54 protein-coding genes (1 of these 54 cut by a window edge) are annotated in these 57,064 nt (G+C 59.9%); 25 read left to right on the forward strand and 29 right to left on the reverse strand.

What is annotated here, in order from left to right; translation table 11 throughout:
* Nucleotides 1-691, forward strand: a 691-nt coding sequence (locus tag FHT93_RS35695; RefSeq protein WP_246781721.1) for a DUF4082 domain-containing protein, incomplete at its 5' end; no start/stop codon positions are given.
* An 89-nt stretch (nt 692-780) separates the two neighbouring features.
* Nucleotides 781-1,965: a GTP-binding protein gene (locus tag FHT93_RS24600; protein ID WP_183850163.1), complete on the forward strand. Its 1,185-nt coding sequence runs from the start codon at nt 781-783 to the stop codon at nt 1,963-1,965.
* Nucleotides 1,966-1,975: 10 nt separating this feature from the next.
* On the opposite strand, the gene FHT93_RS24605 is transcribed toward FHT93_RS24600, so the two are convergent.
* The 5 genes from FHT93_RS24605 to FHT93_RS24625 form a co-directional block, all read right to left on the reverse strand.
* On the reverse strand, nt 1,976-3,157 hold the full coding sequence (locus FHT93_RS24605) for a M20 aminoacylase family protein (protein WP_183849845.1): 1,182 nt from the start codon (nt 3,155-3,157) through the stop codon (nt 1,976-1,978).
* 85 nt (nt 3,158-3,242) lie between these two features.
* Nucleotides 3,243-4,022, reverse strand: coding sequence for an amino acid ABC transporter ATP-binding protein (locus FHT93_RS24610; RefSeq protein WP_018115311.1), 780 nt, complete (start codon nt 4,020-4,022; stop codon nt 3,243-3,245).
* A complete protein-coding gene (locus FHT93_RS24615) occupies nt 4,019-4,960 on the reverse strand; it encodes an amino acid ABC transporter permease (protein ID WP_113145092.1) in 942 nt (313 codons plus the stop codon). Before FHT93_RS24615 ends, FHT93_RS24610 begins: the two co-directional genes overlap by 4 nt.
* Entirely contained in the window at nt 4,957-5,850 is an 894-nt protein-coding gene (locus FHT93_RS24620; protein ID WP_112546364.1) for an ABC transporter substrate-binding protein, read from the reverse strand. Before FHT93_RS24620 ends, FHT93_RS24615 begins: the two co-directional genes overlap by 4 nt.
* Before the next feature lie 45 nt (nt 5,851-5,895).
* Nucleotides 5,896-6,867, reverse strand: coding sequence for a nitrate ABC transporter substrate-binding protein (locus tag FHT93_RS24625; protein ID WP_183849846.1), 972 nt, complete (start codon nt 6,865-6,867; stop codon nt 5,896-5,898).
* Nucleotides 6,868-6,967: 100 nt separating this feature from the next.
* Here FHT93_RS24625 and FHT93_RS24630 point away from each other — a divergent pair, with 100 nt between their 5' ends.
* A complete protein-coding gene (locus tag FHT93_RS24630) occupies nt 6,968-8,296 on the forward strand; it encodes an aminotransferase class I/II-fold pyridoxal phosphate-dependent enzyme (protein WP_112971792.1) in 1,329 nt (442 codons plus the stop codon).
* A gap of 55 nt (nt 8,297-8,351) precedes the next feature.
* Here the strand turns inward: FHT93_RS24630 and FHT93_RS24635 are convergent, their stop codons facing one another.
* The 6 genes from FHT93_RS24635 to FHT93_RS24660 form a co-directional block, all read right to left on the reverse strand.
* Entirely contained in the window at nt 8,352-8,603 is a 252-nt protein-coding gene (locus FHT93_RS24635; protein WP_112971791.1) for a hypothetical protein, read from the reverse strand.
* Nucleotides 8,604-8,678: 75 nt separating this feature from the next.
* Entirely contained in the window at nt 8,679-9,416 is a 738-nt protein-coding gene (locus tag FHT93_RS24640) for a TfuA-like protein (RefSeq protein WP_183849848.1), read from the reverse strand.
* Nucleotides 9,413-10,570, reverse strand: coding sequence for a YcaO-like family protein (locus FHT93_RS24645; RefSeq protein ID WP_183850165.1), 1,158 nt, complete (start codon nt 10,568-10,570; stop codon nt 9,413-9,415). The genes FHT93_RS24640 and FHT93_RS24645 overlap by 4 nt, the downstream gene beginning before the upstream one ends.
* A gap of 47 nt (nt 10,571-10,617) precedes the next feature.
* Nucleotides 10,618-10,836 (reverse strand): hypothetical protein, encoded by a 219-nt coding sequence (locus FHT93_RS24650; RefSeq protein WP_007815536.1) that lies wholly within the window; start codon nt 10,834-10,836, stop codon nt 10,618-10,620.
* Nucleotides 10,837-10,848: 12 nt separating this feature from the next.
* Nucleotides 10,849-12,687, reverse strand: a complete 1,839-nt coding sequence (locus FHT93_RS24655; RefSeq protein WP_183849850.1) for a peptide antibiotic resistance protein — start codon at nt 12,685-12,687, stop codon at nt 10,849-10,851.
* An 8-nt stretch (nt 12,688-12,695) separates the two neighbouring features.
* Nucleotides 12,696-13,130 (reverse strand): helix-turn-helix transcriptional regulator, encoded by a 435-nt coding sequence (locus tag FHT93_RS24660; RefSeq protein ID WP_183849852.1) that lies wholly within the window; start codon nt 13,128-13,130, stop codon nt 12,696-12,698.
* 557 nt (nt 13,131-13,687) lie between these two features.
* On the opposite strand from FHT93_RS24660, the gene FHT93_RS24665 reads away from it, so the two are divergent.
* The 9 genes from FHT93_RS24665 to FHT93_RS24705 all read left to right on the forward strand — a co-directional run bounded on the left by FHT93_RS24665 (nt 13,688) and on the right by FHT93_RS24705 (nt 21,039).
* A complete protein-coding gene (locus tag FHT93_RS24665) occupies nt 13,688-14,374 on the forward strand; it encodes a dimethylsulfonioproprionate lyase family protein (protein ID WP_112971787.1) in 687 nt (228 codons plus the stop codon).
* Between the two features lie 120 nt (nt 14,375-14,494).
* Entirely contained in the window at nt 14,495-15,778 is a 1,284-nt protein-coding gene (locus FHT93_RS24670) for a cystathionine gamma-synthase family protein (RefSeq protein WP_183849854.1), read from the forward strand.
* Nucleotides 15,779-15,905: 127 nt separating this feature from the next.
* Nucleotides 15,906-16,217: a DUF2934 domain-containing protein gene (locus FHT93_RS24675; RefSeq protein WP_113115711.1), complete on the forward strand. Its 312-nt coding sequence runs from the start codon at nt 15,906-15,908 to the stop codon at nt 16,215-16,217.
* Between the two features lie 449 nt (nt 16,218-16,666).
* Complete coding sequence (gene flgD / locus FHT93_RS24680) at nt 16,667-17,104, forward strand: flagellar hook assembly protein FlgD (RefSeq protein ID WP_113014630.1); 438 nt, start codon at nt 16,667-16,669, stop codon at nt 17,102-17,104.
* A 237-nt stretch (nt 17,105-17,341) separates the two neighbouring features.
* Nucleotides 17,342-17,956 carry a LysE family translocator gene (locus tag FHT93_RS24685; protein WP_183849856.1) on the forward strand — a complete coding sequence of 205 codons (615 nt, stop codon included), beginning with the start codon at nt 17,342-17,344 and terminating at the stop codon, nt 17,954-17,956.
* Nucleotides 17,957-18,005: 49 nt separating this feature from the next.
* Nucleotides 18,006-18,587: a TetR/AcrR family transcriptional regulator gene (locus FHT93_RS24690; protein WP_183849858.1), complete on the forward strand. Its 582-nt coding sequence runs from the start codon at nt 18,006-18,008 to the stop codon at nt 18,585-18,587.
* A 91-nt stretch (nt 18,588-18,678) separates the two neighbouring features.
* Nucleotides 18,679-19,308, forward strand: coding sequence for a hypothetical protein (locus FHT93_RS24695; RefSeq protein WP_183849860.1), 630 nt, complete (start codon nt 18,679-18,681; stop codon nt 19,306-19,308).
* 127 nt (nt 19,309-19,435) lie between these two features.
* Nucleotides 19,436-20,263, forward strand: coding sequence for a cytochrome b/b6 domain-containing protein (locus tag FHT93_RS24700; RefSeq protein WP_183850167.1), 828 nt, complete (start codon nt 19,436-19,438; stop codon nt 20,261-20,263).
* The gene (locus FHT93_RS24705; RefSeq protein ID WP_183849862.1) at nt 20,260-21,039 is read left to right on the forward strand and encodes a molybdopterin-binding protein; all 780 of its coding nucleotides are present in this window, start codon (nt 20,260-20,262) and stop codon (nt 21,037-21,039) included. The genes FHT93_RS24700 and FHT93_RS24705 overlap by 4 nt, the downstream gene beginning before the upstream one ends.
* A gap of 78 nt (nt 21,040-21,117) precedes the next feature.
* On the opposite strand, the gene FHT93_RS24710 is transcribed toward FHT93_RS24705, so the two are convergent.
* Together FHT93_RS24710 and FHT93_RS24715 are read right to left on the reverse strand one after the other, a co-directional pair.
* Complete coding sequence (locus FHT93_RS24710; protein WP_113115717.1) at nt 21,118-22,146, reverse strand: zinc transporter ZntB; 1,029 nt, start codon at nt 22,144-22,146, stop codon at nt 21,118-21,120.
* A 203-nt stretch (nt 22,147-22,349) separates the two neighbouring features.
* Complete coding sequence (locus FHT93_RS24715; RefSeq protein WP_210295473.1) at nt 22,350-23,192, reverse strand: AraC family transcriptional regulator; 843 nt, start codon at nt 23,190-23,192, stop codon at nt 22,350-22,352.
* A gap of 247 nt (nt 23,193-23,439) precedes the next feature.
* Here FHT93_RS24715 and FHT93_RS24720 point away from each other — a divergent pair, with 247 nt between their 5' ends.
* The 6 genes from FHT93_RS24720 to FHT93_RS24745 all read left to right on the forward strand — a co-directional run bounded on the left by FHT93_RS24720 (nt 23,440) and on the right by FHT93_RS24745 (nt 32,442).
* Entirely contained in the window at nt 23,440-24,906 is a 1,467-nt protein-coding gene (locus FHT93_RS24720) for an alpha-glucosidase/alpha-galactosidase (RefSeq protein WP_183849864.1), read from the forward strand.
* Between the two features lie 122 nt (nt 24,907-25,028).
* Nucleotides 25,029-27,116 carry an ABC transporter substrate-binding protein gene (locus FHT93_RS24725; protein WP_183849866.1) on the forward strand — a complete coding sequence of 696 codons (2,088 nt, stop codon included), beginning with the start codon at nt 25,029-25,031 and terminating at the stop codon, nt 27,114-27,116.
* A 118-nt stretch (nt 27,117-27,234) separates the two neighbouring features.
* Nucleotides 27,235-28,242, forward strand: a complete 1,008-nt coding sequence (locus tag FHT93_RS24730; RefSeq protein ID WP_112546383.1) for an ABC transporter permease — start codon at nt 27,235-27,237, stop codon at nt 28,240-28,242.
* 1 nt (nt 28,243) lies between these two features.
* A complete protein-coding gene (locus FHT93_RS24735; protein WP_183849868.1) occupies nt 28,244-29,377 on the forward strand; it encodes an ABC transporter permease in 1,134 nt (377 codons plus the stop codon).
* Nucleotides 29,378-29,387: 10 nt separating this feature from the next.
* Nucleotides 29,388-31,055: an ABC transporter ATP-binding protein gene (locus FHT93_RS24740; RefSeq protein WP_183849869.1), complete on the forward strand. Its 1,668-nt coding sequence runs from the start codon at nt 29,388-29,390 to the stop codon at nt 31,053-31,055.
* Nucleotides 31,056-31,077: 22 nt separating this feature from the next.
* Entirely contained in the window at nt 31,078-32,442 is a 1,365-nt protein-coding gene (locus FHT93_RS24745; protein ID WP_112546385.1) for an alpha-glucosidase/alpha-galactosidase, read from the forward strand.
* 55 nt (nt 32,443-32,497) lie between these two features.
* Here the strand turns inward: FHT93_RS24745 and FHT93_RS24750 are convergent, their stop codons facing one another.
* From FHT93_RS24750 to FHT93_RS24770, 5 genes are all read right to left on the reverse strand, one after another.
* A complete protein-coding gene (locus FHT93_RS24750) occupies nt 32,498-32,992 on the reverse strand; it encodes an RES domain-containing protein (RefSeq protein WP_183849871.1) in 495 nt (164 codons plus the stop codon).
* A gap of 9 nt (nt 32,993-33,001) precedes the next feature.
* On the reverse strand, nt 33,002-33,352 hold the full coding sequence (locus FHT93_RS24755) for an MbcA/ParS/Xre antitoxin family protein (RefSeq protein WP_112546387.1): 351 nt from the start codon (nt 33,350-33,352) through the stop codon (nt 33,002-33,004).
* Nucleotides 33,353-33,424: 72 nt separating this feature from the next.
* Nucleotides 33,425-35,044: a GMC family oxidoreductase N-terminal domain-containing protein gene (locus FHT93_RS24760; RefSeq protein WP_183849873.1), complete on the reverse strand. Its 1,620-nt coding sequence runs from the start codon at nt 35,042-35,044 to the stop codon at nt 33,425-33,427.
* A gap of 107 nt (nt 35,045-35,151) precedes the next feature.
* Nucleotides 35,152-36,024: an amidohydrolase family protein gene (locus FHT93_RS24765; RefSeq protein WP_183849875.1), complete on the reverse strand. Its 873-nt coding sequence runs from the start codon at nt 36,022-36,024 to the stop codon at nt 35,152-35,154.
* Entirely contained in the window at nt 36,021-37,733 is a 1,713-nt protein-coding gene (locus FHT93_RS24770) for an IlvD/Edd family dehydratase (RefSeq protein ID WP_183849877.1), read from the reverse strand. The genes FHT93_RS24765 and FHT93_RS24770 overlap by 4 nt, the downstream gene beginning before the upstream one ends.
* A 220-nt stretch (nt 37,734-37,953) precedes the next feature.
* Here FHT93_RS24770 and FHT93_RS24775 point away from each other — a divergent pair, with 220 nt between their 5' ends.
* Nucleotides 37,954-38,979 (forward strand): Gfo/Idh/MocA family oxidoreductase, encoded by a 1,026-nt coding sequence (locus FHT93_RS24775; protein ID WP_183849879.1) that lies wholly within the window; start codon nt 37,954-37,956, stop codon nt 38,977-38,979.
* Between the two features lie 26 nt (nt 38,980-39,005).
* Nucleotides 39,006-39,677, forward strand: a complete 672-nt coding sequence (locus tag FHT93_RS24780; protein WP_183849881.1) for a GntR family transcriptional regulator — start codon at nt 39,006-39,008, stop codon at nt 39,675-39,677.
* 4 nt (nt 39,678-39,681) lie between these two features.
* Here the strand turns inward: FHT93_RS24780 and FHT93_RS24785 are convergent, their stop codons facing one another.
* The 8 genes from FHT93_RS24785 to FHT93_RS24820 all read right to left on the reverse strand — a co-directional run bounded on the left by FHT93_RS24785 (nt 39,682) and on the right by FHT93_RS24820 (nt 48,357).
* The gene (locus FHT93_RS24785) at nt 39,682-40,668 is read right to left on the reverse strand and encodes a PfkB family carbohydrate kinase (protein WP_113145110.1); all 987 of its coding nucleotides are present in this window, start codon (nt 40,666-40,668) and stop codon (nt 39,682-39,684) included.
* Nucleotides 40,665-41,720 carry a sn-glycerol-3-phosphate ABC transporter ATP-binding protein UgpC gene (gene ugpC / locus FHT93_RS24790; RefSeq protein WP_183849883.1) on the reverse strand — a complete coding sequence of 352 codons (1,056 nt, stop codon included), beginning with the start codon at nt 41,718-41,720 and terminating at the stop codon, nt 40,665-40,667. Before ugpC ends, FHT93_RS24785 begins: the two co-directional genes overlap by 4 nt.
* A gap of 25 nt (nt 41,721-41,745) precedes the next feature.
* Nucleotides 41,746-42,567, reverse strand: coding sequence for a carbohydrate ABC transporter permease (locus FHT93_RS24795; RefSeq protein WP_007816916.1), 822 nt, complete (start codon nt 42,565-42,567; stop codon nt 41,746-41,748).
* Entirely contained in the window at nt 42,567-43,505 is a 939-nt protein-coding gene (locus FHT93_RS24800; protein ID WP_112546396.1) for a sugar ABC transporter permease, read from the reverse strand. Before FHT93_RS24800 ends, FHT93_RS24795 begins: the two co-directional genes overlap by 1 nt.
* Nucleotides 43,505-44,836, reverse strand: coding sequence for a sugar ABC transporter substrate-binding protein (locus tag FHT93_RS24805; RefSeq protein WP_112546397.1), 1,332 nt, complete (start codon nt 44,834-44,836; stop codon nt 43,505-43,507). The genes FHT93_RS24800 and FHT93_RS24805 overlap by 1 nt, the downstream gene beginning before the upstream one ends.
* 52 nt (nt 44,837-44,888) lie before the next feature.
* Entirely contained in the window at nt 44,889-45,548 is a 660-nt protein-coding gene (locus FHT93_RS24810; protein WP_112546398.1) for a GntR family transcriptional regulator, read from the reverse strand.
* 23 nt (nt 45,549-45,571) lie between these two features.
* Nucleotides 45,572-46,456 (reverse strand): dihydrodipicolinate synthase family protein, encoded by an 885-nt coding sequence (locus FHT93_RS24815; protein ID WP_183849885.1) that lies wholly within the window; start codon nt 46,454-46,456, stop codon nt 45,572-45,574.
* 296 nt (nt 46,457-46,752) lie between these two features.
* Nucleotides 46,753-48,357 carry a beta-xylosidase gene (locus FHT93_RS24820; RefSeq protein WP_183849886.1) on the reverse strand — a complete coding sequence of 535 codons (1,605 nt, stop codon included), beginning with the start codon at nt 48,355-48,357 and terminating at the stop codon, nt 46,753-46,755.
* A gap of 377 nt (nt 48,358-48,734) precedes the next feature.
* On the opposite strand from FHT93_RS24820, the gene FHT93_RS24825 reads away from it, so the two are divergent.
* The 5 genes from FHT93_RS24825 to FHT93_RS24845 all read left to right on the forward strand — a co-directional run bounded on the left by FHT93_RS24825 (nt 48,735) and on the right by FHT93_RS24845 (nt 54,482).
* On the forward strand, nt 48,735-50,636 hold the full coding sequence (locus tag FHT93_RS24825; protein ID WP_113014607.1) for an ABC transporter substrate-binding protein: 1,902 nt from the start codon (nt 48,735-48,737) through the stop codon (nt 50,634-50,636).
* A gap of 64 nt (nt 50,637-50,700) precedes the next feature.
* A complete protein-coding gene (locus FHT93_RS24830; RefSeq protein ID WP_112971763.1) occupies nt 50,701-51,705 on the forward strand; it encodes an ABC transporter permease in 1,005 nt (334 codons plus the stop codon).
* 5 nt (nt 51,706-51,710) lie between these two features.
* Nucleotides 51,711-52,568, forward strand: coding sequence for an ABC transporter permease (locus tag FHT93_RS24835; protein ID WP_113014606.1), 858 nt, complete (start codon nt 51,711-51,713; stop codon nt 52,566-52,568).
* Nucleotides 52,569-52,572: 4 nt separating this feature from the next.
* Complete coding sequence (locus FHT93_RS24840; protein ID WP_112546404.1) at nt 52,573-53,607, forward strand: ABC transporter ATP-binding protein; 1,035 nt, start codon at nt 52,573-52,575, stop codon at nt 53,605-53,607.
* Nucleotides 53,604-54,482, forward strand: a complete 879-nt coding sequence (locus FHT93_RS24845; RefSeq protein WP_183849888.1) for an ABC transporter ATP-binding protein — start codon at nt 53,604-53,606, stop codon at nt 54,480-54,482. The genes FHT93_RS24840 and FHT93_RS24845 overlap by 4 nt, the downstream gene beginning before the upstream one ends.
* A 38-nt stretch (nt 54,483-54,520) precedes the next feature.
* On the opposite strand, the gene FHT93_RS24850 is transcribed toward FHT93_RS24845, so the two are convergent.
* The 3 genes from FHT93_RS24850 to FHT93_RS24860 form a co-directional block, all read right to left on the reverse strand.
* A complete protein-coding gene (locus tag FHT93_RS24850) occupies nt 54,521-55,672 on the reverse strand; it encodes an alpha-hydroxy acid oxidase (protein WP_183849891.1) in 1,152 nt (383 codons plus the stop codon).
* Between the two features lie 191 nt (nt 55,673-55,863).
* Nucleotides 55,864-56,544, reverse strand: coding sequence for a hypothetical protein (locus FHT93_RS24855; protein WP_183849893.1), 681 nt, complete (start codon nt 56,542-56,544; stop codon nt 55,864-55,866).
* Nucleotides 56,545-56,613: 69 nt separating this feature from the next.
* Nucleotides 56,614-57,064: the 3' portion of an ATP-binding cassette domain-containing protein gene (locus FHT93_RS24860; RefSeq protein WP_183849895.1), read on the reverse strand. The gene runs 449 nt beyond the window's last position; 451 of the gene's 900 nt are visible here — the last part of the coding sequence; its start codon lies beyond the right edge, outside the window — the gene reads right to left on this strand; its stop codon occupies nt 56,614-56,616.

A 57,064-nucleotide genomic window follows, 5' to 3' on the forward strand; every position in this document is an offset into this window, starting at 1 on the left:
GCTGACCTACTCGGCAACGGCCGCCGACGGTACGGCACTGCCCACCTGGCTGAGCTTCAACGCCACGACCCGGACGTTCAGTGGTACGCCGACGACATCAGGCACCTATGGTGTGAAGGTAACGGCGACCGATCTCGGTGGTCTCTCGGCCAACGAGACCTTCAGTGTCGCAGTGTCGGCAGCACCAACGACCTACAGCCTGTTCTCCGCCTCCAGCACGCCGACCCAGACGAACCTCAACGATGGCCAGCAGCTTGAGCTGGGCGTCAAGTTCCAGTCGAATGTTGGCGGCGACATTACCGGCATCAAGTTCTATCGCAGCGCCAACGACAACGGACAAAACGTCGTCGACCTGTGGAGTTCCACCGGCACCAAACTCGCGACAGCCACCTTCACCAACACCACGGCAAGCGGCTGGCAGACGGTCAACTTTACAACACCCGTCACCATCACAGCCAATACCACCTATGTCGCCTCCTATCACACAACAGGCGCTTACGTCGCGACGGATGCCTTCTTCAACAATGCCGTGACAAATGGTCCGCTGACGGCCCAGTCCAGTGCCGCGGCCGGCGGCAACGGTGTCTACGCTTATGGCGGATCGGCGACCACGGGGCTCTTCCCGAGCAATACCTATGATTCAGCCAATTACTATGCCGATGTGATCTTCCGCCCGCAGCTGGCCGCATGACCTATCACAAGGAGATTACGAAGGATTCGAATGAGGCTTATACGACGCAAACGCCAATCGCTCCGGGCGGCCATATCCAGGGCATGCCGATGAACGGGATCGAGCGGCTGCCGGTGACTGTGCTTGCTGGCTTTCTGGGTGCTGGCAAGACGACACTTCTCAGTCACGTCCTGAACAACCGGGAGGGTTTGCGGGTTGCCGTCATCGTCAACGACATGAGTGAAGTGAACATAGACGCAAGCCTCATTCGAGACGGCGGCTGCAACCTTTCGCATACGACGGAGGCATTGGTCGAGCTCAGCAACGGCTGCATATGCTGCACGCTGCGCAACGACCTGCTGACGGAAGTGCGGCGACTGGCCGAAGAGGGGCGGTACGATTATCTGTTGATCGAGGGTACCGGCATCGCCGAGCCACGCCCAATTGCAGCAACATTTTCCTTCCGCGATGAAAACGGTGTTTCGCTTTCCGATTTTGCGAGGCTCGACACGATGGTCACTGTGGTCGACGCCGCGAACCTGTTAGTCGACTACGGTACTGCCGATCTGCTTGCCGACCGCGGCTTGCAACGCGACGGCGAGGACCGCCGCACCCTCATTGACCTGCTGGTCGACCAGATCGAGTTTGCCGATATTGTGGTGATCAATAAGATCTCGGACGCGACTGAAGAGGTCCGCGCGGAGGTCCGCAAGATCGTTGCGTCCCTCAACCCCGATGCACGCCAGGTGGAGACGGATCTCGGCAAGGTCTCCCTGGCAGCAGTTCTCAATACCGGCCTTTTCGATGAAGAAAAGGCCGCTGCGCATCCCTTGTGGCACAAGGAACTGTACAGCCCGGGCGAACATGTTCCGGAGACGGAGGAATACGGGGTATCGAGCTTTGTCTACCGCACGAGGCGTCCCTTCGACCCCAAGCGGTTTCGCGCGTTCCTGGACGAGCCCTGGCCGGGAGTGCTGCGCGCCAAGGGCCATTTCTGGCTTGCCACACGTCCGCGCCACGTAGGCCTGATGTCGGCCGCCGGGGTGCAACGCCGCTGCGAACCCATGGGTCTCTGGTGGGCGGCCGTTCCGCGACAGGATTGGCCGAACCATCAACAGTTTCAACAACACCTGCAGAGCCGGTGGGACAGCGCCTGGGGCGACCGCCGGCAGGAACTGGTATTCATCGGCGTTGGCATGGACGAGACGGGCGTGCGGACCGCACTGGACGATTGCCTCGCGAGTGCCGACCCGCGCGACTGGGCGGCCCTCGAAGATCCGTTCCCGGCCTGGTAGGCGAAAGCTCTCAGTCGTCGAGATAGCGTTCGGTCAGCCGCGCCCACATCGCGGCGCCCGCCGTCAGGGATTTGTCGGCAAAGTCGTATTTGGCGCTATGCAGGATCGCGGATTCCACACCATTGCCGAGCCGCAGGAAGCTGCCGGGTTTGTGCTCGAGGAAATGGGCGAAGTCCTCACTGCCAGGGATGAGGTTGCAGAGGGCTACCTTGTCGGCACCGACCAGCTCTTCTGCAACCTTGCGGGCGAATTCGGTTTCCGTCTCCGAATTGACGACCACGGGGTGTCCGCGTGTGTATTCGATTTCCGCGGTTGCGCCGTAACCGTCTGCAATCGTCTCGGTGAGCCTGCGGATCCTGGCCTCCAAGGTGTCGCGCACCTTCGGATCGAAGGAGCGGATGCTGAGCAGCAGTTTTGCACTTTCTGGGATGACGTTTGCGGCTTCGCCGGCGTGGATTGCACCGACCGTGACGACGGCGGTCTGTGTCGGATCGATGCTCCGGGAGACGACCGATTGCAGGCTGACGACGAGGTTGCAGGCAACGACCACCGGATCGACGGTCAGATGCGGCCGCGAGGCGTGGCCGCCCTTGCCCCTGATGACGATCTCGGCGCTGTCGGCAGCGGCCATCAGCGGGCCCGATCGCATCAGCCAGGTGCCCTCGGGTGCGCCCGGATGATTGTGCAGACCGAAAATGACGTCGAAGGGGAAGCGTTCAAAGAGCCCGTCGGCGATCATGGCGGGTGCGCCACTCAATGCGCCTGCCTCTTCAGCGGGCTGGAAAATCAGATTGACGGTGCCGTTGAAGCGGCGCGTGCGCGCCAGATATTCGGCTGCACCGAGAAGGATCGTCGTGTGGCCGTCATGCCCACAGGCATGCATCTTGCCGGCAACCGTGCTGGCATAGGGGCGACCGGTCTCCTCTGTGATCGGCAGGGCGTCCATGTCGGCACGGATGGCGATGCTCTTCTTTCCGGCTCCGACCGTCATGCGCGCAACCACGCCATGGCCCCCGACATTGCGGGTTACTTCATAGCCCCAGGATTCGAGCTTTTCAGCAACGAAACGGGCTGTTTCGGTTTCCTCGAAGGAGAGCTCGGGGTGGGCGTGGAGATGCCGGCGGATGGCCGTCAGCTCCGCTTCCATAGGTTCGAAATCGGAGAGGCGGGCAAAATCATTGTCGAGGGACATGGCAATTCCAGTTTGATGGGCGCGGTATCGCCGGCCGGCTCACGCTAAAGCCAGCCCGCAGGGCAAGAGCATGGGAGCCGCCGCGCTAGATGAAGCGCGACAGGAAGCTTCTGGTACGGGGGTGCTGCGGGTTGCCGATCACGTCTTCCGGCTTGCCCTGTTCCACGACCTTGCCGCCATCCATGAAGACGACGCGGTCCGCCGCTTCCCGCGCAAAGCCGATCTCATGGGTGACGACGATCATGGTCAGACCCTGATTTGCCAGATCCCGCATGGTGGCGAGAACTTCGCCGACCAGCTCGGGGTCAAGTGCCGAGGTCGGCTCGTCGAAGAGCATCAGCTTCGGCTTGATGGCCAGCGCGCGGGCAATCGCCACGCGCTGCTGCTGGCCGCCGGAAAGCTGACGCGGATAGCTGTCGGCCTTGGCCGAAAGCCCGACCCGTTCGAGCAGCCTGAGTGCATTTTCGGTTGCGACCTTTCGGCTTTCGCCATGGATGCCGACCGGTGCCTCGATGATGTTCTGCAGCGCCGTCATATGCGGGTAGAGATTGAACTGCTGGAACACCATGCCGATCTTGCGCCGCTGCAGCGCGATCGCATGGTTCGACAGCTGCAGCAGCCGGTCCTTGTGCAGGCGGTAGCCGATCTGTTCGCCGTCCACCTCGATCGAACCCTGATTGATGGATTCGAGGTGGTTGATACAGCGCAGGAACGTCGACTTGCCGGAGCCGGAGGGTCCAAGGACGACGACGACCTCGCCGGGTGCAACGTCGAGATCGATGCCCTTCAGCACTTCCAGATCTGCGAAGGACTTGTGGACATTGCGTGCCTTGACGAGAGGCTCGATCGTGGAGATCTCGTTCATGCGCCCGCCTCCGTTGCCTGTGCCATGATGGCCGCTTCCTTTACAGGCTTGGCAGCACCCGTGCGGCGATCGCCGCGGCTGTAATAGCGCTCGATATAGGCCTGACCGACATTGAGGACCGACGTGATGAGCAGGTACCAGAGGACGGCGACCAGCAACATCGGGACGATCTCGAAGGTGCGGTTGTAGATCGACTGCACCGAATAGAGGAGATCGGCCATGGCGATGACGCTGACGAGGGAGGTGGCCTTGATCATGCTGATCAGCTGGTTGCCGGTCGGCGGAACGATCGAGCGCATGGCCTGTGGGATGATGATGCGGCGAAGCGCGCGGATGCGCGTCATGCCGAAGGCTTCCGCCGTCTCGAACTGACCCTTGTCCACCGAAAGCAGGCCACCGCGGATGATTTCCGCCATATAGGCGGACTCGTTAAGGGCGAGTCCCGCGATCGCGGCCGTCATCGGGCTGATCACCGAATTCGTATCCCAGCTCATGAAAGTCGGGCCGAAGGGGATGCCGATCGACAGCGTCGGAAAGAGCGTCGAAAGATTGTACCAGAAGATCAGCTGCACCAGGAGCGGTGTTCCGCGAAAGAACCAGATGAACAGAGAGGCGAGGGTGCTTGCGAGGTGATCCCTGGACATTCTCGCGACGGCCAGCACGAGGCCGAGAGCGATGCCGATGATCATCGCAACAACCGTCAGGCCAAGGGAGACGTAAAGGCCGCTGATGACGGTCGGGTCGAAGAAATAGTGTGCGACGACCGGCCAGCCGAAGTTCTCGTTGTGCGCGACCGACCAGGCGCAGTAGGCGGCGATCGCAAGCGTGATGGCCCAGGCCGCAACGCGGCCTTTGGGGAAAGGCTTGTGGGCATGGGCCACGTCCCGGCTTCTCGCATCGCCAGGGGGCGATGCGAGTGTTTGCGTTTGTGTGCTCATTTCGGAAGCGTCCCACCGAGGTTGATGCCAGGCTCCTTGATCATGTTGTTCTCAAGGCCCCACTTCTTCATGATCGCGGCATAGGTGCCGTTGTCCATCAGCACCTTGACTGCGTCACGCAGGACTGGGCCGAGGGGCGAGCCCTTTGCGACAACAGCGCCCTGGTAGAGGTTCTCGAAGCCGTTCTTCTGTCCGACGCCTGTCAGTTCCAGCTGGCCGTTGGCCTGGGACACGAAATAGGTGAGCGGTGCCTGAGAGGAGAAGAAGGCATCCGACCGCTTGGAGCGGACGGCCAGGATCGAGCTCGGCTGGTCGGTGAAGGACTGCACTTCAATCGCGCCCTTGCCATCGGTCTTGCACTTTTCAGCCTGCACCTGGATGACCTTTTCGGCCGAGCCGCCGGCCATGACGGCAATGCGGTTGCCGCAAGCGGTATCGAGGGAGCTGATACCTTTCGGATTGCCCTTCTGCACCGAGAAGACCACGAATTCCTGCACCCAGTCGACGAAGTCGTTAGACTCTTCGCGGCTCTTGAAGTCGCCGACGGGACCGAAGGCAAACTGGTAGCGGCCAGAATTCACACCGGCGAGCAGCGCCGGCAGGCCGCCGACGGTCTCATGCTCGATCTTGACCCCGAGAACCTGGCCGAGCGCATCGGTGAGATCGGCGCTTGCGCCGGTCATTTCGGTGCCCGTGACGATTTCATAGGGAGGAAACGAGCCATTGTTGACGGAGATCATCTTGCCGGACGTGCGGATCGCTTCGGGCAACTGCGCATGGAGCGCATCGTTGACCGAAAGCTTGGGCAGGGCCGCGTCTTCAGCGAAGGCCGTTCCCGAGATCATCACCGCGCTCGTCAGAGCAAGGCATGCAATTTTCCTGATCGACATTGTTCATTCCCCTGTTTGGTTCGAATTATGCGTTTCGTCTTGCGTTCACCCGATGCGGCTACCGTCCACATCGAAGGAGAAGAGATCCTCCGGCGTCATCAGCTGCGGCAGGATGCCCTGGACGTGAAGCTCGTTGGCGAAATCGGCGATCATCTTGCGGTTGACCGCAAAGCCGCTGGCCTCCCAGCCGGCCGGAAGCTCGGCCGCAGACTTCAAGAGCTCGTCCATCATGAAGGGCGAGGTGTCTGCGTATTTGCGGCGTTTGCTCAGCCACATCCGCTGCGATTCATCGATCAGCTTGCTGAGTTCTTCGATCACCCACGGGTTCTGCGCGACGATGCCCGCTTTGATGCCGATCAGATGCATGCCTGGAACATAGCCCACATCAGCGAAATATCGACGTTCGGCACTTCTGAAATCGGAAACGACTTGCCGGAACGGCGATCCGCCGCCGAAGTAGCCGTCAGGCATGAAAGGCGTGAAGATCGCGTCAAGGAAGCCTTCCTCGAGCAGGTCGACCATGGGACGCTCGCCGGGAGCCGCTTCGATGCGGCCGGGCCGGCCGAACCCGTCGAGGCGATCAACGACGGGATGCGCTTGCGTCAGGCGGCCCGCATACCACATGGCATCATCGACGCCGACACCCTCGCGGCGCAGCGCCGCTCTGGTCCATGTGTTTCCGGAGTCGCGCCATCCGGTGACGCCGATGCGCTTTCCGGCCAGTTCACCAAGTTCGGTGACGGGGCCGTCCTTGCGGGTGATGATGCAGCGGTGACGGAAGCCGCGCATGATGAAGTTCGGAATGCCGACGACGCTCTCGTCGCCATCGATGCGCAGCTGCGTATAGCGGCTGAAGGACATCTCCGCGACATCGTAGTCGTCGCTCTTGCCGAGATGCGAGAGCAATGTGCCGACGCGTTCGACCTTGATATCAAGCTTGGGAGAGGAGACATCGCCGAGAACCAGGGGCGTCATGTAGTCCCAGTCACGCAGGGCAAGTCGCAGGCTAAGAGGCATTGGCATTCACTCGCAAAGACCTTGTTTTCGAGATAATTAAATGTTCAAATTTTTCTGATCAAATGTTATTACGTTATTGAACATTAAAAGTGGTGATTAAATGAGCGATGTTGTCGATGCGGCGTGGTTTGCCCAAAAATTGACCGATCGGACAATTCGAGGAATTGCGATTGAAACCAGTGCCTTGATCCGGGCCGGGGCGCTTCCCGTCGGGACGAAGCTGCCGCCGATCCGCGATCTCGCCTTTGCGCTCGGAATCAGTCCGGCAACGATCTCAGAGGCCTGGAGCGAGCTGAGACGTCAGAAAATCATTAGCGGCAGGGGACGGAACGGCACCTGGGTGAGCGGCGACCGTTTCGTGGCAAAGCCAGAACGGCTCGGCAGTTCCGGCCGTTATGGAGCCGACGTGCTCGACCTGACATCGGCGGTACCGGATGTCCGGCTTTTGCCGCAGCTTACGCAAGCCATGGCCTACGGAGCGTCGGCGGAAAATCTCAACAGCTATGAGCGGAGCCGTATCCTTCCGGAACTCGAAGAGATTGTGCGAAAGACCTGGCCATACGAACCGGAGGCATTCCTGGCGACGAACGGGGGCTATAACGCAGTCTACACGCTCATCCAGGCGCTCGTCATGCCCGGTGCCTCCGTTGCGATCGAGGATCCGACCGCCATGCGGCTTCTTGATATTCTGGAGGATCGGGGCGTGCGGATCCTTCCGGTCCAGTGCGATAGGGAGGGGCCGCAGCCTGCATCTCTCGAAGCCGCGATGAAGCTGCGGCCCGTCGCCTTCATCTTTCAGCCGCGGCTTCACTCAGTGACCGGTCAGAACGTTAGCAGCGAGCGATTGCAAAGGCTTGGAGACATTCTCGACGGCACCGACACCTTGATCGTCGAGGATGACGGTGTCGCCGACATTTCCACGGCTCCGCGTCATTCACTCGGCGGCCGGTTTGCCGACCGGACAATTCATATTCTCTCTTATTCAAAGACGCATGGTCCGGATCTGAGGCTTGCCGTGCTCTCAAGCTCGCGGGCGATCGTCGAACAGATACAGTCCTACCGCAGCTTCAGCGCTGGCTGGACAAGCCGTATTCTTCAGGCGGCCACGGCTTGGCTTCTGAGAGACCCTCTGACGGAAGCCTCGTTGCAGCGCTCTCGCGACATCTATTTTCGGCGTCGGGCCGATCTGGTCGATGCCCTGGGCGAGCGTGGGATCGAGGCGCAGCATGGCAGCGGATTATGCGCCTGGGTGCCAGTCTCATCCGAACCCTTCGCGATGGTCACGCTGGCGGCGCGGGGTATCGCGGTTCATCCCGGTGCGAAATTCTCCATCCTTCCAAGCGCACATCTTCGCGTGGCAACGGCCATCCTATCGGATCGGGTAGATGCCGTGGCCGACTCGATCGCCCTCGCCGCCAGTCCGGCCTAGTCTTCGGCGTCCTGTGGCTTTCGTATAGTCACTGGCGCATCAGCGGCAGGGCCAATCAGTGCAGCTCGATATTCATGTCCGAAAGCAGAGGCTCCAGACCGGGAAGATCCGCATCGGTTGCCCTGCGCAGCTCGCGCGTGACCGCCGTCAATGCCGCGTCGAGAGATTGAGCGCTCGGTCCGATCTTCAAATCTTCAGCGACCGCTTTTGCATAGGTGATCATCCGAGCCAAAGCCATCAGCTCGTCAAGATTGTCCATGGCTGCCGCCGATTCGTACAGGCGCTTTCCCGACCCTATGACCGACATATCGATTCTCCAGATTGCCCAGAGGACAATAAGGACAGTTCGGTACTAAAGTGTGTGAAAAACGCGTGAAACACGTTATGGGTGTAATGGCGCTCGAGCCTTTAAGCGGGTCAGTTGTTCTGACCAAAGCGTGGTTCTTCTGAATTCCCAGTCGCGATTTGTCGACACGCGCTGATCATCCCGGTCGCGAACAGCTTCGAGAAGAGCGAGGGCGTCGATCCGTTTCTGGTCGATCGCGTGCATCCTCAGCATGTCGAGCCAATACTGTTTTCGCGATGCCGATATTGCCGCACATGCGCGAACGATGAGAGCCCAGGTTCTCTTTTTGAAGAAGATGTTTAGAGCTGCCTGTTCGAGAGCCAGGCGAAAGGCCTTATCGAAGAGCCGCAGCCTTTCCATCTCGTCCAAAGTGCTTCTCACATTGACCATCGGCACGGTCAGCGCTCTGCTGCCCAATTCTATCGGCTCGTGTAGAAGCGCGACATCGGCATCATCGACGACGGCTCCGCTGACATAGTCGTTGTAAATCCGGCCAACGCCGATCATTCCAAATGCCCGGCATTCGGCTGCGCGCAGCGCGCCCATGCTGGCGGCACCGAGGACCGTGACATTAAGGGAAAGGGCGAAGAGAATTTCCTTATGCCAAACCGGGGCGGTATTCTCAAAGCCGCCGTCTACCAAGCCAATGATGTTGGCGCCATCTTCCACCGCCTTTAGCACATCTCCCTGCACAGCCGGCGGGCGGAGAGCGATATCCGTGCCGGCGTGCTTGGCCGCGTCAGGCAGGCTCGGGCCAATGAAGACGACTTTCACGCGCGCATAGCCCTTGCAAGGGCCCGCTGGCCGAAACGATGAAGCCTGTTGCCTGCCGGGTTTTCAAGATCGGTTATGAATATCTTCACCACCGAAAATGGAAGGTTCGCTGGCGTCAGGGGGAGTGCGATTACCGAGCCGATCCCGCCGGCGCGAAGTCTCTCCAGCAATTCCTGCAACAGATCCGACACGGTCCCGGCTGGTCTTGCGATGGCGGCCGCAGAGACCGAAGCGGGGACGGCAAGAAAGGCACTGCGGGTCTGTATCGGAAGCGGTGTCGTGAACAGTTCGGGCCAGACATCGTCGCGGGCGCCGCTGATATAGGTCAGTCTCGACTGAAGCGCTTCCGTTACAGCGCGGATTGCCGCTCGCACGCCCCAGGGATGAGCGCCGCTTCCGCCTGTAACCTCGACGAACCGGAGCGGTATTTTGCCGTTGATTGTTGATGGAGCGACGAGCGCGGTAAAGCAGGGGATACCAATATCGCTCGTGATATCGAAGAGTTTCAAGATGAGCCCCGCGGCCTCGATCCTGTCGATCAGGTCTGAGAGCGCGGCATCGGCAAAACTTCTCGGATCGACGCAGGATGCGTCGCGCTGGTGATCGCTGACGATCTGCCACAGGACGTGGGCATCGCGCTCGATGCGCTCCAGGATGCCATGAAACATTGCCTCTTCAAGTGTATTGCCCGAGGCAAGCCCGTCCGACGACATCCAGAAACGGTTCGGTCGCGTCCGATCGAGGAGGGCGGCATCCTGTGGAACATGGATCGGTCGATCGTGAAGCAATTCGGTTGCCAGGCTCCAGGTCAGCACCTCGTCTTCGCCCACGGTCTGCTCTCCGCTTGCGATCAGGCAATCGAGCGGTTCGGCGCAATCGCCTCGGCGTCGCAGGTCACGCGCCGATGAAACCGTAGTGGTGGTGATTGGCTCACCTGCCACAGCGCGCTCCAAGGCTTCCATCGCCGCCGAGACCTTGGCGTCGATATCCTCAAGTCCTTTGCCTTGAGCGATGACAATGGAGCGGGAGTTTGGCGTATAGGCGCACCAGACCGGAAGACCGACACAATCAAGATCGGTCTGTCGTGACAGGCGCGTGATGCCCATCGCCTCCAAATAGGGCGCGACGCGGGACAACGTGTCCCGCGGCGCAATCGTTCGATCGGAATAAAGGTCGGATTGACCGGTCAGCGTCGCGCGCCTTAGCCGTCCACGTGGCCGGAGAAGACCGTATCAGCCGAGGAGACGGCAATTGCGAAATCGACATTCTTGATGAATACGCCGCCGGCATCGCGCTGCTTGACGGCTGCCGCCAGATCACCGCTGGCAGGCACCTGCACCGGTGTTACGGTGCCCGCGGCGATATCCACGAGCCAGAGTCCCTTTTCGCCTGTTACGCCCAATACAACAACTTTTGCCATAGTATTTCTCCCTTAGGTTTTTGAAAATCCGGCCTTGAAAAGACCGTCCCGGTAAAGCTCTTTTTGCCACCGCTCCTTGAAAGGCACCAAGGCGAGCCATTTCTCGACCTCGAAAGCGGGATTGAGGAGCTCGGCGCGTTGCCGATAAAACTGCGCCCGTTTTCGATCGCCGATCATCGCGCAGCTGGCCGCCGCAATGCGATAGGCTGGTGCCTTGTCCTTCATCCGATCGACAAAGCCGAGCGCGTCTTCGTAGCGTTCAAGGAAGTAGCTCGCCCCGGCCGCGCACCAGAGGTAGGCGTCGGGTGCGATCGGATTGAGCGAGATGGCTTTCTTGATTTTCTCCAGCGCATCTTGCGGCCGCGATGCATGGACCAACGTGTCCGCATGGCTATAGATCACATCGGCATAATGCGGGCTGAGGCTTTCGGCGAGGTCAAGTGCTGCAACGCTGTCATCGACCGCTCCCCGGTAGAGCTTCGCAACACCCAGTTCCCGATGCCCGGCTGCCGATTCCAGATCCCTCTCTATCGCACGAAGCGCCTGATCTTCCGCAAGCTGCAGCAGGGCGGGATCGCCTTGCGCAGTCACCAGCCACTCGCTGGTGAATGTCCGCGCCAGGCCTGTGAAAGCAGGGGCATAGTCTGGCGAAAAATGCAGTGCGCGCTTGAAGGATTTCCGGGCACGGCGGATGTCCGGCAGGCTGAGCTTGGTGAGCAGGCCTGCGCCAACGAGATAGGAATGATAGGCCTGCGGATCAGCCTCGTTGCGAAGGCGAATGCTTTCATTTCGTTTCAATTGTCCGGAGACGGCGTCGGCAAGTCTCTGGGCAATCGAGCGCCTCTGTGCCGGCAGCGTTTCCACCGCCATGTCAAATCGGGCCGCCCACAAGATCTCGTCGGTTGGAAAATAGATAAGTTGCGCATACAGGCCCTCTCCGGAAAGCCGCGTATCCAGGAGGTAGGAAATCGAGTGCCGCTGAACGATCGTGGCCTTGTCGGAGTCGCGACGAATCTGCTCGGCCGTATGGGGTGCGACGACGGATATGTTGCGCAGGGCGCAGAGCTCGATCGTGACATCCTCGATGAGGGCGTCAGCAATTGACGCCTCCCGCGACAGCGCCGTTGCACCCGGAGGCAGCAGCACAAGCCGCGGTGTTGATGCTGCGGTTATGATTTGCGGAATTCCGGCGTCTTGTTGCTCGGCGATGCGGCTGCTTGCCATTGCCACGGCGCGCGCCGCCTGTGGCCGGTATTGCGAATGATCGTCCGCCGTACCGCGAAGGATCGAGCGGATCTGCTCGTCACCGGGAAAGGCTTCAAGAAGCTGAAGTCCTGAGCGGCGCAGAAGGCGACGTTCCTCGTCATCGCGGATATGATCCGCGGCCTTGACGAAGATATCCCGCAGGGTGAGCAGATGGAGTTGCCGTTCGCGCTCGATCCATCCATCGATTGCTCTGGTTGATGCGTTCAGACCGGGAATGAAGCCACGTTGCACGAGATCGCTGACGGCCGCCAATTGTGCAACCGGCTGTTCTTCCTGGCGCAATATGTCGAGATCAACCGATAGGACATTCTTGTTCAGGGTGACGAAAGGCGGCCCGAAATTCAGGATCTGTTCGTCGGATGTCGTCGTGTCGCGAATACGCGATATCAGCTTCCGCAAATTGAGATCTGCAAGATGATCTCCCGTCTCGTTCCACAAGAACCGCGCAAGCTCTTGTCGGCTGCGCTGCTGGTCCGGTGAGCAATGCAGATAGGCAAGCATCACCAGGGCCTTGACCGGATAGCGGATCGGCGCGCCCAAGCTGTCCGTCAGTCGCAACTCGCCAAAGGTCTGGAGGTGAACCACAAGAGCCCTCAGGCGCCGGTTTCGGGATGGATGATGTCGTCACTGTCAGGCTGCGTGCTCCTGGCCAGGCTCTTGGCAAGGGCAACGAGCTTCTGCCGGATAGCCGGGCTCTCTATCGCCATGAAGGCTCGGTTGAGGGCTTGGGCATCCTTCGACGTCAAGAACGCATTCAGATCATCCTTGCCGTTGCTGACAATGTTATAGGTGGTCGGCTCGGTGTCATTTTCGAAGAAGAATTGAACGGGTACGCCCAATGTCTCGGCGATCGTTTGCAATCGGCTCGCGCCAATGCGGTTTATGCCTTTTTCGTATTTCTGGATCTGCTGGAAGGTAACGCCGATTCGCTCCGCAAGCCCGACCTGCGACAGCCTGAGCAACTTGCGGCGTGCCCGCACCCTGCTGCCGACATAGGTATCGATCGATGTGGGCGACTTGGCCTTCATGGCTGGAACCTCCGGTCAACGGCGATCATTGCGAGGTTTGCGCCAAAATGCAACCGAAAGTAATATAATAATTTCTGTGACCGACGCTGCAGCATCAGTAACGTTTTGTTGAAAATAGCCTTTTTTATCGGAATCATTCGGTTGAACAATGTCTGACCTGAGCCAGGACAGTAAAAATATTGGCTGCGAACTGTAAATCCGGGAAAAGCTTCCCTTGTCCGCTTTCGCGTGAAATAGGGCAGGGTGCTTTCCTCGCAGGATAAGGCGTGGAAGAAAGATTCCTGAAGTTCGTTTGCGAGAAGGGGTTGCACGAGCAGCTCCGACGATCGGTCCAAGGTCGTGCAGCCGAACCGACTGGATGAAGTCGGGCATAACAAGGATTGCTCAAAGCGCGCCGCGATGGCGCCATTTCGTCAGTATAAAGGCCTGATGTGTCGCCATCCACAAGAGCGTGGACCTCCTTCTTCGTGATCGTCAATTTTGGCTGAGGCAGATTGATCAGAGTCCTTGCCGGATCTGGGTGGGGCACTGTAGGAAAGTCCTCCACGGAGAACGTTATGGGCAGGACCATCAAACGAGACGCAGATCTACTCATCACCGACGAGAAAGAGCCGGTGAAACACAGGCTGCGCGAGCGAGGTGCTGCCGAACGGCCGGTGGAGCTCGAGAATTTCCTGAACCTGCTGGCCCGCGCGATGCTGCATCCTTCGGCCTCGACGATGGCGAGTTTTGTCGCGGGAAAAGTCTTTCAAAAGCTGGAACGCACGGGAACGCTACGCGACAAGCGGCCCCCCGATACGGGAATCCCTTCAGGCCTCGAGGCGGCTCTTCAAAATGCAATCGCTGCTCGAGACATCTACGCCGAAGTGGCGCAAAGTGTTTGGCGTCTTGCGGAATCGCTCGTTTGGATCAGAGGCAGAAGCGGACCATTTGCCAGCCTGAATTTTGAAAGGGCCCATGCGCATAGCGTGATTGTTGGCCCGGGTGGCCTGGAAGACCGGGCGGATATCCGGGTCGGCCTGACTTACATGGAACCCTATAGCCGTTTTCCGGATCACGTGCAGCGGTTTTCAAGGGCCTTCCTGCTGCTTTCTCCCTGCGAGCTTTCGATTGCCGGGGAGAGCTGGTTTTCGACCGGAATAGGCGGCGTCTTTGCCGCTGAAGCGGGCCAGTCATTTGCCATGCGTTGCACCACCACCCCCCTTCTGGCGGTCTGGTGTCACGTTGAAGAGATTGGAAGGTGAATGGCAAATTTGTCGAGCTGGTCGTGAGGGGTGTTTCTCTGTTGCTGCAGTGCTCCAGATATTAGAAAGGCGCAGGCACGTTGTTGATGCCGGAAAGCCGCTAATTGAGGGAGACGTTCCATGACTGCACCGCATCCTCCAAGAACCCATATCGGCAATCATCCCCTGCATCCGGAAACCCAGATGCTCAACTATGGCTATGATCCGGAACTCTCCGAAGGTGCGGTCAAGCCGCCCGTCTTCCTGACGTCCACCTTCGTTTTCAACTCCGCCGAAGACGGTCGCGATTTCTTCGACTATGTCTCCGGCCGGAAAGAGCCGCCGGAAGGCAAGGGTGCAGGTCTCGTCTATTCGCGCTTCAATCATCCCAACAGCGAGATCGTGGAAGATCGTCTGGCGGTCTACGAGCGAGCCGAGAGCGGCGCGGTGTTTTCATCGGGAATGTCGGCCATCGCGACGGTACTGCTCGCCTTCGTTCGTCCGGGAGATGCGATCCTCCACTCGCAACCGCTTTATGGCGGGACGGAAACATTGCTTGCGAAGACCTTCCTCAATCTTGGCGTTGCCGCCGTCGGCTTTGCAGATGGCGTCAGCGAGGCCTCGGTAAAGGCTGCGGCCGCGGAGGCAATGGCCAAGGGACGTGTTTCGATTATCCTCATCGAGACGCCGGCAAACCCGACCAACAGTCTTGTCGACGTCGCGATGATCCGACGGGTTGCCGATCTGATTGGTCAGAAGCAGGGCCATACACCTATCGTCGCCTGCGATAACACGCTACTCGGCCCGGTATTCCAGCGCCCGATAGAGCATGGCGCAGACATTTCCCTCTATTCTCTGACCAAATATGTCGGCGGCCATTCGGATCTGATTGCGGGAGCAGCACTCGGCAGCCGGGCGTTGATCAAGCAGGTGAAGGCGCTTCGTGGTGCCATCGGCACGCAGCTCGATCCGCATTCATGCTGGATGCTCGGGCGCTCGCTCGAAACGCTGCAGATCCGCATGGAGCGGGCCGACAGCAATGCGAAGGCAGTGGCGGATTTCCTGAGGCAGCACCCCAAGGTCGAGACGATCCATTACTTGCCTTACAGCGATCCCGGCTCTGCTGTCGGCAGGACATTCGCTGCCCAATGCAGCGGCGCCGGTTCGACATTCTCCTTCGATATCCAGGGCGGCCAGCCGGCCTCGTTCCGGTTTCTCAACGCGTTGAAAATCTTCAAGCTTGCCGTCAGCCTCGGCGGAACGGAATCTCTGGCCTCGCATCCGGCAACCATGACCCATTCTGGCGTACCGGCCGAGGTACGCCAGCGCATTGGTGTTCTCGATGCAACGATCAGATTGTCGATCGGCATCGAACATCCAGACGACCTCATTGCCGACCTCACCCTGGCACTCGACGCAGCGTAGGTCGCAACCTTCAGCGTCGCTGCCAACAGTGCACCGGAGGACGCTGGGAAATGCGCGCGTAGCCATTGCCGTTGGAGCGCGGCGCGCCATCTGATTGCTCCTGGCAACAGCTTGACGGGAGGGTCAGATGGCATCGAATGAGGATCGTATCAGACAGCGCGCCTACGAGATCTGGGAACGGGAAGGTCGGCCACACGGCGAAGATCTGAAGCATTGGCTCCGGGCGTTTCAGGAAATCGCGGCGAGCGGCGAGGCTAACCGTCAGCCCGCCAAGAAGTCTCGCCCAAAAAAGGCCACCACTGCTGGCACTCCTGCGAAGCCGAAAAGCACAGCGAAGGCTAAAAGCGTTGGGAAGACCAAGAGCGATGCCCAGAGTGTTTCTACGACACCTCCGCCGGCGAAGCCCGCTAGGGCATCCGGGGGCGTCACAAAGCACTGAGTCAATCGGGCCGATATCGCGCGCCGACCTTTAGCTTGTGTCCTGTGCTGTCTTCTTGTGTCCGATAGGCCGTGCCTGTCGGATACGACGAACCCAGGTCCCGAATTGCGGCTGCGCGCCCAGAAACGTCGGCGAGTTCTCGACAACTGTACCCATCCTTCGAGCCCCGGCTGGATGATATCCGTCACCGATCTCGGTCGGCCAAGCGACAGCCTTTGGACGGGACTGTAAGGGCGGCACATGGCGGCCACGGCGAGAAAGCAGAACTTGCCTTGGGCAGGAGTTCCCATCTTTCAACATTGACATTGAACCTACTAGAAGGTAGGGATTGATATGGTTCCGAATGCATCATCTTCACGCCGGAGACTCATCTCTGAAACTACCGACTAGTAGGTATTTAGTGTCGGTATCACACGGCTTCCAACTGACCCAAACAACCGAGATCAACTATGACAACAAGTTCTCTCACGGGCCTCGGCTCCTCCACGGCGGGCAACCCGACCACGGCGCAGCAGAAGGCGATGGTGAATTATGACGACTTCCTGCAGCTCCTCATCGCGCAGTTGAAGAACCAGGATCCGACCGACCCCGTGGATGCCAGTGAACAACTGGCCCAGCTCGCCAGCTTCTCGCAGGTCGAACAGACGATCCAGACGAATCAGAAGCTGGATGCCCTGCTGGCTGGTTCCAGCCTCGCTCAGGCCGAAGGCTATATCGGCAAATATATCGAGAGTGCGGATGGCACGGTCAAAGGTACGATTGCTTCCGTCAAGATCTATAGCGACGGAATCATAGCCACAACGACGGAGGGCGGGAAGATTCTTATCCAGCCTGGTGTCAGCCTCTCGCAACCGGACGGTGGCAGCGCAGCGAACGAAGGATCCTGACCTTCACCGAGGCACTTTTGCGCCGCGGAAAGATCTTTCGGGCAAAGATCTTCGGCGAGTGCGCGACACATCTGCGAAACCAATCGTTGATCGGCTGTCTCCGTCCAAAGACCCGCAGTGCCCTTCCCATCTGATGCGCTCCAGCGCAGCCAGGGTTACGGGAGTTCACCGGGCCGGCCACGCTTGCTTCCATGATCGATGTGGCCACAGCAGGCATCCTGCCGCCTGGAAGAAAATATGATCATTGAGATTCTTTTACCGCTGTTTCTATTCGTTTTTGCGGCGACCATCACACCCGGCCCCAACAACATTATGGTCATGACATCAGGGGCAAATTTTGGACTTAAACGCTCGCTGCCGCATCTCCTCGGAATTTCGGGAGGAGTTTCGGGAATAGTCCTCGTGATGGGCCTGGGTCTTATAACGCTTCTAGACGCCGCTCCGTTTCTGGTTGGATTATTTGAAATCGCGTCAGTCCTCTATCTTCTGTGGCTTGCATACAGGATCGCAACTGCGCAGGCGGCGAGAAACAGCGCCGCGGGAGCAAGGCCCCTATCGTTTGTCGGTGCCGCGGCCTTTCAGGTGATCAATCCCAAAGTCTGGGCAACCGGGGTGTCGGCGATAACCCTGTTTGATCCGGATCGTTCGATCGGTTCGGCAATGATAATTGCTGCTGCCTACGGAGTGATCGGTCTCCTATCCAACGTGATCTGGACCTGGACCGGCACAGTTCTCAGGGGATGGTTGTCGATCGGGCGCAGGTTGAGGTTCTTCAACGTTACGGCTTCTGTCCTGCTCGTTGCGTCCCTCTACCCCGCCATTCATCATGTTCGGGATATTTTCCAAAAATAAAAGGGGAAGTGGGGTTGATTATCTACCTACTAGAAGGTAGAAATTATTTATGAGCAATCTTTCGACTACCTATGACGAAATCCTGGACAGTGCAGAAAAGCTGATCGTATCGGGCGGCTATAACGGGTTCAGTTATGCCGACATCGCTGCCGTTGTCGGAATCCGCAAAGCCAGCATCCATCATCATTTTCCAAGCAAGGTCGATCTGGTGCGCACGCTTGTCGCCCGCTATCGCGCAAGGGCCGAGACTGGTTTGGCCGAGGTTGAAAGCAGGTTCAGCGATCCGCTCGAGTTGCTGAAGACCTATGCCGGTTTTTGGGCGCAATGTATCGAGGATGCGAGCCGTCCATTTTGTGTCTGCGCGCTTCTTGCAAGCGAGCTGCCCGCCCTTCCTTTGGACGTGGCAATCGAAGTGCGGGCCTATTTTCAGCATCTCTCCGGATGGCTGACATCGGTCATCGAGCGCGGTGACCAGCAAGGATCCCTGGTAATCTCGTGCCCGGCGCGCATAGAGGCGGAGGCTTTCATGGCCACTGTCCATGGCGCAATGCTATCGGCACGAGCCTATGGGACGCCCGCTGTCTTTGAACTCATTCTCGAGCCTAGTCTTCAACGGCTCCGGCCGCGATGATCTCATTCCTGTCGGCGGGGCGGTGCGTCGACGGAAATATCTGTCAAAATAGCGCCCTCTAAACTACCAACTAGTAGGTAAGGAATCTCACATGTTGCGCAGACTTCTTCCAGTCATCATGGTCGCCGGCTTGGCCGGCATTCCGGCAACCCTTGTTTCGCCAGCCTCTGTCCAGGCCGAAGAGAAAAAGGCCGAACTCCACATCCGAGGTAGTGTCGTCGACTTTGCAGGTTCTAACTTGAAAGTGAAGACGCGCGAGGGAGAAACCGTCGATGTCGCTCTCGCGGACGGCTGGCAGGTTGCCAGCGTCGCCAACGCAAAGGTCACCGACATCCAGCCCGGAGACTACGTAGGCATCGCCACCCTGCCGAAGGATCAGGGTGGAGATGGCGCTCTCGAAGTTCTGAATTTTCCGCCCGCTCTCAAGGGAGCCGGCGAAGGAAGCTTTGGCTGGGATCTCAAACCCAACAGCAGCATGACCAATGCCACGGTCGCCGATGCGGTCAAGGATGTCGACGGACGGACCGTTACTGTGTCCTACCACGGCAAGGAAAAGAAGATTTCCATTCCGGACGGCACTCCGGTGGTGACGATCGCCCCTGCAACCAAGGACGACCTGGTTGCAGGGGCGGTGGTCTTCATATCGGCCGAGAAGGCTTCGAGCGGCACAGTCGCGCATCGCGTTATCGTCGGCAAGAATGGCGTGGTACCTCCCATGTGAGCCACGTCGCCGCCGGTCGGCTTCCGCCCCCATTGGCCGACCGGCGGCATCCAGCATTGCAATACACCCAATAAATCAATCTGACCGGAAGGCCGCATCCGTGAGCGACAGTCCCGACAACGACAATATGCGATATCCCCGGATCCTGATGATCCATCGTCATTCCCTGGTCACGCGGCTGACGCATTGGCTGAACGTCATCTGCCTGAGCGTCCTGCTCTTAAGCGGATTGCAGATTTTCAACGCTCATCCCGAACTTTACTGGGGGCACTATGGGGCAGACGGCGACCAAGCTGTCCTGACGATCGGCTCGAGCGGACAGGGCGACGATATCAGTGGTTTCGTCCGGATCGCCGGCGTCGAGGTGCCGACATCAGGTGTTCTGGGCGTCTCGACCTTCGAGGGGAGCCCGACGCCGCGGGCATTTCCGGCCTGGGCAACGATTCCGTCGTTTCAGGATCTCGCAACCGGCCGCCGCTGGCACTTCTTCTTCGCCTGGCTTTTTCTCGTCAACGGCATTTTCTATCTCGGCTTCGGCATCCTGAGCGGCCATTTTCGGCGTGACCTCGCACCGGCGCGCAGGGATCTTTCCCCGCGTCATCTGTGGCGCGAAATCCTCGACCACGCACGTCTGCGCTTCCCGCGAGGGGAAGAAGCGAAGCGCTACAATGCGCTCCAAAAGCTCACTTACCTTGCCGTGATCGTCATTCTGCTGCCGACAATGTTGCTGACCGGCCTGACGATGTCTCCCGGCTTTGATGCCATCGTGCCCGCCCTGGTGGATATTTTCGGCGGGCGCCAGTCGGCGCGCACGATCCACTTCATGACCGCAACGCTTCTCGTCCTCTTCGTGCTCGTCCATGTGGCGATGGTCGTGCTGTCGGGAACCTGGAACAACATGCGCTCGATGATCACGGGTCGCTATGCCATCAGAGAAAAAGGTCCACATTCATGACGCGTCCCTTCCTGACCCGCAGGCGCTTTCTCATCGGCAGCACGCTCGGCGCCTCTGCACTCACGCTCTCAGGCTGCGACATACTGGAACAGAACGCGGTCCTGGCCAGCGTTATCCGCTCGGCCGAAAATCTGACGATGAAGGCGCAAAGGCTGCTGCAGGGACGCGATGCTCTCGCCCGCGAATTTGCCGAGACGGACATTTCTCCCTCTTTCCGGGTGAACGGCACGAGCGCGCCTGACAGCGAAGACTATGCCGAACTCGTCGAAGGCAAATTCGCAACCTGGCGATTGAAGATCGACGGTCTCGTCGATCGGCCCCAGGAACTCTCCCTCATTGATCTCAAGAGGCTTCCGGCTCGCACCCAGATCACCCGCCATGATTGCGTCGAGGGGTGGAGCGCGATCGGGAAATGGACGGGAGTTCCGCTTGGGGCCGTCCTGAGCTCGGCAGGACTGAAGCCGAACGCCCGATTTGCGGTCTTTCACTGTGCCGACGAGCTGGAGAAGACACTTGATGGAAGTGGCCGCTACTATGAGAGCATTGACCTGATCGACGCGTTCCATCCGCAGACAATCCTAGCCTATCAGATGAACGGGAAGGATCTGTCTGTCGGTCATGGCGCGCCTCTCCGGCTGCGGGTCGAACGGCAACTCGGCTACAAGCAGGCCAAATATATCATGCGCATCGAGATCGTCGACAGCTTTGCCGGCCTGTGGGGCGGCAATGGCGGTTTCTGGGAAGACCGCGGCTACGAGTGGTACGCAGGGATCTGAGCGATCCCGTGCCCTCGTGCGATCGTCTTGTATTGAAGTCATCGGGAAAGGCAGTTCGGGATCTCTGCCCTTGGCTGCTCATAGCCAATTGATCCGTTTGAGGACCATCAGCGTTGCAACGGACGTGACCGCAACAAAGCCAACGATGATGATGAAAGCCCAGGTGTCGTTGACGCCAGGGATACCGCCAACATTCATGCCGAAAAGACCGGCGACCACGCTCGGCGGTAGCAGCAGGGCGGCGAGCGCGGCGAGGCGATTGGAATTGCGGGCAATCCTTTCGCTGATGACCGTGGACAGGTCGTCATGAAGAATGCCGGTACGGTCACGGATGGCATCGAGATATTCGATGAAGCGCATCAGCTTGTCGATGACCTCGCGGAAACGCAACTTGTCGCGCTCCTTCAGCCACGGTGCGTCGTCATGCTCGATGCGGTTTAGGGCGTCGCGCTGAGGGGCGAGATAGCGCCGAAGCTGCACGGACCGGCGGCGAAGCTGCTTCAGCCGCTCGCGGACTTCGCTGGCTTCGCCGTGAAAGATCAATTCATCCAGCTCGTCGACCTCTTCGTCCATCGTGTCGAGCACCGGTTCGAGGTCGCGGACCAGCTTTTCGCTGACAAGGGCGAGCAGTTCCCCCGTCTGTTTCGGCCCCTTGCCCTTGTCGAGCGCAAGGCGGATATCGCGCAAGGCGGTTATATAGTGGCCGCTGTCGCGCAGGGTCACCAGCCGGCGCTGATCGGCCCATACGTGAAGGGGAACGAGATCGATTTCCGCCGACCTGACCTCCGCCTCTTCCGGCGGAGCGGCACAGACGCCGCGAAGAATGATCAGCAGCCCGTCATCGATGGCTTCGACGCGCGGCCGCGTTTCCTCTTCCAGCAAGGCGTCGGCGACGAGCGGGTCGAAGCCGCCTCTGGTCGTCACCCATTCGGCAGCGGCTGGATGATCGCGTTCGAAATGCAGCCAGATGACGCCGTCATCCGGCGTCCATCGGCGCACTGCTTCCATGTCGAGGGTGCGACAGCCGCCATTGCCGTCAAGAAGCACGGCGAAACGCAAACCCGGCTCGACGCCGTAACTTGCGATGCTCACCACCTGCTCGCCCATGAATAACCTCCAGCAGCCAAAGCCCACCTCCCGTAAGCACAGATCAACAGCTTAGCGAGTCGCTGTCAGGCGGCAAGATGGTCTGTGTCCGGAGAGCAAGGCTGCAGGCATTCGTCTGAACTTGAGGTGCTAGATCGAATTCCATAAATCCTGGTCGCGCCGGCGATTTTGTCGCGGGATATATTCTGTCTTCAATTGACCGCTTACCGGCCGCGGCCGATGCTCGCATACATGCCGGTCGTGCGAAACTCCGTCGGCGTGATGCCGTAAACGCGTCGGAAGACCTTGGCGAAGTAATTGGCGTCTTCGAAGCCGCACATGATCGAGACTTCCTTGACCGGCAGGAAATCCGCCTTGGTCAGCAGCTTTGCTGCGCGCTGCAGGCGCTGCTGCAAGACATATTCGGCTGGCGGCACGCCCTCGCTTTCGGCGAAGCTGCGAGAAAAGTGGGCGCGGCTCAAACCGACGATTGCCGCAAGCTCGCTGACCGGAAGCGGCTTTTCCAGATTTGCGTTGATATGGTCGGTCACCGCCTGCATGGCGCGTTGCTCGGCCATTGAGGCGGAAGCGCCGAAGATGTCATCATAGAGCGCCATGGCGGCTTCATAGGCGACCGCCGAAGCCGAGCCCGGCGTGTTTGCGCCTTTGACGAGCCGCAGGCTGCAGTCCGCCAGATGATCGATGGTCGATTGCTGCAGCTTGAAGACCGGCCCGGCGAGTGCCAGCACCATCTTGTGGATGCGCAGCGTTTCTTCACCGTTCATCGAGATCCAGAAATATTCCCAGCGGTCGCCCTTTTCCAGCCAGTAGCGGTGATTGTGCGGCACGAGCACCATCATCGTGTCGCCGCTCTGGAGCTTGTAATTGCGATTCTGGTAGCGCAGGCGGCCGGTGCCGCTGATCGTATGCTGCAGCACCGTGAAGGGTGTCAGGCCGCGCTTTCTGCCGTCCCAATCATAGGTCTCGTTTTCACGCACCTCGTAGCCGGCGCTTGTGGGCATGGCATGCAAACGCTGGCGTCCGCGCGGCAGCGAAACGGTTCTCATCGACTGGCCGTTGGCGATCAAATCATGCAGCACAAAATTACCCTCGAAAGCATAATCCTTCTCTGGCCGCTCCTGCGAATATGCGCATAATCCCCTCTCACAAGAGGAAGAGATCGCGGTCGAAAGAACGGCCGGGAGGAATACAGGCGCTATTTCCCGGTATTTTCAGACGATGTGCGAAAGCATGCCGCCTGATCCTCCTTTGCCGTCTTTTTACCTAGCATTTGATCGGATCGAGGTGAAGGATATGAGTTTCAAAATCGCTATTATCGGGGCAGGCAGTGTCGGCTTCACCAAGAAGCTGTTCACGGACATTCTCTGCGTGCCGGAATTCAAGGACATCGAATTCGCGCTGACCGACCTCAGCGAGCATAACCTCCAGATGATCAAGGCGATCCTCGACAAGATCGTCGAGTCGAACAAGCTGCCGACGAAGGTGACGGCCACGACAGATCGCCGCAAGGCGTTGGAAGGCGCGCGTTATGTCATCAGCTGCGTGCGCGTCGGCGGGCTGGAAGCCTATGCCGACGACATCAGAATTCCGCTGAAATACGGTATCGACCAGTGCGTTGGCGATACGATCTGCGCCGGCGGCATTCTCTATGGCCAGCGCAATATTCCCGTCATCCTCGATTTCTGCAAGGATATCCGCCAGGTCGCAGCACCGGGCGCGAAGTTCCTGAACTATGCCAATCCGATGGCGATGAACACCTGGGCGGCCATCGAATATGGCAAGGTCGATACGGTCGGCCTCTGCCACGGTGTCCAACATGGCGCCGAACAGATTGCCGAAGTGCTGGGCGCCAAGTCGCAGAGCGAGCTTGACTACATCTGCTCCGGCATCAATCACCAGACCTGGTTCGTCGATCTGCGTCTCAACGGCCGCAAGATCGGCAAGGATGAGCTGGTCGCCGCTTTCGAGGCGCACCCTGTCTATTCGCAGCAGGAGAAGCTGCGTATCGACGTCTTGAAGCGCTTCGGCGTCTATTCGACGGAAAGCAACGGTCATCTCTCCGAATACCTGCCCTGGTATCGCAAGCGGCCGGACGAAATCACCCGCTGGATCGATATGTCGGACTGGATCCATGGCGAGACCGGCGGCTATCTGCGTCACTCGACAGAGACCCGCAACTGGTTCGAGACGGAGTTCCCGCAATTCCTCGCTTCGGCCGAAAAGCCGATCGATCCGGCCAAGCGCTCCAACGAGCATGCGAGCCATATCCTGGAGGCGCTGGAGACCGGTCGGGTCTATCGCGGTCACTTCAACGTCAAGAATACCGGCGTCATCACCAACCTGCCATCCGACGCCATCATCGAGTCGCCCGGCTTCGTCGATCGCTTCGGCATCAACATGGTCTCCGGCATCACCATTCCGGAAGCCTGTGCTGCGACTTGCATCTCGTCGATCAATGTCCAGCGCATGTCGGTGCATGCGGCGATTTCCGGCGATATCGATCTCCTGAAGCTCGCCGTACTGCACGATCCGCTGGTTGGTGCCGTCTCGACCCCGGAAGAGGTTTGGCAGATGGTCGATGAAATGGTGGTCGCCCAGGCGCGCTGGCTGCCGCAATATGCTGATGCCGTTCCGGCTGCCAAGGAGCGGCTGGCAAATTCCAAGGTGAAGACGAGGGAGTGGGAAGGCGCTGCGCGCCGCCATGTCCGCTCCATCGAGGAACTTCGCGTTGAAAAGGCCGCGCTGAAGCAAGCCGTTTAAGTCAGGTGAGGGAGGCTGCGGCGGTTCTTCGGGAGGAAGGCCGTCGCGCTGGAGCTTCCTTCATTACCGTTTGAGGAGAAGCGGAGACGCGTACAAGCGCTCCGGAACAAGAGGGAGAGACGATGACGAATTTCCGTAAGATCGGCATCCTGGCAGGACTGGCGCTCAGCGTTTCAGTCGCGGCCCTGAATGCCTATGCGTCCGAGCCTACAGTGCCGCCAGCCCCGCCGGCTTTCCCGGCGGAAGGCAAGATCAAATATGTGTCCCGCGACTCCATCCTGGAGTTCAAGGCGCTGCCCGAATATCATGAGCCGGACTGGGTAACGAAGAATTTCGTCGACACCGGCAAGCTGCCGGCGGTCAAGGATCGCCTGCCCAAGGAACCGATGGTCTTCAAGACCGAGAACATGCCTGACGGTCCCGGCGTCTATGGCGACGTGATGCGCCATGTCATCGGCGGCCGGCCGGAAGGCTGGAACTACGGTGCCGGTCAGACGCAGGGCTGGGGTGGCATCGATATCGGCCTCTCCGAATGCCTGACACGCACAGCACCGCTCTTCCAGGTGGAAGCCAAGGATACCGAGCCGTTGCCGAACCTCGCCGAGGGCTGGGAGTGGTCGCAGGATGGTCACAAGCTGACCATGCACCTGATCGAAGGCGCCAAGTGGTCCGACGGCGCGCCCTTCAACGCCGATGACCTCATGTTCTATTGGGAAGACGAAGTCATCGACCCGAACGTTTCGCCGCTCGGCGGCGGCGCGTCGCCGGAGGCCTTCGGTGAGGGAACGACGCTCACGAAGATCGACGACTACACGGTTGAATGGACCTTCAAGGAAGCCTTCCCGAAGCAGTATCTCTATACGATGGCCTACCCCAACTTCTGCCCGGGTCCGTCGCATATTCTCAAACTCCAGCACCCGAAATATTCGAAGAACACTTACGATCAGTTCAAGAACGCCTTCCCGCCGGAATTCATGAACATGCCGGTCATGGGCGCCTGGGTGCCGGTCGAATATCGGCCCGATGATATCATCGTCATGCGCCGCAATCCCTATTACTGGAAGGTCGACGAGAAGGGCAATCAGCTGCCTTATCTCAATGAGCTGCACTACAAGCTCTCGACCTGGGCCGACCGTGACGTACAGGCTGTAGCCGGTTCTGCCGACTTCTCGAACCTCGAGCAGCCGGAAAACTTCGTGGCCTCGCTGAAGCGTGCCGCCGAAAAGACCGCTCCTGCGCGTCTCGCCTTCGGCCCGCGCCTCATCGGCTATAACCTGCGCATGAACCTGTCGGGCAATGGCTGGGGTGATCCCGACGCCCGCAGTCAGGCGATCCGCGAACTCGACCGCAACGAGGACTTCCGCAAGGCTATAACCATGGCGGTCGACCGCAAGGCGATCGGCGACTCCCTCGTCAAGGGACCGTTCACGGCAATTTATGCAGGCGGCCTTTCCTCCGGCACGAGCTTCTATGATCGCAACTCGACAGTCTACTATCCCTTCGATCTGAAGGGTGCGAAGGCACTGCTTGCCAAGGTCGGCCTGAAGGATACCGACGGCGATGGCTTCGTGAACTTCCCGGCCGGAACAGCTGACGGCAAGAACGTCGAGATCGTGCTTCTCGTCAACAACGACTACACCACCGACAAGAGCCTTGCCGAAGGTGTCGTCGGCCAGATGGAAAAGCTCGGCATCAAGATCATCATCAATGCTCTTGATGGCCCCAAGCGGGACAATGCGCATTACGCCGGCCAGTTCGACTGGCTGATCCAGCGCAACACAACCGAGCTCGCGTCCGTGGTGCAGAACACCGAACAGCTTGCCGCTGTCGGCCCGCGTACCAGCTGGCACCATCGCGCCGGCAAGGATAATCAGCTCGACCTCCTGCCTTACGAAAAGGAGCTTGCAGACATCGTCAACAAGTTCCGCACGAGCCAGGACAATGACGAGCGCGTGGCCCTCATGAAGCAGTACCAGAAGACGGCAACCGAACACGTCGATACCGTCGGCCTGACCGAATATCCGGGCGCGCTGATCATCAACAAGCGTTTCTCGAATATCCCCGAGGGCACGCCGATCATGATGTTCAACTGGGCCGAGGACTCCGTCATCCGCGAGCGTGTGTGGGTGGCCGCCGACAAGCAGGGCAAGTACGAACTCTTCCCTCAACAGCTTCCCGGTAAGCCCGGGGACAAGGGTCCGATAAACTAAGAGCTCCCTCCCGAATGACAAGAGCTTCCGGTCGCGCGTGCTGCGCGCGGCCGGTCAGAATCAACAAGCCGGCCGCGCTGAGACGAGCGACTGGCGGCAAGGAGAAGCGAACCGTCCGATGTTACGATTCCTGCTCATGCGCATCGCCTCGGCGATCCCCGTCCTCTTCATCCTGAGCGTGGTGACCTTCGCGATTATCCAGGCACCCCCCGGAGATTATGCCGATTACATCCGTTCGCAGTTGATCAATCAGGGCGGCGCTTCCTTCGCGCAAGCCGATGCCCAGGCTCAGGCCTATCGTGTCGAACATGGCCTCGATCAGCCGCTGGTCGTCCAGTACGTCAACTGGATCACGGGAATCGTGACCAGAGGCGATTTCGGTTACAGCATGTTCTACAACAAGCCGGTTGCCGACGTGGTCGGAGAGCGCCTGCCGCGCACGCTGGCCCTGGCGCTGGTCTGCCACATTTTCGCGTCCATCCTCGGCATCACCTTCGGCATCTGGGCGGCGACCCGCCAATATAGCTGGATCGACAGCCTGCTCTCCGGCATCTCTTTCCTCGGCATGACGGTGCCGCGCTTTCTGATGGCGCTGATCATCGTCTACCTGCTCGTCTTCCAGTTCAATGTGACGGAAATCGGCAGCTTCTTCTCACCGCAATATGGCGGAGCGCCGTGGTCCTGGGCGAAATTCATGGATCTCGTGAGCCACGTCTGGCCGGTCGTCGCGATCGCCACCTTCGGCGGGCTCGCCTACAATATGCGCGTCATGCGCGGCAATCTGCTCGATACGCTGAACGCCCAATATGTCGAGACGGCGCGTGCCAAGGGGCTTTCGGGCGGCGCGGTCGTCATGCGCCACGCCGTTCCAAACGCGCTCCATCCGCTCGTCATGTATCAGGGTGTCGTGCTTCCCTACATGCTGACCGGCGAGATCGAGACCGCGATCATCTTCGCTCTGCCAACAGTCGGTCCGGCAATCGTCGGCTCCATGGCGATCGGTGACGTCTATGTCACTGCGACTTTCATGCTGGTGCTGTCGGCGACGCTGATCGTCGGCAACATCATCGCCGACATGCTGCTTGCCATGCTCGATCCGCGGGTCCGTCAATATGGAGGAGCCTGATATGTTTGCCTTCGACTCTTCCACACCGCCGCCGCCACACGAGGAAACGGTCAAGAATACCAGCCATGGCAATGAGAGCTATATGGCGCTGGTCTGGCGCCGGCTGCGGCGCTCCTGGACGGGCATGATCGGCCTCATCCTCGTCGGGCTCCTGATCATCACGGCGATCTTTGCCGATTTCTTCGCGCCGATGGACCCGAAGGCGACCGATGTCGGCTTTGCGCCGCCGCAGCTCATCAGCATCCACGACAAGGAGGGCAGTCTCGTCTGGCCGCGCGTCTATGCACTTGCGGATTCCGAAGAGCTCGATCCGGTCACTTTCCAGCCGGTCGTCGGCCTGGATTATGACAATCCGCGTCTGCTCGGCTTCTTCGTGAAGGGTGCTGACTATAATCTGCTCGGTCTCATCCCGGCCAATCGCCATTTCTTTGGTACGGTCGATGGCGAACCGGTGCATTTCCTCGGTACCGACAAGTTCGGCCGAGACGTGCTGTCGCGCGCCATTATCGGCTCACGCATCTCGCTGATGATTGCGCTGACGGTGGTCTTCATCGTGACGGTCGTCGGCACCACTGTCGGGATGGTGTCAGGCTACTATGGCGGTGCCTTCGATGTCTGGGTGCAGCGCTTCGTCGAGCTGGTGCTCGCCTTCCCGCAGCTGCCGCTTTATCTGGCGCTGACATCGCTGATCCCGATCACAGCGCCGACCAACATCTTCCTCGCCTTCGTGATCTTCGTCATGTCGGCGCTTGGCTGGGCGCAGATGTCGCGCGAGGTGCGCGGCAAGACTCTGGCCCTGGCGCGTATCGAATATGTGCGGGCAGCAATGGCCGTTGGTGCCACCGACCGGCGCATCATCTTCCAGCATATCTTCCCGAATGTGATGAGCCACGTGATTGTCGCAGTCACCATCCACATTCCGAGCGTCGTGCTGCTCGAATCCTTCCTCGGCTTCCTCGGCTTTGCCGTGAAGCCGCCGCTGATCTCCTGGGGGCTGATGCTGCAGGATACCGCGAATTATTCCGTCATCGGAACCTATCCCTGGATTCTCTCGCCCGTCGCCTTCGTGCTGGTCACCGTCTTCGCCTTCAATGCTTTGGGCGACGGTCTGCGCGATGCGGTCGATCCCTATTGAGGTGATGAAGATGGCTCTTGCTCTTGTCAGTTCCTTTGCCCCGCCCGTCCGTCACGATCACGACGGCCGCAAGGAAAGCCCTATTATCGATGCGCGCAATATCGGCGTGAATTTCAAAGTCGAGCATGGCACCGTCGAAGCCGTGAAGGATATTTCCTTCCAGCTCTATCGCGGCGAAACGATCGCCATCGTCGGTGAATCCGGCTCCGGCAAATCGGTAACGGCACGCACCGTCATGGGGCTTCTTTCCAAGCGCGCGGTGATCTCGCCGCGTTCGAGCGTCGAATATGACGGCAACAATATCCTGAAATTCTCCGAGAAGGCCCGCCGCAGGCTGCGCGGCGACCGCATCTCGATGATTTTCCAGGAGCCGATGAGCTCCTTGAATCCGATCTACACGATCGGCAGCCAGATCGTCGAAGCGATCCGCGTTCACCGCAAGATGAGCCGCAAGCAGGCCAATGCCAAAGCGCTGGAGCTTTTGAAGCAGGTGCAGATCCCCGATCCCGAAGCGCGCCTGCGGCAATATCCGCACCAGCTTTCCGGTGGTCAGCGCCAGCGCGTGATGATTGCGATGGCGCTTGCCAATGATCCCGATGTCCTGATTGCCGACGAGCCGACGACGGCACTCGACGTGACCGTTCAGGCGCAGATCCTCAACCTCATCCGCAATCTGCAGACGGAATTGCGGATGGCAGTGATCCTGATCACCCACGACCTGACGGTCGTGCGCAAGTTCTCCGACTATGTCTATGTGATGCAGCATGGCGAGATGCGCGAGCACAATGTGACCGAGCAGCTTTTCGCCAATCCGCAGCATCCTTATACCAAGCATCTTCTGGGATCCGAGCCGCGCGGCCAGGCCAACCCGCTGCCGGAGGGATCGGACATCATTCTCGACGCCCGCGGCGTACGTGTCTCCTTCATGCTGCGCCATGGCGGCTTCTTCAGGCCGGAGCTGCGCGAACTGGTTGCCGTCGACAGTCTCAATCTGATGCTGCGGCGGCACGAGACACTGGGGCTCGTCGGTGAATCCGGTTCGGGCAAGACCACCTTCGGCCAGGCTATTCTCAGGCTCAACGACACTGATAATGGAGAGATCTATTTCGATCGGCAGCCGATCCACGGCAAATCACGGGCAGAAATGCGCCCCTTGCGCTCACGCATGCAGATCGTCTTCCAGGATCCGTTCTCCTCGCTCAATCCACGCATGACGATCGGCCAGATCATCGAGGAAGGGCTTGTCGTCAACAAGCTCGGTGCCACAAAGGCCGAGCGTCTCGACCGCGTACGCGAAGCGCTGACTGCCGCAGGCATGCCGGGCAATATCCTGTCGCGCTTCCCGCATGAATTTTCAGGTGGCCAGCGCCAGCGCATCGCCATTGCGCGGGCGATCGCACTGGAGCCGGAATTCATCCTGCTCGACGAGCCGACCTCGGCGCTCGATCTGTCCGTTCAGGCGCAGATCATCGAACTCCTGCGCAAGCTGCAGGATGAGCGAGGCCTGAGCTACCTGTTCATTTCGCATGACTTGAAGGTCGTGCGCGCCCTCTGCCACCGTGTCATCGTCATGCAGCACGGCAAGATCATGGAAGAGGGACCCGTCAACGAAGTCCTTTCCAATCCCAAGACACCCTACACCGAACGGCTCGTCAAAGCCGCTTTCGAGGTAGCGTAATTTCAGAATGCCGGAGGTTCATATGGCAAATCCCAGAATAACGTTCATCGGAGCTGGCTCCACCGTTTTCATGAAGAATATCGTCGGCGATATCCTGCAGCGTCCGGCGCTGTCAGGCGCCACGATCGCGCTCATGGATATCAATCCGCAGCGACTGGAAGAAAGCGCCATCGTCGTCAACAAGCTGATTTCGACGCTTGGCGTGAAGGCAAAGGCGGAAACCTATTCCGATCAGCGGAAGGCGCTCTCGGGCGCCGATTTCGTCGTCGTCGCCTTCCAGATCGGCGGCTACGAACCCTGTACGGTGACTGACTTCGAAGTGCCGAAGAAATACGGCCTGCGTCAGACGATTGCCGATACGCTCGGCGTCGGCGGCATCATGCGCGGTCTTCGAACCGTGCCGCATCTCTGGAAGATCTGCGAGGACATCCGCGCTGTCTGCCCCAACGCCATCATGCTGCAATATGTAAACCCGATGGCGATCAACACCTGGGCGATTTCCGAAAAATATCCCGATATCAAGCAGGTCGGCCTCTGCCATTCCGTGCAGGGCACGGCGATGGAGCTCGCCCATGACCTCGACATTCCCTATGACGAGATCCGCTACCGCTCGGCCGGCATCAACCACATGGCCTTCTACCTGAAGTTCGAGCATCGCCAGCCTGATGGTTCCTACAAGAACCTCTATCCGGATCTGGTTCGCGCCTATCGCGAAGGCCGCGCGCCGAAGCCCGGCTGGAACCCGCGCTGCCCCAACAAGGTGCGCTACGAGATGCTGACGCGGCTCGGCTATTTCGTCACCGAAAGCTCGGAGCATTTTGCCGAATACACGCCTTACTTCATCAAGGAAGGCCGTGAGGATCTAATCGAGAAATTCGGCATTCCGCTCGACGAATATCCGAAGCGCTGCATCGAGCAGATCGCCCGCTGGAAGGGGCAGGCGGAAGCCTATCGTTCGGCCGACAAGATCGAGGTCAAGGAATCGAAGGAATATGCTTCCTCGATCATCAATTCGGTCTGGACGGGTGAGCCCTCTGTTATCTACGGCAATGTGCGCAACAATGGCTGCATCACGTCGCTGCCGTCCAATTGCGCGGCCGAAGTGCCCTGCCTGGTCGATGCCTCCGGGATCCAGCCGACCTTTATCGGCGACCTGCCGCCGCAGCTGACGGCGCTGATCCGCACCAATATCAATGTCCAGGAACTGACGGTCCAGGCGCTGATGACGGAAAATCCGGAGCATATCTATCATGCCGCGATGATGGACCCGCATACGGCCGCCGAACTTGATCTCGACCAGATCTGGTCGCTGGTGGACGAGCTGCTTGCCGCTCATGGCGACTGGCTGCCCGAATGGGCGCGACCGAACAAGGTCCGCGCGGCCTGAGAGGCCGTAAGGCAATCGGCGCCGGTTTAAAGTCGGCGCCGATCACACCAATCGGTTAGGACAGCCTGCCTTCGTCGTCGATCAAGGTCAGGCGGCAAGGAGCTTTATCGCTCCATTGCCACAGCACGAGATTGAGGTCGTCTGCTCTCGCCGCCGGCGCAAAGCTTCTGACCAGAAGCCCATGATAGCCGTCGGACAGGAGTTGGCGCGCAAGCATTTGCGTCCTTGCTTCGCCCTTGGCCTTCATCTCGTCGCGCCAGCTTGCTGTGGCGAGCGTTGCAGCATTGATACCGAGCCCTTGAAGGGCGGTCGCGTCCCTCGTGTCGAAGATCCGTTCGATATCGGCCTCGTAAGAGACGAGTGTCGTCGGCTGCAGGCTGCCGACCTGATTGGCCTCCCGCAGTGCCGTCAACACAGAGAGCGAGGTATAAAGCGCTGGCGTTCCCTTTGGGTTGAAGCGGCCGCCATAAAGTTCTGCGCCCCGGCCGGAGAGCGGCTGGCGTGCATAGATCGGGTTCAGTGCGCGATATAGCTTTCCTTCGTAGCGCATCGGCCGGGATCAGGCGTGGATACCGGCATCAATCGCATCGATGTAGTCGAGGACTTCCTCCGCCCGCCCGTCGCGAACGAGCTGCATAGCCGTCTGGCCGGAAAAACCTGACAGGGGCTCGGAACGATACCAGGCATAGGCCATCAGCGCCGAGCCGAAGCGGGGCTCGACCTTGTTGACGACCTCGATCATCTCGCGCAGGCGCCGTTGCGTCTTGTCAGAACGCAGGCGGTCCTTACGCTGGATCGCATCCTTGCCGAGACCTGCCGTGCGGGCAATTTCCTCGCTCGTCGTGCGAAAGGCATCGGCGATCTTGCGCGGGGCAAACAGCCCGTCATCTGCATATTGTGCCAAGCCCATGATCCATCTCCATGCCAGTATTACTGACACTATATAGCGTCAAAATGAGCGGCATTCAATAATCGCGGCGTTTTATCGATGTCGCCGGCCGATCATGTCGGCCGCCTTGGAGCCGATCGCCATGGCTGGCGCGTTCGTGTTGCCCGAGGGAATGAAGGGAATGATCGAACAATCGATCACCCGCAGGCCATCGACCCCCCGAACCTTGAGCGTGCCATCGACCACTGCCATCGGATCGTTATCCGGTCCCATGCGCAGGCTGCCGGAGGGATGATAGTTGGTCTTGACCGTCTGGCCGGCGAATTTCGTGAGCGCCTCCTCATCCTGCAGCGCCTTGCCGGGCAGGATTTCCATGGCGATCTTCGAACGGAAAGGCTCGGTTTCCAGAAGCCGTCGCGCCGTTTTCAGAGACGCCAGGGTGAGGCGCAGGTCATCGGGGTCGCCGAAGAAATTGCAGTCGACGAGCGGCTGCTCGGCCGGGTTTGCGGAGCGCAGCTTTACGCTGCCGCGCGCCTTCGGGCGAAGCAGGCAGGAGGTGAAGGTCATGCCCCAGGTCGGCTTGGCGGAGGAGACATCACGGTCGAGGTAGACGATCGGCGCGCAATAGAGCTGGATCGTCGGCCGCTCACCGCCATCGGGATCGTAGAAGAGGCAGGACTCGATGCCTGTCGTCGTCACCGGCCCGGAATCGAAGAGCAGATACTGAAGCCCGTTGCGGATCATCGGCCAGCCCTTGTCCTCGCCGAAATAGCCTGATTTGTCTTTCGTGGTGGCGATGACGGGAACCTCATGATGATCCTGCAGATTGGCACCGACACCTGGAAGGTCCGCTACCACCTCGATGCCGTGTTCGCGCAGGTGGTCGGCAGGCCCGATGCCCGAGAGCATCAGCAGCTTGGCGCTGTTATAGGTTCCCGACGCGACGAGCACTTCGCGTTCGGCCATGGCCTCATGCGTCTGGCCAGCCCGCGTATAGGAGACGCCGACGGCGCGGCCGTTCCTGATGATCAGGCGATCGACGCGGGCTTCGGTGATGATCTCCAGCCTGCTGTCGCCCGAGAGCGGATCGAGGAAGGCTTTCTTCGCATCCGAGCGTTGCGTGCGCCGGCCCCATTTGGCGAATGTGTGTTGCATGATGCCGACGCCATTCTGCCTGACGCCGTTGAAATCGGGATTGTAGGGATGGCCGAGCCCCTGCGCCGCAAGGATGAAATCCTCGGTCGTATCCGAGATATGGCGCGGCTCGGAGACGCGCAGATTGCCGGAAATGCCGTGGAATTCGTTATTGAAACGGCTGTTTGCTTCGATGCCTTTGAAATGCGGCAGCATATCCGTATAGGACCACTCTGCCCCGTTGCCGAGATAGGCGGCCCAACTGTCATAGTCCTCCTTCTGGCCGCGCATATACACCATGGCATTGACCGCACTGCCGCCACCAAGCGCTTTTGCGACCGGCACGATCGGGCCACGGCCGCCGAGTTGCGGCTGCGCCACCGTGTGGTGCATCTCGAGGAAATCGTCGCGGGCAAGGTATTTCATGTAACCGGCAGGAAAGGACATAAGCCTCGCCGTATCGCGGGGCCCGCGTTCGATGATGAGCACCGAAAATCCAAAATCCCGCACCAGCCGCATCGCGGCAACCGAGGCCGCGGATCCGCCACCAGCAATGATGAAGTCATAGCTCTTGCTCACATTTCCTCCGAACCGGGATGATGGTATCCGCCGACTCGCAATTGACTGACAAAGCGAGTGACAACAATGACATAGATGCCACTGGCGATCGTCAAGGCGCTTTGCGCTCAGCGCTCAAAGAATAGCGCTTCGGCATTCTCGATGAAGATTTTACGGGCAAGCGCGGGGTCGCCGATTGCATCCTGCATTCCATCGATCAGGTCGGCATCATCTGGCATATCGCTCCAGAGTTCGGTGTGCGGCCAATCGCTGCCCCAGAGCAGTTTTTCCGGATGGCTGGCCACAAGCGCGCGGACCACTTCGGCAAAGCCGGGATAGCCGCGGTCACGCGTCAGCCGATAGGGCGCCGTGAGCTTGATATATCCGCCGACATGATCGGCTAGCCGCTGCAGCGCCGGAAGATGCTCACGCCATGCGCGGTCGGTGAGCGGTATGAAGCCCAGATGATCGATGACGAAGCGGACACCGAGAGGCGGCAACCGCCCGGCGAGATCATCGATCTGGTCCGGATTGATCTGAAACTGCAGCGACCAGCCGAACTCACGGACGGCTGCAGCAAGCTTTTCGGCGGCTGCCAGCGGCAGGCCGCCCTTGTTGCGGGTGTTGATGCGCACACCGCGGACGCCGAGCCTGTCGAGGCGGGCGATCTCTTCGGCACTGGTCTCGGGATCGATGACGACAATGCCGCGAAGGCGTTTCGGAAAGGCAGCCAGCGCCTCGGCAAGCACCCGGTTGTCGAGGCCGTAGACGCTCGGCTGCACGAGAATGCCCCTGCCGATACCGAGCCGGTCGGCAAAGGCGATCCAGTCGGCCGTCGTCGCGATCTCTGGCGTATAGCTGCGCGGCGTGTTGAGGGGTGCGTCCGACCGGAAGACATGGAAATGCGTGTCGATCGTGCCCTGAGGCAGCGGCTTGTTCGGAAGACGGGTCAACGGCAGACGTGGCAGGCAGAATGGCGCTTCACTATCCGGCTGGCTCATTTCCGATCCAGTTCCTCATGCTGGAGGAAGTCGAAATCGACGCCTTCATCGGCCTGCAGCACGCGCGTATGGTAGAGTTTCGCATAACCGCGCACGGGCTCTGCCGCCGATATCTCTCCGAGTTCCGCCATCCGCCGGTCGAATTCGGCCTGGTCGATGGCAAGGTCAATGCGTCTCTCCTTGACGTCGAGGCGGATGCGGTCACCGGTTCTGACGATCGCCAAGGGGCCGCCGGCGGCAGCTTCGGGGGCGATGTGGAGTACGATGGTCCCGAAGGCGGTACCGCTCATGCGGGCATCGGAAATCCGTACCATGTCCTTGACACCTTGACGGGCGAGCTTGCGCGGGATCGGCAGGTATCCGGCTTCGGGCATGCCCGGCGCGCCTTTCGGACCGGCATTGCGCAGAACGAGAATATCGTCGGCGCTGACGTCAAGGTCGTCGCTGTCGATCCGCAGGGTCATGTCCTCGACGGAATCGAAGACGACCGCTCGCCCCTCGTGCTGCAGCAGGTCCTTCGATGCGGCAGATTGTTTGATGACTGCGCCGCGAGGCGCGAGATTGCCATGGAGTACGGCAATGGTGCCGATCGGCTTCAGCGGCTTTTCGACCGTGCGGATGATTGTCTGCCCAGGCTCATCGGGGGCCGCGTCGATCACCTCGTCTATGGTCTTTCCATGGACCGTCTGCTGGCTGCCGTCGATCTCGTGACGAACGGCTTTCAGCAGCGTCTGCACACCGCCGGCCTCGTGGAACTGTTCCATATAGTGCTGGCCTGATGGCTGCAGATCGACGAGAAGTGGTATGACCTTGCCCAGCCTGTCGAGCTCGGCCATGTCGAGGCGAATGCCCAGCCGCCCGGTAATGGCGGCAAGGTGGACGACGGCATTGGTCGAGCCGCCCATCGCCTGCAGGGCGACAAGACCGTTGCGGATGGCCGCTGGGGTCAGGATATCGCGGACAGTCGGCGCGTCCGGGTTGGCTGCAAGCGCGGCGGCGACGCGGCCCGTCTCTTCGGCAAGCCGTACCCGCTCGGATTCGGCCGCGGGTGCCGACCCCGCCCGCGGCAGGCAGAGACCCATCACCTCGGTCAGGTTGGCCATGGTGCTCGCCGTTCCCATGACCGTGCAGGTGCCGATCGAGCTTGCGAGCTTGTTATTGACATCGGTGATCTCCGCCTCGTCGATTTCGCCTGCGCGAAAGCGGCCCCAGAAACGGCGGCAATCGGTGCAGGCGCCGAGCCTTTCGCCCTTGTGATGGCCGACGGCCATCGGCCCTGTCGGCAGGAAGATCGCAGGGATCTCGCTGCTGGCGGCGGCCATGATCTGCGCCGGCAGGGTCTTGTCGCAGCCACCGATCAGGATCACTGAATCCATCGGCTGGGCGCGGATCATCTCCTCGGTTTCCATCGCCATCAGATTGCGTAAATACATCGAGGTCGGCGAGGCGAAGCTCTCGTGGATGGAAATTGTCGGGAAGACCATCGGCATGGCGCCGGCCAGCATGACGCCGCGTTTGGCCGCTTCGATGAGCTGCGGGACATTGCCGTGGCAGGGGTTGAAATCGCTGTAAGTATTGGCAATCCCCACGATCGGGCGATCGAGGGCATCGTCCGAATAGCCCATTGCCTTGATAAAGGCCTTTCGGAGGAAAAGGGAAAAACCCTGATCGCCGTAACTCGTCAGCTTGCGACGAAGACCGCTCGACATTGTTCCTCCCTCGTCCCTTAAATTGATCTCAAGCCTAGTGGGATATGCAGGATTGTCAATAAATAAGATATGGCGACATGCATGCGGATCAGCTTGGGCGGCGATTTTTATAAAGAAAACTCAATATAATTCACGATATTTTCCGTTTTTTATCTGCATTACGCATTGGCTTTCCGGCCGGTGGCGCTTAGATTATCGATAAAATAGGGTGTGGTGATTTATGGAAGAGATCAGGCGAAGGCGTGTAGGGATTATTGGCGCCGGCTGGGTGAGTGAATATCATCTGCCGGCATGGGCAAAACAGTCGGCACGCGCCGAGATCGTCGCGATCGCCGATCCCTCCACCGAGGCGCGCGAGGCCAAAAGCCAGCACTTCGGCATTCCACGCGCTTACGCGACTGCGGAGACGATGCTGGCGAATGAAGCGCTCGATGCGGTCGATATCTGCGCGCCGCGCGAGGCCCATGTTGCGCTTGTGCGGCTTGCCGCGGCAAGGGGCCTCGATATCATCTGCCAGAAGCCGCTCGCGCCGAACTACGATCAGGCCGCTGCTCTCGTTGCCGGTCTGCCGCCGTCGATCCGGTTGATGGTGCATGAGAACTGGCGGTTTCGCGCTTATTATCGCCGGCTGAAGGCATGGCTGGAGGAGGGCATCGCGGGCGCCGTCAGGCAGGTCCAATTCGAATTCCTGTCGAGTGGGATGATTGCAGACGGTGAGGGCAGAAGGCCGGCGCTCGTCCGCCAGCCGTTTTTCCGCACACAGGAACGCCTTCTTGTCATGGAGGTGATGATCCATCACCTGGATACGCTGCGCTACCTGTTCGGCGAGATGGAGGTTGTTGCCGCACATCTCGAGCGCAGCAATGACGACATTGTCGCCGAAGATGTTGCGTCCGTCGTCCTGCGCCGTCTGGACGACGGGGTGATGGTCACTGTAAACGCCAATCTCGCGGTGCATGGCGCTCCGCCGGCGCCGCGTGACCATCTGCGGGTTTTTTGTACACAGGCGACGCTGGAACTGGACGGCATCAGTCTTTCGGCGAAGGGGCAAATCCAGCGCCTGGAGGAATTTGATGCGGATGCGGTCTATCAGGGCGCCTATGATGCAACGATCGCGCATTTCCTCGACGGGCTGGAGGGGCGTGCGGCGATGGAGACTGTTCCCGACGATAACATGAAGACGCTGGCGCTGGTTGAAGATATCTATCGGCTGAGCCGGTTCGACGCTCGAGGTAAACCGCGATAAGATGGCCAGCCGCCGGAGGATTATGGATGCAGATGCTTGACGATATAAGTGAAGGCGAGATCGAACACGACGACCTGAGCATCGCGCGCGCCCTTGAGGAAGACATCATCTTCGGACGGCTGGCGCCAGGCACGCGGCTGACCGAAGACACGCTGCTGGCGCGCTTCCATGTCACCCGCCATTTCGCCCGCCAGGCGATTGTCCAATTGGAGGCGATGGGCATTGTCGTGCGCGAGCGCAATAAGGGTGCCACTGTCCGTTCGCTGACCCCTCGACAGGTGCAGGAAATCTATGACGTGCGCGAGCTGCTGCAGCGGCAGGCCGCGCTCTGGATTCCATTGCCGGCACCCGACGAGCTGATCGCTGAACTGACGGTCCTGCATGAAGAGCACGGCCGGCATGTGGAATCCGGCTATCTGCGCGGCGTGCACGAGACGAACGACCGGTTCCACCTGACGCTCTTCGGGGCCTGTGGCAATTCCCATCTCGTCCAGTCGATCGAACTCTATATGCGCCTCAGCCTGCCGGTACGTGCCAATTCCATGTCCAGCAAGGAATCGCTGCAGATCTCACACGAACATCATCGGCTGATGATCGATATGCTGAAAGGCAGGGACAACTGGGTACTGGCGCAGCTCTGTGTCGATCACCTGCAGCCGAGCAAGAAGCGCTACCTCGCCTATGTGAGCGAAAACTGAGGTCCTAGATGGATTGGCCGGCAATCATATCGGCTGCCGCCGTTGGCGTGCGATCGCCTTCCCCCAGCAAAGCCGAAACCTCGGCACGCTGCGGTGCGCCGAGCCGCCCGCCAAAGGTGCTGCATTTCAACGCTGCGGCGGCAGAGGCCATCCGGATAGCCGCATTTGTCGTCAATCCCTCCGTGACCGCCAACGCATAGGCGCCATGGAAAATATCCCCGGCCGCCAGTGTGTCGACCGTCTTGACCCGAAATGCAGGCACATGTGCGACGTCAGCTGTTTCTTCGTTCCACCAATAGCTGCCGCGCTCCCCGGCGGTGACCACGATCAAGGCCTGCGGATATTGCGTCTTGAGATGCGGTACCATGCCGGCCGGATCGTCGATCTGCGAAAGGCTACCGGCTGCCGGCTCTGAAAAGATGATGTGGTCGGCATGTTTCGCCAGCATGTCGATGATGCGAGGCGCAGCGACATCGCCATCCAGGATTGCGGGCTTTCCGGCTGCCCTTGCTGCTTGCAGGACCTTCAGGGCAAGAGCGGGCCAGCGCACATCCACCATGACGGCATTGAACGCCGCGAGATCGTCGGCCGTGACCTCCTTAACGTGTTCGTGCAGTCGCGGATCGTAGAAGGGAACGATCAGCCTTTCGCCATCGTCGTCGATGAGGATCGTCGAAACGGCCGAACGGGCGCCGGCAACCCGGGCGCTGCCGCCGACATCAATTCCCGCTTGTTCGAGCTCTGACAGGATCTGCTGGCCGGCCGGATCGTCGCCGACTGCGCCCCACAGGCTTGCAAGACCACCGAGGCGCACGATCGCATAGGCCGCACTGGAAGCCATGCCCTCGGCCACTTGCAGCATTTCGTAGGGCAGAACCTTACCCGGCGTCTGCGGGATCGTGCGGACACGAAACAGTGTATCGAGCACGGCAGCACCGACGCAGAGCACGTGGCGCGGCTTGCTGCCCGCATCGGAGAAGGTCGGGGTCAAATGCGTCGGCCAGTTGACTTGTCGAAGAGATGGACACTTGCCGGATCGATCGCGATCGAAACTGTATCGCCGTACGCGATTGCCAGCCGTTCACGGAAGAGGCAGGAAATCTGTTCGCCATTGCAATCCAGCTTGGCGAAGATTTCCGATCCCGTTCCCTCGACGATTTCGGCACGGCCGCCAATGCCGCCTTGGCTGGCGCGAATATGTTCGGGACGGATACCGTAGACAAGCTGACCAGCGGGTGGTGCGCTCTTGATGTTTTCCGGCAGTGGTAAGATGAGGCCCATTTCGGTGCGGAAGACACCTTCTTCAATCCTGCCGTCGATGAAATTCATCGAGGGCGAGCCGATAAAGCCGGCGACGAAGAGATTGGCGGGGCGGTCATAGAGTTCCAGGGGAGCGCCGACCTGCTCGATGACGCCATCATGCAGAACAACGATCTTGTCAGCCATCGTCATCGCCTCGATCTGGTCGTGGGTGACATAGATCGTCGTCGTCTTGATACGCTGATGCAGCGATTTGATTTCGGCGCGCATCTGCACGCGCAGCTTCGCATCGAGATTGGAAAGCGGCTCGTCGAACAGGAAGACTTGCGGATCGCGCACCAATGCTCGGCCCATGGCGACACGCTGACGCTGGCCCCCTGAGAGCTGTTTGGGATAACGGTCGAGCAGCTTTTCAAGGCCAAGGATGTTAGCCGCCTTAGTGACCCGTTCGGAAATCTCCGACGTGTCGGCCTTTTTCAGCTTCAGAGCAAAGCCCATATTGTCGGCGACGCTCATATGCGGATAGAGCGCATAGTTCTGGAAGACCATTGCGATATCGCGGTCGCGGGCCCTCAGGTTGCTGACGTCACGAGCACCGATCCGGATTTCGCCGTCGCTCATTTCCTCCAGGCCGGCAATCATGCGCAGCAGGGTGGATTTGCCGCAGCCGGACGGACCGACGAGCACAACGAATTCTCCGTCGGTGATATCAACGCTGATGTCCCTGATGACATTGACGGCGCCAAAGCGTTTCTGGACGTTTCGAATATTCACATTTGCCATGTTGATGGTCCTTTGAATGCCTGGGTCAGCCGCCCTTGACGGCACCAGCCGTCAGGCCCGCAACGATCTGCTTTTGCGCAAACATGGTGAGTACCAGCACGGGCAGGGTTACGATGAGTGCGGCTGCAGCAAGCGGCCCCCAACTGACCTGCTCGAACGAGAGCATGTTATAGACGGCCACAGGCAGGGTTCTGGTCTCGCGGCTGGCAAGCACGATGCCGAAGACGAAGTTGTTCCAGGAGAAGATGACCGAGAGAATGAAAGCCACGACGATGCCGGGCTTGGCGATCGGCAGCGCCACCAGACGGAAGACCTGCCAGGAGGTCGCACCGTCGATGCTGGCCGCCTCTTCAAGCTCCATCGGCGTCGTTTCGAAATAGCCGATCATGATCCAGACGACGATCGGCACCGTTACCACCAGATGGATGATGATCTGCGGCCAGAGCGTGCCGAGAAGGTTCAGCCACTGGAACAGCAGGAACAGCGGAATGAGGAAGGACAGGCCTGGCGTCATGCGGGCGATCATGATGACCATGGCGGAACGCTCCGCCTTGAGCCGCGCGATGCCGTAGCCGGCGGGTACGCCGATCAGCAGTGCGAGCAAGGTTGCGCCGCCGGTTACAAGGATCGAATTCCAGAAATAGAGGAAGAAATTATTCTCCTCGAAGACCTTCATGTAATTCGACCAGGCGAAACGCTCGGGGATGAAGATCGGCGGATAGGCGCCATTGTCGATTTCATATTTCAGCGACAGCGAGATCATCCAGAGAAAGAACAGGATGACAGGGGAGACCATGACGAGGGCGACAAACAGCAGCCCGATGCGATCGATCGTCTTGCGTTTCATCAGCGTGTCTCCGTGTCGGACCAGTTGGCGCGCTGCCGGATCATCATCAGGACGAAGGAAAGCGCGACAATCATGATGAAGAAGACGACCGCCATCGCCGACCCGTAGCCGATGTCATAGTAAGAGAAGGCCGTATTATAGAGATAGATGTTGATCGTCTCCGATGCGGTGCCTGGCCCGCCCTGTGTCATCGCATAGATGATATCGAAGCTCTTGACAGCATCGATGCTTCTGATCATCACGCCGATCATCAGGAAGGGTGCGATCATCGGCAGGGTCAGGTAGCGGAACTTCTGCCAGGCGTTGGCGCCGTCGATTTCGGCACTCTCATAGGGTTCGCGCGGAACGGCCGCCAGGCCCCCGAGAACGATCAGCATGATCAGCGGTGTCCATTGCCAGGTCTCGACCAGCACGAGCGAGGGAATGACGCTGTTCTGATTGTAGATCCATTCCTGCGGCCCGATGCCCACGAGCGACAGCAGGTAATTGAGCACGCCGAGCTGCGGATGGAACATCATCGTCCAGACGAGCGCGATGGCGACCGGTGTCGCCATCATCGGCATGACGAAAACGCCCCGCAGCAATCCGCGGAACGGAAACTGTGCGTCGAAAATCAAAGCGGCGAGCGTGCCCAGGATGAGCGGGGCGACGACGGCAAGCAGCGTGTAGAGCGCCGTGTGCCAAAGCGATTCCCAAAAGCGCATGTCCACCAGCAGCCGGGTGTAATTGTCCAGGCCGGCAAAAACCACCGGCTGGCCCAGGGTCCAGCTGTTCACGCTCATCCAGAGCGTAAACACCCAAGGAAACACGATGACCGCGGCGATGACGAGCAGCGCCGGGACAACGAAGGGCCAGTAGTTCGGAGCAAGCCGACCTGGCTTGCTCCTCCCGTTTGCGATGCTATTCGATCGCGTGGTGTCCATGCTCACGGATGCCATTATCCCTCGCTTCGGGCCAGTACCGGTTCGAACTGCGCCGTGGCGCTCTTCAGTTCCGCTGCCGGATCGGCGCCGCCGATCATGTTGGTCAAGCCGACGCCATAGATGTCGCGGAACTCGGTGACCGGAATGATGACCGGCAGCGCGAGCTGCGAGACCTTTGCCGAGCCCGCAACGGCATCGACCCAGGTGCTCGGCATGGTGACGCCCTCGCGAACCTTGGCGTCTTCGAGAATCGAATTGCGGAAGGGCACGCCGGCACCCGCCTGCAGAAGGCGCGCGCCCATGTCGTGGGAAATGACCCACTGGCAGAAGAGATAGGCCGCTTCCTTGTTCTTGCTGGCGGCGGTGACGCCGATGCCGTCACCGGTCGTGGCGGCCGCCTGTGCCTTTGGTCCCTTCGGCATGATGCCGTAGCCGACCTTGCCGACGACGCGGGACTTTTCCGGATTCTCGATCGGCGGCGCGAAGCCGACGCCATCGAGCCACATGCCGACCTTGCCCTGCAGGAAGGCAGACTGTGCCTCCGCCCAGTTGAAGCCGGACACGCCAACAGGCGCAGACTTCGTCATCAGGCGCTGATACATCTTGGCCGCCTCGACGGCTTCGTCAGAGGTCGTGCGCAGCTTTCCATCCGGGCCGAGCGGCGTCGAGCCATAGCCGAGAAGCAGGGTGGTCCAAACCGGAACGTTGGCATTCTTGAGGCCACGAGCCACGAAACCGTAGGTATTGGAGGACTTATCGGTCAGGGCTTCAGCGGCACTAGCCATCTCATCGAATGTCGACGGATAGGACAGGCCCTTTTTCTCGAACAGTTCCTTGTTCCAGTAGACGATCCAGTAGTCCACCGAGAAGGGAAGCGAGCGCAGCACGCCTTGCGAGTCCTTGGCAAACTGCAGGCCGGCTTCTGCAAAGTCGCTTTCGACCAGGGATGGGTCGGTCAGCGACGGATCCTTGATGAAGCCGCTGATGTCGGCAAGCCAGCCGCCCTTTTCGAACTGGCGCTTCTGGACGTGATAGCTGAGGTGCACGACGTCGAAGCTGGGCTTGCCGGAGCTGAGTTCGATCGTCGTCTTCTGGCGCTGCTGCTGCTCCGGTGTTGCCTCGGCATTGACCTTGATGCCGGTCAGCGCTTCGAACTCGCTCAGATATTTGAGGATCGTCTCGCTACGCGGGCTCTTGACGAGATTGACCTCGAGCGTCGTTCCGGCAAAGCGCTTCCAGTCGACGGCCGCCGAAGCAGGCCTGATGCCGAGAAGCCCGGCAGCGCCGACGGCTGCTGAACCGGCCAGAAAGTTTCGGCGCGTCGGACGAATGAATGATGATGACATGCTGCTCTCCTCCTCTTGTGTGGCCTGCGATCTCCTCACCGCAGGCGTCAGTCTAAATTCTCAGCGCGCGACTTCGCGCGTGATTGATATGTGCGGCAAGCGCATCGATGGCCCCTTGTGCATTCCTTTGCTCAATGGCCTCCAGTACGCGAAGATGCTCACCCATGACGGGGCCGACGCGCCCGTCGATGCGGAAGCGTTCCTGGCTGATCAGGCGCATCTTGATGGAGTTGACGCGGTAGGCGTTGGAAATGATCGTGTTGCCTAGCGCATCGATGAAGGCGTCATGCATGCCCCAGTCGACAGCCTGGGCATGGATTTCCAGTTCATGGGAATGATTGCCGGCCTCGATTGCTGCGACGATCTCACGATGCTGATTCAGGAGTGCCGCGATCGCCGCGTCGCTTGCCGTCTCTGTGAAGATCCCGACGGCTTCCTTTTCGAGAAAAAGCCGGAGCTGGAAGGCTTCGCGAATGAGGTTCAGGTCGATATGGGCAATCTGAAGCCCGCGCTGCGGCACCGTCTTGATCAGGCCCTCGGCTTCTAGCCGCGGTATAAGTTCGCGAATAGCTCCGAGCGTCAGGCCGGTCAGTTCGACAAGCCTGCGCTGCGAGACGAATTGCCCGGGACGGACGTCACGCGCCAGCAGATGCCTGGTAAAGCTTTCATAAGCTTTCTCTCTCAGCGTCGGCTGCTCGTCCGCTCCATCCATCGGGCTCTCCTCGTACATGACCGCTATGCTGCCTTTGTGCGAAAAAGTCCGTCAAAGGCAAGGGCAAGCTCGCGTCTGCCATCGGCGGAGATTGACGTCAAAGGAGGGCGAACAGCAAGCCATCTATCATCGCCAGTCATTTTTGCCACCATGACTTTCACAGCCGGCGTCACGGGGTGCTTGAGAAGTTCGGCAACGAACTGTTCGACGCGCGGATCGTCATTGCCGTCGACGGCCATGGCGCGGACTTCGTGCGGCGCAAAATTGGCCATGCCCGAAATCGCACCCTGACCGCCCATGCGCACACCCTTGGCGAGGTGCCGCTCGTCGCCGATCAGGATGATCAGGTCGCCATGCTGGCGCAGTAGGGTTTCGGTGTAGGGCCAGTCGCCGGAGGAGTCCTTGACGCCGGTGACGATGGAGGGGAAAGCCTTTCGCAACCGGCTGATCAGGTCGATGCTCAACGCGACCATCGTGACCGAGGGAATATTGTAGGCCAGTACATCACGCGCTGCCTCGCCGACACGCGCAAACACATCGGCAAACCAGGCAAAGATACCATCATCGCTGACGTTTTTGAAATAGGAGGGCGGGGCGAGAAGGATACTGCGCACGCCCTTCGACAGGGCCTGTGACATCTGCTGCGCCGCATCCTCCGCCGCATCGACGAGCACACCGACGACGATCTGCCCGGGCTGAACGCCGGCGGCAATAAATGCGTCGAGGATCCGTTCGCGTTCCTGGCTGCCGATCGATGCGCCTTCGCCTGTTGTTCCGAACAGAGTGACGCTGGCGCAGCCCGAATCAAGGCTTCGCTTTGCCTGGGCGAGCATGACCTCGGCGGCGATGGCGCCGCTGCGCTCAAAAGGTGTCGCCAATGCGACCGACAAACCAAACCCCGTCATCAATACGTCTCCTTCATGTCAGTATGGTATGACTAACATGTCAGTTATTGGCTGTAAACCTGTTTGTGGTAAATGAGTCTCTTGATGGCGAAGGGCTGTGGAATGTTGGAGCGTCGCGGTCTCGGGGACAGGCGGCTCGTTGTTGCCCGCGGTGCTGCGCGGGATGGTCTCGACGGCGCCAATTGCGGCGCAGTGAAGCGACACGCGGTCAATGACGTGACGATGACCGCGCGCCGGATTGCTCTGAGGTGGTTACGGAGCGCAACTTGGAGGGTTGCGCTCCCACTTTTCCTGCCGTCTCACCAGTCCAGGCGCAGGAGAGAAACGCCCTGACGCGGCAGGGAGAAGGTGAGATTGATCTTGCCGTCGCGGACCGAAACAGACGCCTTGTCGTCGATCTCGGCGAGCCTTCCCGAGGCCTCGAGCCTGGCGTAATCGGCGCCCGCGATATCCTGCGGCTTGCCCATTTCCTTCCAGATGCGGAAGGAGTTGGAATGCTGCTCGTCCATGCGGAAATGCTTGAGCGCGGCCGGACGATTGCCCCAGCCGTCAATCGACAGGCTGATATCGGCAGCGGGGCCTGCCTCGTCGTCATCATGATAGTGCCAGACGAGAACGGAGACGCCCTTGTCGTCGCGGGTCGCAACGACGTTGACGTCGGGCTTGTCGCGAACGCCGTGGCTCATGATATCCTCGATATCGCGGCGATAGTCGCTTTCGGATTCCAGCCACTCGCCGCCAAGCTTGCCGAGCATCCGGAAGCCGTTCAGCACCGCCTTGTCGACGCCGTTAGTCGCGAGATCCCGGAAGCCGTCGAAATAGGGCTGGTCGTCGAAAAGGAAGGCCCAGGTCACCGCACCTTCGATCTCGATATTGGCTCGGCGTGACAGCTCATAAGTGCGGATCATGCTCTCGACGACATAGACGCCGTAGAGCGGTCCGTTGCGGTAGCCGTTCTGCGGGTGGACGCGGGCCGAGCAGGCCGCACAGCCTTCCGGGTCGGATTCGCCGATGACGACGGGCAGATGCCGAAGCTCAGGGAATTCGTTGATAATGGCGAGATTGGTTTCGATGTCGCGCAGCTGCTTGTGCAGACCCATGCGCACATGGCCGTCGAAGATGACCGGATTGCCCTTGGCGTGGAAGGCGATGAAATCGATCGGCGGCTTGTTCTCGACAACATGGCGCAAAAAGGCGCGCAGGAAAGTCTGCGCCTTTTCATTGGCGAAGCCGCCGCACGTGTGCGGACCGCCGACGCGTGCTTTCGGCAGGGCGCGTTTTACGGCACGTGCGCTCGCATCATACATGGCGCAGAATTCCGGAATCGTACCCGTCCAGTAATGGCCGTCGGGTTCATTCCAGACTTCCCAGGGCCAGGAGGAGACGATATCTTCCCCGTAGCGATCGGCGAGATGCCGCGCCCAGGCCTCGATGAGGTCTCCCCATTTTTTCAGGTCCTTCGGCGGCGCGGTCCAGCCGGTGGTGATCGTTGCGTATTTATCCGCCGGCTCCCAATGATGCTTGTAGGGACCGTCGAAATCGGAAAGCGCTTCCGGCGTGAAGCCGATCTGGATCAGCGGAATGTTGCCGGCCTCGACATAGGCGTCGAAGATCTGGTCGATGATCGTCCAGTCATAGACGGGATTGCCGTTCGCATCCTCCGTATAGGCATTGGTCGAGCCCCATTTCAGGGCCGGCTTGCCGTCGCCGCTCGTCAACAGATTGTGGGTACGAATGCGCGGAGCGATGGGGCTGAGTTCTGTCAGCTCCTTCAGAAGCTTCTTGCCATGGGGGGAATAGGTGTAGTTCGGCTCGTCATAGCCGAACCAGTTCCACAGCGGTTTATAGGCCCCTGTCGGCCTGCCGGCGTGAACGTTGATGGTCACGTCATAGGAACTCGTCATCGTCTTTCCTCTTGAACGGCCAAGCCTCTGCCTCCTCCCGAAGGCTAACCGACCAATATTGTGATGAGTTGCGGCTGTCTTGGGAGGGCGCCGCGCTCGCCGCAAAAGCTAAGCGAAATGACCATTTTGTCAATAATATAAAAAATGACGATTAAATGGATGATGAAAAATGCCGGTATTTACGAGAGTTTTTGGCATTTAAAAAATTACCTGTTGCCGTTTGGCGAAAAATTGTCGATAAATGTTGAGGCGAAACTTGTCGTCTGGAGGAGCCATATGGACTATCAGGTCCCTATGAAGACGCTTTCGCCGGAACGCGATCGATAACGGATTACGGGAAGCGCCCGCCTCTGCGGGCCAAGGAGGAGGAGCGTCCGATGAAGTTCCCAAGATTTGCAGCCATTGCCTTATTGTCTCTAGCCGCTCTGCCTGCTTATGCGCAGGACTTCATTGCCGGTATTCCGCGCAATGAAACTCTGATCATCCAGGGCACGCCGCAGCAGAATGCCGACTGGTTTAATGTCTGGGCTCCGGGCGGTGGCGGGTCTGCCAATGTCAACGGCTTGCAGCAGCTGACGACCGATACGTTCTGGTTCATCAATCCGGAGGGTGGTCCGGATGCCTGGCAGAATGCGCTCGCTACCGAGCCTCCGGCCTATAATGCCGATTTCACGCAAATGACCGTGAAGCTGCGCAAGGGCATCTATTGGAGCGACGGTGTCGAATTCACCAGCGACGACGTGGCCTATACGGTCAAGACTCAGATCGACCATCCCGGCATGTCCTGGAGCGCGCCTTTTTCCGTCAACGTTGCCAGCGTGGAAAACCCAGATCCGCAGACGGTGATCTTCCATCTCAAGAAGCCGAATTCGCGCTTCCATACGGTGTTCACCGTGCGCTGGAACGCTGCCTGGATCATGCCGAAACATGTCTTCGAAAAGGCCGGCGATCCCCTGGCATTCAAGAACAATCCGCCGGTCTCGCTCAGCGCCTATGTACTGCAGAGCTATGACAAGGCTGGCAACTGGACCATCTGGAAACTGCGCGACGACTGGCAGCGCACTTCGATCGGCATGGCTGCCAAGGAGCCGCCGCAGGTGAAATATGTCGTCTATCGAGCCGCCGGTAACCCGGAAGCCCGCGTCATCGAGCAGCGCAATCATAATCTCGACGTGATCAACGACATGGCACCCGAGGGCATGTTTGCGATGATGCGCGACAGCAAGAGCGTCGCCTCCTGGCTGAAGGGCTTCCCCTTCGCCCATCCCGATCCGACCCTGCCTTCCGTGCTGCTCAACACCAAGAAGCCGCCCTTCGACAACAAGGACGTGCGCTGGGCGCTGGCATTGATGATCGATATCCGCGCCGTGGCCCTCGGCTCCTATCGCGGTGCCGCCAATCTGGCTGCTCTCGCCACGCCGCCGACCGGCTCGGCTCCGGACGATTATTACGCACCGATGCAGGACTGGCTCACCAATTTCGAGCTCGATACCGGCAGCCGCAAGATCAAGCCCTATGATCCCAATATCTCCGCCCAGATCGCCACCATGGTGCGTGGCCAGTGGGGCGACCAGATCCCGACCGATCCGAAACAGCTGCAGCGTACCTTCGGCTTCGGCTGGTGGAAGCAGGATGTTCAAGCTGCAACCGAGCTCCTGCAGAAGGCCGGTTTCAAGAAGAGCGGCAATCAATGGATGAAGCCTGACGGCACGCCGTTCACGATCCGCCTTCAGGTCGAGGGCGACGCCATTCCAACCCTCGCGCGTGCCGGCACCGTTATCGCCCAGCAATGGAGCCAGAACGGCATCGCTACAAAGGTGGATGTTGCCGGCCCGACCAACGGTCAGCGCCTTAGTGCCGGCGATTACGAAGCCGCAATCTACTGGAGCATTGAAACCTGGGGCGGCCATCCGGACCTGTCCTTTTTCCTGGACAGCTACCATTCGGAATTCATCAAGCCGCTCGGCCAGATCCAGCCGCCGCGCAACCTGCAACGCTGGCAGGATCCGCGCCTCGATCAGATCATCGCGAAGAATCGGTCCATCGCCTTCGACTCGCCCGACGTCACCAAGGTCGGTCAGGATTTCCTGAAGCTCGCGGTCGAAGAGATGCCGATGATTCCGCTGATGGCCTACAACAAGTTCGCCCCGTTCGACACGACCTACTGGACGAACTATCCGAGCGCTGAAAACCCCTATTCCGCTTCGGGTCCGAACTGGTCGAACATTCGTTATATGGTGACCGGCCTGAAGGCCAATCCGGACGCTCCGAAGAACTGATCGCGTCGACACGGGAGTGGCCGATTGCCGGCCGCTCCCCTTCTGCTACTGGAGGATGGATGCCATGAATGGCTTTCTGATCTATGCGGGTAAACGTTTCCTGCAGTTCCTTTTCGTGGTCGTCACCGGCATCACGCTCGCATTCCTGATCGCGCACTTCTCGCCTGTTGATCCGGTGGAGCAGACCGTATCGCTCTTGACGAGTTTCGGCTCGACCGATCCACAGTCGGTTGAAATTCTGCGCGAATCGCTGCGGGAGCTCTATGGAACCGGTGGGCCGCTTATCGATCAGTATTTCACTTTCTGGGGACGGGTGCTGACCGGTGATTTTGGTCCGTCGCTGTCGTCTTTCCCGACACCGGTCATGACCGTTATCGGACGCGCCTTGCCCTGGACCGTCGGCCTTCTGACACTTGCCACGATCATCGCATGGATCATCGGCAACCTGCTCGGCGCGCTTGCAGGCTATTTCCGCAACAGCCGGCTGCTCAAGCTTGCCGGCATCGTCATCATGGCACTGCAGCCGATCCCGACCTACATTATCGGCCTCAGCCTCGTTATTCTCTTTGGTTTCGTCTGGCCGATCCTGCCGATCAGTGGCGGCGCGCAGGTCAATCTCACGCCCGCTTTCAGCTGGGCCTTCATCAGCTCGGTTATCGAACACGGTATTCTGCCGGCGCTGACGCTCGTGCTCGTCGGCATCGGCGGCTGGTTCATCTCCATGCGTTCGCTCGTCTCCAACATCATCACTGACGATCATGTCGTTTATGCCGAGCTCGGCGGCGTGCGCTCGAGCAGCATCTTTTCGTATTATGTGGCCCGCAACGCCATGTTGCCGCAGGTTACGGGTCTCGCGCTCAGCCTCGGCAATGTCTTCGGCGGTGCCGTCATTGTCGAGTTCGTCTTCAACTATCCGGGCATCGGCAAGCTGCTGATCTCGGGCATCTATTCCGGCGATTACAGCCTGGTCCTGGGTGTCACGACCATCGCCATCATTGCCGTCGCTGCGGCCGTCTTCGTGATCGATATCATCTATCCGCTGATCGATCCGCGCGTGAAACTGGGATAATTGCGATGTTCAAGATCCTCAGAGACCTGCTTCGTTACAACCGCGAATTCCTGCTCGGGACGATCCTGATCCTGATCATTGTCGGGTTGATCGTCTCTTCCTTCTTCTCGCCTTATGACGAGAACGCCATCTATGTCGTGATCCCCGACATGCCGCCATCCGCCGAATTCTGGTTCGGCACGACTTCACGCGGCCAGGATGTTTTCTGGCAGATCGGCGCGTCGCTGCGCAACACGCTGCTCTTCGGCATTATCGTCGCTGTTATCAGCCGCCTCATCGCGCTCGTCGTCGGCCTCGTTTCCGGTTACATCGGCGGCCGCACCGACCAGATCATCATGGGCATCAACGATACGCTGGGCGCATTGCCAAACATCCCGATCCTGCTTCTTCTGGTCTTTGTCCTGCGTGACCAGATGACATGGTCGATGCTGGCGGTCGTCGCAGCCCTGCTCGGCTGGACGCATGACAGCCGGCTCATCCGCTCCGTCGCGTTATCGCTACGGCAACGGGAATTTACCCGGCATGCCGTTTTTTCGGGCATGCGCACGTCGCAAATCCTCGTCCGCGAACATCTTCCCTATGTCATGCCGATCGTCTTCTTCACGACGATGAACAATCTCATCTGGGCGATCGGCCTGGAAGTGACGCTCTCCATTCTCGGTTTTTCCGACATCAACCGGCCGACGATCGGTGGCATGATCTACTGGGCCAATGCGCATTCGGCCATGGTTGCCGGCATCTGGTGGTGGGTGGCCTTCCCGATGCTGTTCGTGGTCATCCTCTTCCTTGGCCTCTTCATGCTCGCCATGTCGGTCAACGAATATATCGATCCGCGCTCGCGGCTGGCCCGGATGGGAGCCTGAGACGATGCAGAATTCTTTGAGGAAAGCACCTTTGACCCTCGTCGAGAACTCCCGGGACGCGCTGACGATCGACGGGCTCAAATGCTACTACGTCAACGATTATTTCGGCGTCCGGCGCGAGATCAGGGCCGTCGACGATATCAGCCTGACTGTACGCAAGAACGAAATCTACGGCATTGCCGGAGAATCCTCGAGCGGCAAGACCTCGCTCATCAAGACGCTTGCCGGAGCCATTCGCCCGCCGATGCGGGTCGTCGGCGGTACGGTCAATTTCAATTTCGATGGCAAGCCGATTGATGTCTATGGCGAACCGCAAAAGATGCGGGCCGCGCGCTGGCGACATCTTTCCTACATCATGCAGGGCTCGATGAACGTGCTCAACCCGGTCCGGCGGGTGAAGCATGCTTTCAACGATTTCGCCTCCCGCCACATGGGTTTGGATCAAGCAGCCTTCCGCCAGCGGGTCGAGGCGCATCTTGCCCGCCTGCATCTCGACCCGCATGTCCTTGAAGCCTTTCCGCACCAGCTCTCCGGCGGCATGCGCCAGCGGCTGACCATCGCGCTTGCGACCGTCTGCGAACCGGAATTCATCATCGCCGACGAGCCGACGACGGCGCTCGACGTTTTGGTGCAGCAGGATGTTCTTGCGTTGATCAAGGAAGTGCAGACACGCATGCAAGCCTCGGTCATCTTCGTGACCCACGATATGTCCGTCCATGCTGCCATCACCGATCGCCTTGCGATCATGTATGCGGGGCGGCTCGCCGAAGAAGGGCCGACGCAGGCGATCTTCGACAATCCGCAACATCCCTATACGGCTCATCTGATCGGCAGCCTGCCACGCATCGGCGATACGCGGACGCGGAAGAGCCTGCAGGGCAAACCTCCGGCGCTCTCGAACCCGCCGTCGGGATGTCGCTTCCATCCACGGTGTCCGATTGCGATCGACAGGTGCTCGAAGGAGGTTCCTGTCATGCAGCCGAGCGCGACCGGCGGGCGCGTGGCCTGTTTCAGGGCAGGGGAGTACAAGATCCAATGAGTGACGAACACCTTCTCCAGCTTGAAAATGTCAGCAAGTTCTTTCCGATCGGCGGGTTCTTTTCACGCGCCAGGATGACGGCAGTCGATGACGTGAGCTTTGCGCTTGCGGCTGACAGCCCAGAGATTTTCACGATCGTCGGCGAATCCGGCTCCGGCAAATCCACGCTCGCCAAGATGATCCTCGGCAGCGAGGCCGCAGATCGCGGCACCATCCGCTTCGACGGCGCCGACATTGGCGATATCAGCAGCCGTAGCGCCCGCGAAGCCTTCATGACCAGGGTTCAGCCGGTTTTCCAGAATCCCTTCGAAGCCTTCAATCCGCTGACGCGCATCGACGAGTATCTGTATGCCACGGCGCATCGCTTCAAGGGTGCGAAGAGCCGCACCGAAAGGGAGGCCTTGGCAGATACGGCGCTGCAGCGGGTCGGCCTCTCCATTGCGGAGGTTCGAGGACGTTATTCGCATGAATTGTCCGGTGGTCAGCTCCAGCGCATCGCGGTGGCACGCGCGCTCATTCCGGAACCGAAGCTCATCGTCGCCGACGAGCCGGTTTCCATGGTGGATGCGTCACTGCGCATGTCGATCGTCAATCTCTTTCGCGAATTGCGCGATACATTGAAGGTATCGATCATCTACATCACTCATGATCTCGCGACCGCCTATTACATAGCCGACCGTGTCATCATCATGCGCAAGGGCGTAGTCGTCGAAAGCGGCGATGCGCGTGCCGTGCTGGACAATCCGCAGCACGAATATTCGTTCGCCTTGAAGAATGCCGTGCTGCCGCCCGATCCCCGCGAGGCGTCAACGATCATTCGCCAGCGCCGGCAGGATGTCGGTGCACCTGCGCCCCGTGAGATCGTCGGAGCCTGATAAAGTTCGCGCCGTGATATGGGGTGCAGTGCTCCGTCTCAGGAGGTGCGGAAACGCAGGTTGCCGGCCGACAACTCGCTGACGGAAGCGGCGCCCATCAGCTTCATGCCACGCTCGATTTCCGTCCGTATTTGCAGGAGCGCCCGCTCGACCCCGGCTTGGCCGGCGGCTGCAAGCGGGAAGAGATAATAACGCCCTACCCCGACCGCCTTGGCGCCGAGCGAGAGTGCCTTGAGCACATGCGTGCCGCGCTGGATGCCGCCGTCGACCATGACGTCGATCCTGTCGCCGACGGCATTGACGATTTCCGCCAGCTGGTCGAAGCCGCTGCGTGAACCGTCGAGCTGGCGGCCGCCGTGGTTGGAAAGCACGATGCCGGTGCAGCCGATATCGATGGCGCGCTTGGCATCCTCGACCGTCATGATGCCCTTCAGGCAGAATTGCCCGCCCCAGGTCTTCACCATGTCGGCGACATCGTCCCAGTTCATGGCGGGGTCGAGCATCTCGGTAAAGTAGCGGCTGATCGACATGGTGCCGCTGCCCATGTCCACATGGCTGTCGAGTTGCGGCAGGCGGAATTTCTCATGGGTGAAATAGTTGATTGCCCAGGCCGGTTTGACGGCAAACTGCGCCATGCCTGACAGGTTGAGCTTGAACGGGATGGCAAATCCGGTGCGCTTGTCGCGCTCGCGATTGCCGCCGGTGATGCTGTCGACGGTCAGCATCATCACCTGCACGCCCGCCTGCTTCGCCCGCGCCATCATTTCACGATTGAGGCCGCGATCCCGATGGAAGTAGAACTGGTAGACCTGTGGCCCGCTGCTGATCTTGCGCGCCTCTTCCAGGCTGATCGTGCCGAGCGAGGAAACCCCGAACATCGTGCCAAACTTGCCGGCCGCATGGGCGACCGCACGCTCGCCCTCGTGATGGAAGAGCCGCTGCAACGCCGTCGGTGAGCAATAGACCGGCATGGCGAGCTTCTGGCCCATGACGGTGACCGACATATCGACATCGCTGACGCCCCGCAGCACGCTCGGCAGAAGATCGCAGGTTTCGAAAGATGAGGTATTGCGCCTGTAAGTCACCTCGTCATCCGCGGCGCCGTCGATATAGTTGAAGATCGGCCCCGGAAGGCGCTGCTTGGCGAGACGGCGGAAATCGTGGAAGTTATGGCAGTCTGAAAGGCGCATACCCGTATCCAATCGAGGGCCGGCGCGTCATGCCTCCGCATGCGGCTCGGCCGATGAATGGCCGCGAGACCTCCTCGTCGTCGCGATCCGTGATCTATGGGATACGATTATTACCGCACCAATCTCAAGCTCTCTTGCGCACGCATCCGTCGCCTTTGCTGATATAGATGCATTTTATTGCCGGGGGTCGGTCAGCGGCCGGGCTTGACTGCGAGCCAGATGACGTGGCGCGCGCCGCCGCGCTTGCCGTTGGCCCGCGTATTGACCGCATCGACGGCAAAACCGCTATCTTTCAGGCGCCGCGTGAAGGACGCATCCGGCCCGGAGGACCAGACGGCCAGCACGCCGCCGGGACGCAGTGCCTCTCGGGCGGATTTGAGCCCGGCATAATCGTAGAGCCGGTCATTGGACTTGCGGGTCAGGCCGTCGGGGCCGTTATCAACATCAAGAAGGATCGCGTCACAACCCGCCTTTTCAGCGCGGATCGCCTCGCCGACATCGCCCTGGTGGATCGAAACGCGCGGATCGTCGAGGCAGCCCTTGAAGACCTCCGCCATCGGACCGCGTGCCCAAGCAACGACTTCCGGAATCAGTTCGGCAACGACGACAGCGGCATCCTCGGGCACGACCGCAAGAGCGGCCCGCAGGGTAAAGCCCATGCCGAGCCCGCCGATCAGGATCTTCGGCTTCGGATGCGATTTGACCCGCTCGAAGGAGAGTGTGGCAAGCGCCTCTTCCGAGCCGCTGAGGCGGCTGTTCATCAGTTCGTTGGTGCCGAGCATGATGGAAAATTCGCTGCCGCGCTGCTTTAGCCGCAGCTCTCCACCGTCGCCGGGGATGGTCGCGGAATCGAGCTGGATCCAGGGAAGCATGGCAGTTTCGTCTCGCTGAAAGGGACCGTCCCCTAGCATAGGGCGACGGTCGAAGCCAGCAAGCCTTGCTCAGACCAAACGCACGAAATGATCAGGCTCATGCTCGACCACCTGCTCTTGCGGTGCGGCGGAACGGCGGCGGATATCGTCCACCTCCTGCGGCTGCAGGCGCGTGCGCGGATCGTCGAAGCGCACGTCCGGGTCCGGTACGGCCGAGAGCAGCAAGCGGGTATAGGGATGCAGCGGATTGTCGATCACCTTGGCCGTATTGCCCCATTCGACGATCTGGCCGGAATACATGACGGCGATATCTTCGGCCACATAGCGGGCGGTGGCGATATCGTGGGTGATGTAGAGCAGGCCGAGATTCATCTCTTTCTTCATCTCGTTCAGGAGATTGAGAACGCCGAGACGCACGGAAACGTCGAGCATCGAGGTCGGCTCGTCGGCGACGATCACTTCCGGCTGGGCGGCAAGGGCGCGGGCGATATTGACGCGCTGGCGCTGACCGCCCGAAAGC

It is taken from the genome of Rhizobium sp. BK379 (assembly GCF_014193955.1).
Classification (GTDB): Bacteria; Pseudomonadota; Alphaproteobacteria; order Rhizobiales; family Rhizobiaceae; genus Rhizobium.

What these genes read in the sequence shown, in the direction of transcription:
- FHT93_RS24630 (WP_112971792.1), top strand. Translation starts at nt 6,968, where the DNA reads ATGAGCGATGTTGTCGATGCGGCGTGGTTTGCCCAAAAATTGACCGAT.
- flgD (WP_113014630.1), top strand. Translation starts at nt 16,667, where the DNA reads ATGACAACAAGTTCTCTCACGGGCCTCGGCTCCTCCACGGCGGGCAAC.
- FHT93_RS24725 (WP_183849866.1), top strand. Translation starts at nt 25,029, where the DNA reads ATGACGAATTTCCGTAAGATCGGCATCCTGGCAGGACTGGCGCTCAGC.
- FHT93_RS24825 (WP_113014607.1), top strand. Translation starts at nt 48,735, where the DNA reads ATGAAGTTCCCAAGATTTGCAGCCATTGCCTTATTGTCTCTAGCCGCT.
- FHT93_RS24615 (WP_113145092.1), bottom strand. Translation starts at nt 4,960, where the DNA reads ATGAGCACACAAACGCAAACACTCGCATCGCCCCCTGGCGATGCGAGA.
- FHT93_RS24695 (WP_183849860.1), top strand. Translation starts at nt 18,679, where the DNA reads ATGTTGCGCAGACTTCTTCCAGTCATCATGGTCGCCGGCTTGGCCGGC.
- FHT93_RS24840 (WP_112546404.1), top strand. Translation starts at nt 52,573, where the DNA reads ATGCAGAATTCTTTGAGGAAAGCACCTTTGACCCTCGTCGAGAACTCC.
- FHT93_RS24715 (WP_210295473.1), bottom strand. Translation starts at nt 23,192, where the DNA reads ATGAGAACCGTTTCGCTGCCGCGCGGACGCCAGCGTTTGCATGCCATG.
- FHT93_RS24770 (WP_183849877.1), bottom strand. Translation starts at nt 37,733, where the DNA reads ATGTCGAGCGGTCTTCGTCGCAAGCTGACGAGTTACGGCGATCAGGGT.
- FHT93_RS24620 (WP_112546364.1), bottom strand. Translation starts at nt 5,850, where the DNA reads ATGTCGATCAGGAAAATTGCATGCCTTGCTCTGACGAGCGCGGTGATG.
- FHT93_RS24775 (WP_183849879.1), top strand. Translation starts at nt 37,954, where the DNA reads ATGGAAGAGATCAGGCGAAGGCGTGTAGGGATTATTGGCGCCGGCTGG.
- FHT93_RS24635 (WP_112971791.1), bottom strand. Translation starts at nt 8,603, where the DNA reads ATGTCGGTCATAGGGTCGGGAAAGCGCCTGTACGAATCGGCGGCAGCC.
- FHT93_RS24650 (WP_007815536.1), bottom strand. Translation starts at nt 10,836, where the DNA reads ATGGCAAAAGTTGTTGTATTGGGCGTAACAGGCGAAAAGGGACTCTGG.
- FHT93_RS24745 (WP_112546385.1), top strand. Translation starts at nt 31,078, where the DNA reads ATGGCAAATCCCAGAATAACGTTCATCGGAGCTGGCTCCACCGTTTTC.
- FHT93_RS24705 (WP_183849862.1), top strand. Translation starts at nt 20,260, where the DNA reads ATGACGCGTCCCTTCCTGACCCGCAGGCGCTTTCTCATCGGCAGCACG.
- FHT93_RS24830 (WP_112971763.1), top strand. Translation starts at nt 50,701, where the DNA reads ATGAATGGCTTTCTGATCTATGCGGGTAAACGTTTCCTGCAGTTCCTT.
- FHT93_RS24600 (WP_183850163.1), top strand. Translation starts at nt 781, where the DNA reads ATGAACGGGATCGAGCGGCTGCCGGTGACTGTGCTTGCTGGCTTTCTG.
- FHT93_RS24610 (WP_018115311.1), bottom strand. Translation starts at nt 4,022, where the DNA reads ATGAACGAGATCTCCACGATCGAGCCTCTCGTCAAGGCACGCAATGTC.
- FHT93_RS24765 (WP_183849875.1), bottom strand. Translation starts at nt 36,024, where the DNA reads ATGAGCCAGCCGGATAGTGAAGCGCCATTCTGCCTGCCACGTCTGCCG.
- FHT93_RS24690 (WP_183849858.1), top strand. Translation starts at nt 18,006, where the DNA reads ATGAGCAATCTTTCGACTACCTATGACGAAATCCTGGACAGTGCAGAA.
- FHT93_RS24740 (WP_183849869.1), top strand. Translation starts at nt 29,388, where the DNA reads ATGGCTCTTGCTCTTGTCAGTTCCTTTGCCCCGCCCGTCCGTCACGAT.
- FHT93_RS24700 (WP_183850167.1), top strand. Translation starts at nt 19,436, where the DNA reads ATGCGATATCCCCGGATCCTGATGATCCATCGTCATTCCCTGGTCACG.
- FHT93_RS24625 (WP_183849846.1), bottom strand. Translation starts at nt 6,867, where the DNA reads ATGCCTCTTAGCCTGCGACTTGCCCTGCGTGACTGGGACTACATGACG.
- FHT93_RS24605 (WP_183849845.1), bottom strand. Translation starts at nt 3,157, where the DNA reads ATGTCCCTCGACAATGATTTTGCCCGCCTCTCCGATTTCGAACCTATG.
- FHT93_RS24800 (WP_112546396.1), bottom strand. Translation starts at nt 43,505, where the DNA reads ATGGCATCCGTGAGCATGGACACCACGCGATCGAATAGCATCGCAAAC.
- FHT93_RS24755 (WP_112546387.1), bottom strand. Translation starts at nt 33,352, where the DNA reads ATGGGCTTGGCACAATATGCAGATGACGGGCTGTTTGCCCCGCGCAAG.
- FHT93_RS24845 (WP_183849888.1), top strand. Translation starts at nt 53,604, where the DNA reads ATGAGTGACGAACACCTTCTCCAGCTTGAAAATGTCAGCAAGTTCTTT.
- FHT93_RS24850 (WP_183849891.1), bottom strand. Translation starts at nt 55,672, where the DNA reads ATGCGCCTTTCAGACTGCCATAACTTCCACGATTTCCGCCGTCTCGCC.
- FHT93_RS24685 (WP_183849856.1), top strand. Translation starts at nt 17,342, where the DNA reads ATGATCATTGAGATTCTTTTACCGCTGTTTCTATTCGTTTTTGCGGCG.
- ugpC (WP_183849883.1), bottom strand. Translation starts at nt 41,720, where the DNA reads ATGGCAAATGTGAATATTCGAAACGTCCAGAAACGCTTTGGCGCCGTC.
- FHT93_RS24805 (WP_112546397.1), bottom strand. Translation starts at nt 44,836, where the DNA reads ATGTCATCATCATTCATTCGTCCGACGCGCCGAAACTTTCTGGCCGGT.
- FHT93_RS24670 (WP_183849854.1), top strand. Translation starts at nt 14,495, where the DNA reads ATGACTGCACCGCATCCTCCAAGAACCCATATCGGCAATCATCCCCTG.
- FHT93_RS24720 (WP_183849864.1), top strand. Translation starts at nt 23,440, where the DNA reads ATGAGTTTCAAAATCGCTATTATCGGGGCAGGCAGTGTCGGCTTCACC.
- FHT93_RS24735 (WP_183849868.1), top strand. Translation starts at nt 28,244, where the DNA reads ATGTTTGCCTTCGACTCTTCCACACCGCCGCCGCCACACGAGGAAACG.
- FHT93_RS24855 (WP_183849893.1), bottom strand. Translation starts at nt 56,544, where the DNA reads ATGCTTCCCTGGATCCAGCTCGATTCCGCGACCATCCCCGGCGACGGT.
- FHT93_RS24675 (WP_113115711.1), top strand. Translation starts at nt 15,906, where the DNA reads ATGGCATCGAATGAGGATCGTATCAGACAGCGCGCCTACGAGATCTGG.
- FHT93_RS24810 (WP_112546398.1), bottom strand. Translation starts at nt 45,548, where the DNA reads ATGGATGGAGCGGACGAGCAGCCGACGCTGAGAGAGAAAGCTTATGAA.
- FHT93_RS24730 (WP_112546383.1), top strand. Translation starts at nt 27,235, where the DNA reads ATGTTACGATTCCTGCTCATGCGCATCGCCTCGGCGATCCCCGTCCTC.
- FHT93_RS24795 (WP_007816916.1), bottom strand. Translation starts at nt 42,567, where the DNA reads ATGAAACGCAAGACGATCGATCGCATCGGGCTGCTGTTTGTCGCCCTC.
- FHT93_RS24665 (WP_112971787.1), top strand. Translation starts at nt 13,688, where the DNA reads ATGGGCAGGACCATCAAACGAGACGCAGATCTACTCATCACCGACGAG.
- FHT93_RS24750 (WP_183849871.1), bottom strand. Translation starts at nt 32,992, where the DNA reads ATGCGCTACGAAGGAAAGCTATATCGCGCACTGAACCCGATCTATGCA.
- FHT93_RS24780 (WP_183849881.1), top strand. Translation starts at nt 39,006, where the DNA reads ATGCAGATGCTTGACGATATAAGTGAAGGCGAGATCGAACACGACGAC.
- FHT93_RS24835 (WP_113014606.1), top strand. Translation starts at nt 51,711, where the DNA reads ATGTTCAAGATCCTCAGAGACCTGCTTCGTTACAACCGCGAATTCCTG.
- FHT93_RS24660 (WP_183849852.1), bottom strand. Translation starts at nt 13,130, where the DNA reads ATGAAGGCCAAGTCGCCCACATCGATCGATACCTATGTCGGCAGCAGG.
- FHT93_RS24820 (WP_183849886.1), bottom strand. Translation starts at nt 48,357, where the DNA reads ATGACGAGTTCCTATGACGTGACCATCAACGTTCACGCCGGCAGGCCG.
- FHT93_RS24710 (WP_113115717.1), bottom strand. Translation starts at nt 22,146, where the DNA reads ATGGGCGAGCAGGTGGTGAGCATCGCAAGTTACGGCGTCGAGCCGGGT.